Origin of the sequence: Prauserella sediminis, assembly GCF_014195435.1 — a bacterium.
Classification (GTDB): Bacteria; Actinomycetota; Actinomycetes; order Mycobacteriales; family Pseudonocardiaceae; genus Prauserella; species Prauserella salsuginis.
Genome location: NZ_JACIBS010000004.1, coordinates 57306 through 114976, shown reverse-complemented (window position 1 = coordinate 114976; position 57671 = coordinate 57306). Strand labels below are relative to the sequence as shown.

The window sequence follows — 57671 nt, the reverse complement described above, 5'->3', positions numbered from 1 at the left end:
TTCTTGCGTGCCCGCCTGCCGATCGTGCCCTTGCTCGTCAGGTCGTCCACCTCCTCATCTGTCCCATTCCACGACACGTGTCACGACGCAGAGTGATCATGGCACGTAGTGCAAATTTGCGCGAACTGCGTCTTGACGTATCGGTCCGCCGCGCGGTTCAGTAAAAGAGTGAACTCAGAGCCGAGTAGCACCCCCGAAGCAGCCAGCAAACCGCAGCGGTTGGGTTTTAATCCGATACCTCAACTCGTTGCCGTCCGAGATTCGGTTGGCATCGCGCCCATCGACATGCCGACCTTCGGGCGTAAGGCGTACATCCTCACCCGGCACGCGGACATCAAGAAGGTCCTCAGTGACAGTGAGAACTTCAGTGTCGGTTTCGATCTCGACGACTCCCGGGCCGATCCACGCAATGCCCTGGGGCAGCGGGCCGGCAACATCCTGGTGATGGATGCGCCGGACCACACCCGGCTGCGCCGCCTGCTCACCGGCGAATTCACCGTTCGCCGGATGAAGCGGCTGGAGCCTCGCATCGAGGCGATCGTCGAGGACCATCTCGATGCGATGGAACGCAAGGGGCCACCCGCCGACCTGGTTGCGGACTTCGCGCTGCCGATCCCTTCGCTGGTGATCTGCGAGCTCCTGGGGGTTCCGGTCGAGGATCAGCCGGAGTTCCAGGAACGGACCCGCAGGCAGATGGAGATCGGCCTGACCACGGAACAGATCATCGAGCTGGCGGACGAGTCGCTGGAGTACATGCGCTCGCTGGTCGACCGCAAGATCGAGGATCCAGAGGACGACATCCTGGGCATGCTTGTGCGCGAGCACGGCGACGAGGTGACGCGTGACGAGTTGGTCGGAATCGCGGGACTGCTGTTGCTCGCCGGGCACGAGACCACGTCGAATCAGCTGGGGCTGGGAACGTTGGCCCTGCTGCAGCATCCGGAACAGCTCGCGCTCGTGCGAGACGATCCGGACGCCGTCGCGCCCGCGGTCGAGGAGATGCTGCGCTGGCTCAGCATCGTCAGCGGTGGTGGCCCGCGGATGGCGAAGCGGGACGTCGAGATCGGTGGGCAGGTGATCAGGGAGGGTGAACTGGTCGCCTTCAACCTGACCGCCGCGAACCGGGACCCCGCTTTCCTCGCCGACGAGCCGGACCGGCTGGACGTGAGCCGCGCGCCCACCACGCACCTTGCCTTCGGACACGGCGTGCACCATTGTCTCGGCGCGCCCCTGGCGCGACTGGAGATGCGCATCGCGTTCCCGGCGCTTCTGCGCCGTTTCCCGAACCTCACCTTGGGCTGTGACTTCGATGACGTGCCGTTCGCCGTGACCAAGAACATCCACGGCCTCGAAGCCCTTCCGGTGAGGTGGTGAGTGTGCTCGACCGAAGCTCGGCGGAGTCGGTGGTTTCCCCCACGACGGTCGCCAAGGATCGCGTGGTCATCCGGTTCGCAGGAGACTCGGGTGACGGGATGCAGCTCACGGGGGACCGGTTCGCCGCCGAGACGGCGACCTTCGGCAACGATCTGTCGACGCTGCCGAACTTCCCGGCCGAGATCCGTGCTCCCGTCGGCACGTTGCCCGGTGTGTCGTCGTTCCAGTTGCACTTCGCAAACTACGACATCCTGACGCCCGGTGACCGCCCTGATGTGTTGGTGGCGATGAACCCCGCCGCGTTGAAGGCGAATCTCGCCGACCTCCCCCGCGGTGGGGTGCTGATCGTCAACACCGACGAGTTCACCAAACGGAACCTGACCAAGGTCGGATACGAGGACAACCCACTGGAGGACGAGTCGCTCTCCGACTTCCGGGTCCACGCCGTAGCCATGGCCACGCTGACCCGGGGCGCCCTTGAGGAGACCGGACTGTCGAAAAAGGACGCAGAGCGGGCGAAGAACATGTTCGCGCTCGGCCTACTGTCCTGGATGTATCACCGCCCCCACGAAGGCACCGAACGGTTCCTGCGGGAGAAATTCGCCACCGAGCCCGACATTGCCGAGGCCAACATCCTGGCCTTCCGGGCGGGACACGCCTACGGCGAGACCACAGAGAGCTTCGCGGTCACCTACGAGATCGCCCCCGCGAAACTCGCTCCGGGCAGATATCGCCAGATCACCGGGAACACCGCCCTGGCCTACGGCATCATCTCGGCCGGCCAGACGACCGGTCTGCCGGTGTTCCTGGGCTCCTATCCCATCACGCCGGCCTCGGACATCCTGCACGAGCTGTCCAGGCACAAGGCCTTCGACGTGACGACATTCCAGGCAGAGGACGAGATCGCCGGAGTCGGCGCGGCGCTCGGTGCGAGCTTCGGTGGCGCCCTGGGCGTGACGACGACATCCGGGCCCGGTATGGCGCTCAAGGCCGAGACCATCGGTCTCGCGGTGGCACTGGAGCTACCGCTGCTCGTGATCGACGTCCAGCGCGGCGGGCCGTCCACCGGGTTGCCGACCAAGACCGAGCAGGCGGACCTGCTGCAGGCGATGTACGGGCGCAACGGTGAGGCCCCGCTGCCGATCATCGCTCCGCAGTCCCCGGGCGACTGTTTCCACGCCGCTGTCGAGGCCGCCGCCATCAGCGTGCGGTACCGGACTCCGGTCGTGGTGCTCTCCGACGGTGCGCTCGCCAACGGTTCAGAGCCGTGGCAGGTGCCCGATGCCTCGGCCCTCGAGCCGGTGGATCCCGGGTTCGCGACCGAGCCCAACGCACCGGACGGCTCCGGGGAGTTCTGGCCCTACCTGCGGGATGCCGAGACCCTGGCCCGACCGTGGGCGATCCCCGGCACTCCGGGATTGGAACACCGTGTCGGCGGGCTGGAAAAGGCCGACGGGAGAGGCTCGATCTCCTACGAACCGGACAACCACGACCGTATGGTCCGCCTGCGCCAGGCGAAGGTCGACGCGGTTCCCGTGCCCGACCTGCAGCCGAACGATCCGTCGGGGCGGGCGGAGGTGCTGGTGCTGGGCTGGGGCTCCACCTACGGGCCCATCGAAGCAGGTGCCCGCCGCGTCCGTTCCGCTGGCCGGCGGGTGGCCACCGCTCACCTGCGTCACCTCAACCCGATGCCCCGCAACCTCGAGGAGGTGCTGCGTGCCTACCAGCGTGTCGTGGTGCCCGAGATGAACCTCGGCCAGCTGGCACTGCTGCTGCGCGGGAGATACGGGGTGGAGGTCCACACCCACTCCAAGGTCTCGGGGCTGCCGTTCAAGGCCGAGGAACTGCAGCACGTGATCCTCGACCACCTCGACATGGTCGCCGCGGCCGCGCCGACCGGCATGGAGTCATCCGCATGAGCACCGAACTCGGCATGCCCGGCGGCCTGAGCCTCGTGCCCGGAGCCGACGCGCAGCATGCCGCTGGCGACTACGCCTCGGACCAGGAAGTCCGTTGGTGTCCTGGCTGCGGCGATTACGTCGTCCTCGCCGCCGTCCGCCGGTTCCTGCCCACGCTCGGGATCAAACGCGAGAACACCGTCTTCGTATCCGGGATCGGCTGCTCCAGCCGCTTCCCGTACTACCTGAACACCTACGGCATGCACTCCATCCACGGACGCGCGCCGGCCATAGCCACCGGCCTCGCCACGTCGCGCGAGGACCTGTCGGTCTGGGTGGTCACGGGTGACGGAGACGCGCTGTCCATCGGCGGCAACCACCTCATCCACGCTCTGCGCCGCAACGTGAACATGACGATCCTGCTGTTCAACAATCGGATCTACGGCCTCACCAAGGGCCAGTACTCGCCGACATCCGAGATCGGGAAGGTCACCAAGTCCACGCCCATGGGTTCGCTGGACCACCCCTTCAATCCGGTATCCCTCGCGCTCGGCGCGGAGGCGACATTCGTCGGCAGGGCACTCGACAGCGACCGCACGTCGTTGACCGAGGTTCTTGGCGCTGCCGTGGACCACCGCGGTTCCGCGTTGGTCGAAATCTTCCAGGACTGCCCGATCTTCAACGACGGTTCGTTCGACCCACTGCGCAATCCCGAGACCAAGGAGCAACGGCTGATCCCGATCCGGGACGGCGAGCCGGTGGTTTTCGGTCCCGACGGCGATAGAAAAGCCGTTGTGCAGGACGGGTTCACATTGAAGGTCGTCCCGGCCGAAGGTGCCACGCCGGTCGTGCACGACGTGACGAACCACGAACTGGCTTTCGCCCTGTCCCGCTTGTCGGACCAGGAACTCGACCACACCGTCATGGGCATCTTCCGCAACGTCAGCCGTACGACCTACGACGATGCCGCCCGAGCCCAGGTACGACACGAGAAGGGCGGGCGCGCCGGCCCCGTCGATCTCCAGGCCCTCCTCGACGGCCGCGACACCTGGATCGTCACGTGACCGGTATGTGTCCCTCGAGGCGTGGTCAGCGCCGCGCGAACGACGACGAGTCGGGGATCGTCACGGCACATGACGATCCCGGTCCACAGGCTGGAACGGAGGTCCTCCGTTCGATACGGATCCTGCCTACAGTGCCTCGGTATGGGAGTTGCGTGATGAGTTCGGGCGACGTCTGGAGAACACGGTGCACGAGAAAATGACGGTGCGACAACGAACCATCGATGATCGGGCCTTCGGCGGGGAGCTGACGTGACCGCGGACATGGACGAACCACAGGCCATCGACGGGTCCGAGTTGCGCCAGGTGGCGGGGGAGTTCGCGACCGGAGTCACCGTGGTGACGACCGTCGTGGACGAGAATCCGCATGGTTGTGCGGCGAACGCGGTTATGAGCGTGAGCCTGGATCCGCCGTTGATGATGGTGTGCCTGGCCCGTACCTCGTCGACTCATCCGCGGGTTTCGACGTCGGGGCGGTTCGCCATCAACGTCCTGCCCGACAGCCCTTCGGGTCGTGACATCTGCGGCGTCTTCGCGGGCAAAGGCGCTGAGAAGTTCGCCGAGATCGGTCATTTCCCGGGTCTCACCGGAGCACCGGTTCTCACTGACGCGCTCGGGTGGCTGGAGTGTGTGACCGAAAGGTCCGATGATTTGGGCGACCACACTGCTTTCGTCGGTCGGGTCGTGGCGGTCGGCCGTCGAGACGGCCGACCGCTGATCTTCCATCGCGGCCAGCTTCAGAGCCTCGCGGAGGATGATCGTGAGCTGTGACACCGGTATTCCGCTCGTCGTGGCAACCGCCGCCGCGGAGCTCGTCGCTGGAAAGCCCGTGGTTCTTCTCGATGATCTGAATCCGCCGTACCGGTCGGAACTTGTATTCGCGGCCGAGCACGCCGATGCGACACTCGTGGCAGAGGTGGTGCGCTACAGCTCAGGGTTCCTCACGGTCGCGCTGACCGATGCCGATGCGGACCGTCTCGGCCTGCCGTCGATGTGGCCCTGGTCGGCCGGGCCGACGCAGCCGGGGTTCACGATCACGGCCGACGCGGCGGAGGGGATCACGACCGGCATCAGCGCGGCCGACCGCGCACGCACCATCCGGATCATGGGTGCGAGCGACGGAGTGGCGGATCAGCTCCGGCGGCCCGGGCATGTTGTCGGGGTCCGCACGACGGCGTCGGGAACACACGAAGCGCTCGGTGTCTCCGAGGCTGCAGTGGAATTGCTACGGCTGGCGGGCGCACGGCCTGCGGCCGGCATGGCGACCCTCCTCGGCGACCAGGGTGAGCTGCTCAGCCCGGGCGAGAGTAGAGACTTGGCGAGTGACGCCGAACTCGCCCTCGTGACTGTGGCCGACATCGCGTGTCCCACCGGCTAGGTGGTCCGGATCTCCCTGCCGACCCGGGGCGTTGTCAATCGTAAGAGATGTTCCGTTGCTGTGGCACGGGACTGCTGCGGACGAACGACAACTTCGCATCGCTGTCGCGGTCTGTCCATGGTGGAGCCCATGAACTGGTTCCGAGCGGCGCGTCCTGTGCTTGGCGTGGCCGACGATTCGCTTCGCGGCCTGCGATTTCCACTCCTGACGGTGATTCGGCGGGCTCATGATCCTTCGGCCGTCGGTTCAAGTCCGCCCCGGCCCACGACGAGGCACAACAGGGGACTTGATTCCCTGGAGGCCGGGATCCCTCTGCTAGTATTTGCAGCATGTCAGCCGCTTCGTGCTCGGCCGCTTGCGCGGCAGTGACCCGGATGTCCCGCTAGCGGCGGGACGTTCGGCTCACAGCAACACCTCACCTGGGAACGTCCAGTCGCTTCGTGATCCATCCGGAGCGGCCGTTTGCGCTGCTCGAAACTCTTCAGAGCGACGGAGCGATAGATGCTTCCAGGCATTGCCTCTTCTACCCGCGGGCTTGGTCCCGTCCCTGTGCGCGCGTGGCTCGTGCTGTGCGCGATGTCCATGCTGCAGTTCTTCATCGCGGTCGACGTGACCGTGGTCAACATCGCACTGCCCTCGATCGGCGCAGACCTCGGCGTCGAGGGCCATTCCCTGACCTGGGTTGTGGTCGGCTACACCATCACCGGCGGCGGGCTGCTGATGCTCGGCGGCCGGCTCGGAGACCTTCTCGGCCGCCGCCGCATCCTCCTGATCGGCACGATGCTCTTCGGCGCGGCTTCCCTGCTGGCGGGCCTGGCCCAATCCTTCCCGGTCCTGGTCGTCGCGCGCCTGCTCCAGGGAGCCGGCGAGGCCGTCGCGCTGCCGGCGGCGATGGCGACCATCGTGTTGCTCTTCCCTGAGGGTCCCCGCCGATCGCGCGCGCTGAGCGTGTGGGCCGCCGTGGCCAGCTGCGGCCTGGTTCTCGGGTTCGCCCTGTCGGGGATCATCACCGCCCACCTGGGCTGGCGCTGGATCTTTCTGATCTCGGTACCGTTCATCCTGGTCGTGATCGTGGCCGCGCTCGTCCTGGTCCCGGCAGACCGGTCCGCGTCTGGTGAGCGGGTCCGAGTGGACCTTCCGGGTTCGCTCCTGCTGACGGCGTGCCCGTTGCTGTTCGTCTACGCCGCGATCGAGGCGGGCGAGCCTACGGCCAACCCGTGGGTGAGCGTGGCGGCGCTGGTCGGCGCGGTGCTGGCTGGTGTCGGGTTCGTGCGGGTCGAGTCGAGGTCGCCGAACCCGCTGGTCCCGATGACGTTCTTCGCGGACGGCGCTCGACTGCGGGCGAACCTCACGACGATGCTGCTCAGTGGGGCGCTGTCGACCTCGTTCCTGCTGTTCACCTTTTACCTGCAGGACAGGCTCGGTATCGGGCCTCTGGGGGCAGGCCTGACGATGCTGCCCCTGGCCGTGGCGCTGATCTCGGCATCGGTGCTCGTGCCCCGGCTGCTGGGACGCTGGGGCGCACGGGCGTGCGTGCTGGTCGGGCTCGCGGCTGCTGCGGGCGCGATGGCTGTGATCGCGCTCGTGGCCGTTCTGGGCGGAGGGGTGGCATGGCTGCTCCCGGCGATGCTGCTGATCGCAGCGGGCATGGGCTTCGGAATCGTGGGGCTGCAGTACATCGCGGTCAGCGGGACCACTGACGAGGATGCCGGGATCGCCTCCGGTGTTCAGCGAGCAGCAGACCAGCTCGGCGGAGCAGCAGGCGTGGCCGTCTATGTAGGTCTCGGGTTCGCCCCGGCCCTGCACGCCGGAGACCCGTTCGTGATCGCTGCGGTGCTCGCCGTCGTCGGGCTGATCGCCGGTGCCGTGGTCATCTCCCGCTCGCCGTCCACCGCGGTGGGACAGCCGCAAACCGGGTAGCACAGCAGGCTGCCGCGCCGCGCCCAGACGGCTGCGGCGCGGCAGCCCCGCCCCTTCGCCCCGCCGACGACGATCAGAAGACCACGTGCCGTCCTGCCCACATACCTATCAGCCACACTCGTCGATGGGTCGTTGAGCGACCAACTCAAGGCACAACCGAGGGTTCTCGGCGCTGGCAGGGGTGACCGACCGGCAGACGCTGGAGTGGGACCACCGCGCATGGTGTGTGGCCGTCCCGGCCGAGTGGCGTTCCGAAAAACGGCGACGACCACCTCGTTCACGCCGGTCGAACGGTCTGTGGTGGCAAGCGCGCCGGTCGATGGCGGCGCGGGTGGCGCAACACCGCCGCCACCACCGGCCCTTTCAGATTCCTCCGCGCATCGATCTCATTCGTCGGTGCCTACTCACTGTTGAATCCATATCTGGTCGACGCGCAGCGACCCTTTGCCGTAGACATCCAGGTCACCGACGTCGGGATTTGCATAAGCCGCCATGTCTATGCCCGTATAGAAGATGACGGGCACCAGTTCTTTGAGGCGTTGCTGCACGTCCTGGTATGCGGCGGCGAGCTCGTGATCGTCGGTGGTGCGACGGGCCTCGTCGAGGGCCTCGTTGAGCGCAGGGTCGTCGACGCCGCTGTGATTGTTCCCCGCACCACCCCGCAGCCGGTTCCACAACGATGTCTCCGGCAGTGAGCTGGTCAGAACTTGGAAGTCGTCGGCAGCGATGATCTTGCCGGTCTGAGCGTTGTCGATGACCCGGATTTTCATGTTGATGTTGTTGAGCGCGCTGAGCTGGGTTTGCATGCTCTCGGCCATACGCTGGGCGGCAGGAGAGGAATAGATGGTGATAGTGAAATCAAGCGGTATGCCATCAGAAGCGAGTTCGTTCAGTAGTTCTTGAGCTTTTTCCTGATCGTGTCGGTGCAGGGTGATGTCGCTGTAGTAGGGCGAACTCGAATCGAATAGTTTGTTCGGGACAGTGCCGGTGCCTCGGTTGACAGCGTCGTCAATGAGTTCAAGGTCAAGCGCGTAGGAGAGGGCTCTTCGGGCACGGAGATCGTCAAACGGGGCCTTCCTGTTATTGAGGACGAGCGCCACACCGCCACCGAGCGGTGCCCTGGCGACCTGAAGGCCCTGACCTTCGGCTTGGGAGATGGCGGAGGGTTGTACCTCCTGTGCGATGTCAGCGCCTCCGCTGACGACAGTGTCGAGGCGTTGTTCCTCGTCTCCGAGAATGCCGATTTCGAGGGTATCGAGATGAGGCCGGGGCTTGTCGAAGTAGTTGTCATTGCGGTCGAGAACGATGGTGTCCTGACGGCGCCACTCGGTGAGAGTGAACGGACCGGCCCCAATCGGCTTCGCGGTGGCGTCCTCGAGGCCGGTCTGGATGGCTTCCGGCTTGCCGATCCAGTTCAGCGAAGTCTCGTAGATCTCGGAGGCGAACTGAGCGTTCGGATTACGTAGAGAGAACTTCAGAGTACGTTCGTCGACGGCTGTCATCGACGTGATCTCCTGGGCGTTGGCCGCGTAGGAGGAGGCGACCGCGGGGTCGGCGGTGTGCTCCCAGTTGAACTTGATGTGGTCCGCCGTGAGGGGCGTGCCGTCCGAGTACACGAGCCCGGGCTTCAGGGTCAGCGTGAAGGTCGCGCCTGCGTCCTGGGTGACGAGTTTTTCGGCGAGGACGTAGGATATGTCCCTGGTGCCCGGTTCATTCACGATCAGCTGGCCGTAGATCGCATTTCCGATCGATGCGGTGAACGCGGCTTCATTGGCAAGCATTGCCGGGTCCATGCCGCGTGGATCGTTCTGGATAAGAATCCGGCCGGTGCCACCGGGTGTGGGTTCTCCTGTTGGGCCCGTCGCAGGATCAATGTCAGCTGAACCGCCACTGCATCCGGTTATTGCTAGCAGTGCGGTCGCGAGAACGTATGGCAGTTTCGCACGAAATCTCACTGGTATCCTTCCAGATGGTCGTCATTGACATCGGGGTGCTACAACCAGACTGAGGCCGCGTCGTGAAGGTGTTATCGAGAGTGCTGGTGGAGTTCGCCGGCCGCGTTCGATGCGGCGTTGATCAGCATTTCAGTGACCAATTCAGAATCGGTAAGCATCAAATCATGGGCGGCGAAAGCCACCCATGCTTGTTTTCTTTCGGCGCGCGTCATCAATCCCGCGCGATACGCGCCTGAGGCGGACCTGTGTGTGTAGATCTTCGTGCTCCCTACGGTGCGGATGATCTCGGAGGAACGAAGCCGGAGTGGTTCGTTGAAGGCCTTCCATGGGTGCGGCGTCAGGTTCCGGCGCGCCCAGCTGACGTCGTCCTCCGAGGTGAGGCCGAGGAAGCGGATCGTCTCGTCGGTCGGCAGCATGTTGACCTCGGTGCCGCGGATGAACGACCGTCTCGTGACGGCAGTGACACGGGTGGCAAGAGGCTGTGCTTGCAGTAGGTTCTGACCGTTTCGCGGCTGGACGGCGTCGAGATAGATCAGGTGCCGGATGCGCTCCGGCACACGATCAGCCACTCCGGTGATCACCATCCCCGCGTAGCTGTGGCCCACGAGGACGACGTCCCGCAGGTCGCGCTCCTCCAGCCTGTGCACCACGTCGTCGATGTGCGTCGATAAGCCGGTGGCAGGGGTGAGCTCGCCGGCCCGCTCGCCGACGCCAGGCAGGGTGAAGGCGTGCACGTTGTGCCCGTGCTTCTTCAGCTGTGCGGTGACCTTGTGGAAGCAAGAGCTTGGATGACCGCCTCCCGGAACCAACACGAACTCAGTCGGTTCGGACGGCGGGATTACGCCGCGTTTCTCGTAGAACTGGAACTGGGGCTGTCGGCGGTAGACCATGGCGATTCCCAGCGTGGTGGCAGTGAGTAATGACGCCATCCAGTAGGTCGACGGGGGAAAGGGGCGCCGTGGCCGTGTCGGCGGCACTTTGATGATCATCTGTGGACTCACATCAGGCGGATAGGACGTCGTCCATGCCGTCCTCGATCCAGTGGCGTATGAGCTCGTTGAACTCGACCGGGTTACCGCCGTATCGCTCGTTCCGTTTGCGAGGCTTGCCTTCCTCGTTGAAGTAGCCGGGGGTGCACTCGGCCTGGAAGGCATCGGTGTCGATCGCCTTCGCCGAGATCGTCGCGGACCAGGCCGATTCGGCCGCCTCGGTGGGTTCGATCAGGGCGCTGCGCTTCTCCGCTTCGGCGACCATCGCGCCGAGGTGTTCGGCCCGGTCCTCGAGGATGTGTCCGTAGTTGACGGAGACGACGTTCCGAGAAGAGACAAGCTGGATCAGGTTGGGGAAGCCTCGGCTCGTAGCGCCGTGCAGGGTGCGTGCACCATTGGCCCAGTACTTCTCGAGGGGGAGACCAGCGCGCCCCCGGATGTCCGCTCCGGATCGGGTTGCGGCGTCGGCGCCAACCTCGAATCCGGTACCGAAGATGAGCACGTCCACCGGGTGCTCCGTGCCGGCGACGACGATGCCCTTCGGAGTGATCCGCTCGACGCCGTGGCCGTCGGTGTCGACGAGTCGGACATTGTCGCGGTTGAACGTCTGCAGATAGCTGTCGCTGAAGCACGGACGCTTGCATAGGTGTCGATACCAGGGCTGGAGGGCTGTCGCCGTGCGAGAGTCGGATACGATCTCGCCGACCCTGGCGCGCATCTCGGCCATCTTCTGGTGGTCGGCGATCTCGAAGGCCAGAGCCGGGTCGGTTCCGCGTTGGCCTGACATCAGCAACTTTCGGCCGCGCACCGGAGCAGTGTCGGTCCATTGGTCCTGGACGAGGTCCTCACCGGCGGCTCCACCGGTGACCAGGGTGATGAAGTTGTCTCGCCGGACACGCTGCCAGCCCGGCTCTTTCGTGATCTCCGCCCACCAGTCGGGATCAGTAGGTCGGTCGTCTCGACGGTCGACAGTAGACGGGGTGCGCTGGACGACGAGGAGCTCGCCGCAATCCGGCGCGATGGTCGGCACGACCTGGATCGATGTCGCGCCCGTCCCGACGATGGCGACGCGCTTGTCTCGGAGGCCGGGATACTCACGGACGTCCTCGGATCCGCCCGTGCAGTCGTAGTCCCAACGGCTGGTGTGGAAGGCGCGGCCCTCGAACCGGTCGATGCCGGGGATGCCGGGCAACTTCGGACTGCCGAACAACCCGCTGGAGATCACCGCATAGCGGGCAGTGAAGGCGTCCCCGTGGTCGGTGCGGACGTGCCAGCGCGAAAGTTCGTCGTCCCAGTGCAGGGAGGTGACCGCGGTGTGCAGTAACGCGTCCCGGCCGAGGTCGAAGTGCTCGGCGATACGTTCCGCATGCTGGCGGATCTCCCACCCGGGAGCGTATTTGCGGCTGGGCATGCCGCCGACTTCCTCCAGCAGGGGAAGATATATATAGGATTCGATGTCACAGGCGACGCCGGGATAGCGGTTCCAGTACCAGGTACCGCCTACGCCGCCCGCTGTGTCGACCAGCCGGATCCGACTGAGTCCCGCCTTTCGTAGATGCGCGCCCGCCAGCAGGCCACTGAACCCGGCGCCGAGCACCACGGCATCGATCTCGTCGGTAACCGGCTCACGAGCGGCTGGTGGATCCGACCAGGGATCGTCGGCGTATGCGGCCAGCTCGTCGGCGGTCTGCAAATACTGTGCCGTCCCGTCCGGACGGAGTCGCTTGTCCCGCTCGGCTCGGTAGCGGGCGCGGATGGTCTCAAGGTCCTCGGGCGACCAGAGCTCGGTCGCGGGTATCGATCGCGGGTCAGGCATACGCGCGTCATCCTCGTCGCTCGTGGGCTGTTCCTGCGTCAAGCAACGAGCATTTAAACACACGACCACGTTTAGTTCTAGTGCTTGTATTGCGCGCACGGCGCAACGATTGGTCGTGTGATCGTTCGCTGTGTACGGCGATACGGGGTGCTGCACCGGCTTCTCAGCGGGTCAGTGCGCCCTTCAGGAAGATGGAGACCGCATTTCGCAAGAAGCGCTCGTGCTCCTCGACTGTTTGGTGGAGGCCGTATATCGCCAGTCGAGCGGGCCCGCCTGTCACCAGTGCCAGGAACTGCTCGGCGGCCACCTCGATGTCGTCCAGTTGGACTTCGCCCCGGTCCTGGTGGCGTTGCAGGACGGTCATTACCGCCTTCATTCGAGGTGACCACGAGCGGGACTGCGCTGTGCGGGTGAGTTCCGGGAGGCGCTCGGCCTCGAGTAGCAGGATCCGGTTCAGTCGGACGAGGTCCGGGTCGAGCGCTCGGGCAACGGCCGCGCGGGCGATGTCCGTCAACGCCAACGCGATGTCGTCGGTATCGCCGACGGGGACCGGGTCCGCCCATTTGTACTCGGTCATCGCCCACTGGACGACGTCGAGAAACAAAGCGTGCTTGTCCGGGTATCGGCCGTAGAGCGTCCGTTTTGTGATCCCGGCGGTCCGCGCGACTGCCTCCATCGTCGTCCCGGCGAAGCCATTGTCCAGGAAGACGTCGAGCGCAGCACTGCGGAGGCTCCGCGTCAGTTCGCTGGCTTCGGCGCGCGTTGGACGCCCTGCTCGTCTCGGAGTCCCTGCCGTCGAACCACTCACGGGGAGATTGTAGGGGTGTCCGGCTCAGCCCTTGACGAAGTAGACGGGACCGTATATTTATCTTAGTGATCCCACAACAGCGAAAGGGGCACCATGCGCCCTCCGACGATGCTTACGCTGGACCCGGGCCGAGTCCATGAGTGGCCCACGTCCTCCCGGGAGGAGCTGCTCACCGTTCCTCGGGCAACCCTGGAGCAGGCTCAGCGCGCTGCTCTTCTGAAGCGGTTCGATTCCTTGCGACACGATGTGGAGGCGCTCGCCAAACTGGCGGACCGGCAGGGCGTCGACAATCTCGAGGGCGATCCGTTCGACTCCGTGGTTCCGCTACTGTTCGATCATCGGGTCTACAAGAGCTACCCCCTGAGCCTGATCGAGAAGCGCGACTTCGGCCGGCTTACCTCCTGGCTGAATCGGCTCACGACCCACAAGCTCACCGATATTCCCCTCGACGACCTCCAGTCGGTCGACGCCTGGCTCGATCGACTCGACGAGCAGGGGATGATCATCGGCCACTCGACCGGAACCACCGGCAAGCTGAGTTTCATCCCTCGTTCGACTGCGGAGTGGCCCGCCTGGAAGGCGGCGCATTTCGCGTCGATGACGGCTGCGACCGGTGTCGATCCGCGTGAGGTCGCGATCCCGTCGTTCTCTTCGGGGTATCGCTCGGGTCACCAGATGATGACCAAGATGAACAGGCTCTTCGCAGAGGAGCAGGCCGGTGGCGACTCGGCTCGCCACATCTTGCATGACTACCGGCTGTCGTCGGACCTGCTGTCGCTCGCCGGGCGCCTGCAGGCCGCGGAGGAGGCCGGTGAGCTCGACCAGCTACAGATTGATCCGCGCATCCTGGAGGAGCGTCGGGAGCTGATCGAGGCAGCCCGGAATCGCGACCAATCGATGCAGGAGTGGTTCGCCGGGTTGGTCGACCGGTTCCGAGGCGAGCGAGTCCGCATCGGCGGAACCACCGCTGACCTGGTACGTCTTGCAGTGGCTGGCCGTGATGCCGGCGTGCACTGCGAGTTCGCCGCAGACTCGCTGGTCATGGCAGGTGGCGGCATGAAGGGTTACAAGGACGCCCCGGCAGACTGGGAGACTCTGCTGAAGGAGTTCTACGGCGTCCCCAGGATCCTGAGCATGTACGGCATGTCGGAGTGCATGGGAACGGCTCCGCTCTGCGAGGCCGGATACTTCCACTTCTTCCCCTACACGATTCCGATAGTGCTCGACGAGGACGCCACCCCGCTGCCTCGGACCGGGGTTCAAACGGGCCGGCTCGGGCTCTATGACCTGCTCGCCGAGACGTACTGGGGTGGGTTCATCTCGGGGGACAAGATCACTGCGCACTGGGACGAGGACTGCCCGTGCGGGTGGACCACACCACGGATCGAACGACAGATCGTGCGTTTCAGTGAGCTCGAGGGTGGCGACGACAAGATTACCTGCGCGGGCACACAAAAGGCGTACACCGACTTCATGGACTATGTGAGCGGAACATGACTCAAATGCTGACCGAACCCACCGCGGACGGCGCGGTCATCGACGTTCCGATCATTCTCCGGGGCCGGGTGATCGAGCCGGGGCCGGACGCCCTGGTCCTCGGCGGGCGTGCCGGCGCCCGCTTTCGTTGCCCGGACCCCAGACCGTACGCGACCGAGTTGGCTCTGGCGAACCCGAGTGAGCTGCAGGATCTGCACGATCTCCCGATGGACGAGATCATCCGCTTCCTCGCCGAACTCGGGCCGCGGCTCTCACTGGACAACAGCGAGGAGATGAACACGGCTTTTCAGCTCTGCCTCGATGCAGGGGAGATGACCGAATCCGTGCTCCGTCCGATCTACGAGCAACTGCCGCACATGTTCCGCAAGGAACGCCTCGACGCGCAGGTCGAGGCGATGGTCGGCAAGCGCTTCCTCGACGGGTGGGTCGAACTCGGCCAACCCGGAACCTCAACAATGCGGATGCGTGCCATCGGCACCCGACAAATGCACATCATTGCAGGTAACGTGCCCGTCGTCGCCGCCCTGACCATCCAGCGTGCAGCGCTGACAAAGGGCGATTGTCTGATCAAGATGCCGTCGAACGACCCGTACACGGCTGCCGCCATCGTCAAGACGATGATCGATATCGACCCCGATCACCCGTTGACCAAACACTTTGCGGTCGCCTACTGGAAGGGCGGTGACGAGGAGGTCGAGCAGCACGTATACCGACCGAGCCGGATTGAGAAGCTCACCGCATGGGGCGGGATGTCCTCGATGGTCCACATCAACAAGTATCTGGTGCCGGGCATCGAGCTCATCGCCGCGAACCCGAAGCTCTCCATCTCGGTTCTCGGCCACGAGGCGCTGGAGACATCCCAGGCCCAAGATGAGGCCGCCCGCGGTGTGGCGTTGATGGCTGGACGGATGAACCAGACGGCCTGCTCAAGCACCCGGGTCGTGTACGTGGAGTGCACGACCGAGGACGACGACCTGGACAAGCTCGAAGAACTTGGCCGCAAGATCCGGGCCGCGTTCCTCGACCTTCCGCCGCACGAGTCGACTGCGCCAAAGCGGCCGGCCCCCGAACTGGAGCGCGAACTCGACGCCATCGCCCTCGACGACGAGTTCTACACCGTGATCGGGGACGCCCATAGCGCCGGCGTCATTGTCTCGCGTACCGACGAGCCGGTCGAATTCGCCGACTCACTCACCAACCGAGTCGTCAACCTCGTGCCCATCGCTGATATCACCCGCGTACCGACCTGGGTGAGCGAGGCGACCCAAACGGTGGGCATCTACCCGGAACGGCTACGTGAGGAACTCCGCGACCGGCTTTCTCTGCACGGAGTCCAGCGGACGCTGCCACTGGGAACATCGCTGGCCGATCAGTCCCATACGGACCCGGAACAAGCAGTCGGACTCCCACACGACGGCACCGAACCGATGCGACGTTCCGTCCGGTGGGTCATCGACCAATCGACTATTTCCGCCGGCTAAGACCGGCACGTGGCACGCACCTGAGTGGGTGCGTGCCACGTGCACGTCCGGGGCCGCTGGGGGCAGTTTCTGCGCGGGGGCCGGTGGCGGCCCCACACGACGGTCTTCTTCCACGATTTGCGGCCCTGCGGATGCGCTGCGACGGGAAACCGTTCGTCGAGAACCGCCAGGTGCGGTGGGAGTGGATCGAGAGCAATCAGGCCAAGAGCGCGCAGCGGTCGAAATTACGCCCGCCGGATCCTCGTCCCCGACGAACCACGACCGTGCCGAACACGCGGTTCACGGGAAGATCTCACCCGCCGGGGAGGAGGAACTCGTTGAGCTCGGCTGCGGTCGGCGCCGTCGCCGGTCCGGGGCGCAGCACCGACAATGCGGCTGCCGCGTTGGCCCGTCGCGCAGCCGCACGGAGTGTCGCGCCGTCGAGCAACATCGCCGCAAGCACGCCGCAATGGGCATCGCCCGCGCCGTTCGTATCGACCGGTGATACCGGGAAACCGTCGACCCGCTCGACCGTTCCGTCCATCGCCACGAGGCACCCCGCCGCACCGTCGCGCACCACGACTGTCGACGACGGACGCAGGCGGTCGGCCAGTGCGGCGGCTGCCTTGTGCAGATCCTCGGACCCGGTCAAGCCGCGCGCCTCGCGGGCGTTCGTGCTGAGAATGTCCACCTGCGATAGCGTCGAATCCAGCACCTCCTGCGGAATCTGGGAGGCCAGGGGACCGGGATCCAACAGCACCGCCGCACCGTCCACGGACGGCAACCATGCAGCCAGCGCCGCCCTATTGGCCCCGTGCAGCAGGCTGTACCCGCTCACATACACCACATCACCCGGGCCCGCCTTGACATCGGCCAGCCGCTCGGCCGTCAGTCCGGCCTCGGCGCCGCTGCCGGTCACGAAGGTGCGCTCACCCGAATCGTCCACCAGAGCGACACACACACCGGTATCGCTCTCCTCGCTCGGCGGGCACGCCGCGGTGACGCCCTCATCGTGCAACGCCGACCGCACGCGGTCACCGAACTGGCCGGTGCCGTGCGCGCCGGCGTACACCACCTGCGCACCCGACCTGGCCGCAGCGGCCATCACATTGAAACCACCGCCCGGCAACAACGCCGTCTCCGACGCCAACACGTCACCACCCGGCTCGGGTAACGAGTCCACTCGCATCACCAGGTCCAGAATGACCTGGCCGGTGTGCACCAAGCGGCCCGTCACTGCGCGCGCTCCTGCTTCCGGCCGTGCAAGCGTGCGCCGCCGAAGGCGGCGTACAACCCACCGGCCACGACGAACGCGATGATCCAGCCCAAGCCGTTGCGTCCCAGCCAACTGTCGGCCCACACGCCGCTGAACCACACATCGCCCTGCGGGCCCGCGACGATGAACTGGTACCCGACCACGATCGCCACCGCCCACGCCCCGAGTGCACGCGGCTCGATGCCACCGCGGTACCAGTACGAACTCGACCGGCTCAGATCCATCAGCCCGGCCGCGTCGTAGCGGGTGCGCCGCAGCATGTCGACCAGGAACACACCGACCCACGCCGTCGTCGGAATGGCCAGCAGGTTGATGAACGCTATGAACGGCGTGTAGAAGCTGTCGGCGATCAACATGAAGTAGATCGCACCGAGGGTTGTCACGACGACGTCGAGAATCACCGCATACACCCGCTTCGTGCGGATGCCCAACGTCAACGTCGTCAACCCCGCCGAGTACACCGACAGGTGGTTCGACAACAACAACCCGCCGAACGCGGCGATCAGATACGGAACGGCCATCCACGACGGCAGCATGTCGCGGATCGCGGCCACCGGATCGCCGGCCTCGGCCAACGTGGGATCACCCGCGGACAGCAGGCTGCCCAACGAGATCAGCAGCACCAACGGAATACCCGCCCCTGCGGCCGCGGACGCCACGAGCGACCCTGCCCGCACGGACGGCCGCTGATAACGCGACATGTCCGCGGACGCATTCGCCCAGCCGATACCCGTGCCCGCCGCGATGGTTCCGACACCGGCGATCATCGCGCCGACGGACGCGGGCTGCGCCGCACCGACGGCGGCCCAGTCCACGGTGGCGATGAGGTTCACGGCCACGACGATGTTCAACGCCCCGAAGATCCACGTCGACCACCGCTGCACCGCGACCAACACCTGGTGGCCCAGGCCCGAAACCACCACGGTGGCCAGGACGAACACACCGATGCACACGAGCGTCAACGCCGGAGCGCTCTTCGCTCCCGCGTCCGTGCCGAACACGATGGCGCACAACGACAGCAACGCGAACGCCGCCGTCGTCGTGTTCACCGTCTCCCAGCCGAGCCGCGAGATCAGGGACACCAGCGTCGGTCCCGCGTTGCCCCGGACACCGAACACCGCTCGCGACAACGTCAATCCCGGAGCGCCGCCCCTTCGGCCCGCGATCGAGATGACACCGACGATCGCGAACGAACCGACGGCGCCGAGGATCGCCACGAGAACGGCCTGCCAGAACGCGAGATGCTGGATCGCCACGAGAGTCGCACCGAGCGGCAATCCCAGGATCGAGATGTTCGCGGCGAACCAGACCCAGAACAACTGCATCGGATGACCGGTGCGTTCGTTCTCGGGAACGGGCTCGATGCCCCGCGTCTCGAGGACACCCTCAGCGGGCTCGTCGACACCGGTGTCGGTCGCAGTGCTCACGGCAGCCTCCTTGCTGTGTGCGCTCAGCTGTTGCGCAGTTCGAGAAGTCCCTCGGTGACATCGCCGAGGTCGAGGTCGTTGACCTTCCGCACGACGGCGGTGAGGTCGGCGGGCAGGCCCGAGGCTCCGTGCCGGGAACCGAGGACCGCTCCGCAGATGGCGGCGACCGTGTCGGTGTCCCCGCCGAGCCGGGCAGCCAGCGTCAACGCATCCAGCGGTCGATCTCCCAGGGCCTCGGCGAGCGCGAACGCGGCCACGACCGACTCCTGCGCGGCCACCGACGTGCCGATCACCTCGGCTATCGCCGCCGGCAGCGCCTCGGCGTCCAACTCCCGCACCCAGCCGCGGGCCCACCGGATCCGGGATGCGATCTCCCCGCCGGCGACCCACGGCGCCCGCGCAGCCCCTTCGGAGGCCACGCGTTCCGCGTGGTCCATCGCCGAGCCGAGGTCCGCGCCGTCGATCCCCGCCGACACCGCGGCCGCCACGGCCGCGGCCGCCGAGATGCCGAGGCTCGTGTTGTGGGTCAGCCTGCTCGCGCTCACGACCGCGTCCAGGAGCGGGTCCACGTCGGGTTTTGTGGCGATGGCGACCGGCGTGATCCGCATCGCCGCACCGTTCGTCGTGCCCGTGCGTCCCGCCTCATCGGGTGCGGCCCCGGACTCCAGCAGCTCGAGGGCCCGCTTCGTCGACGGTCCGAGCAGGTCGGCGAGGTTCCGGCGGATCATGTCCGCTTCCCAGCCCAGCAACGCACGGGCGAACGCGTGCGGCTCGATCCGCCCACGACCCTCGATGAGCAGTCGTGCGACCAGGACCGCCTGCTCGGTGTCGTCCGTGACCGTGCCTGCGGGCAGGCCGGGGGAGATGGGTTGGTGCTCGACGGCGTCGCGCAGCCCTTCCAATCGTCCGTAGTAGGTGGCGATGGACTCGCGCGACAGCGACTGGGTCGGCATGCCGAGTGCATCACCGAGCGCGAGACCTTCGAACGCACCGAGCGCGCGGTCACGGACACCGGCGCCGCTCATGCGGTACCGAACGTCAGGTGGAACTGGAAACGAGCCGGGTCCAGCAGACTGATGACGTGCTCGACGAGTCCGCCGGCGGAGTCGGTGCTGGTCCTCGTCGCCCGAAGGAACAACTCGCCCTCACGCCGCTCGAGTAGTTCGGCCGTGTGCGCGGTCAGCGACTCGGTGCCGATCCACTGCTCTCCCCGTGCCGGATGCAATCCCGCCGCGGCGAGGGTCGCGGTGAGGGAGTCGTCGACCAGCCCGCGTCGCGGCAGGTTCGCGAGCTCGCCGGTCTTGGGCACCAATGCCACCTCGTAGGACACTGGCCCCGCGGCCCGGTCACGTCGAAGTCGGCGGACCGCGATGAACTCCGCGACCCCGAAGCGGGCGGTCAGCTCGGGGTCGGCCGCCTTCTCGATGTCGAGCAGTTCCGCCCGGATGTCGAAACCCGATCGCGAGAGCGCGGTCGCCCAGCCGACGGTCTGGTCCAGTTCGACACCGTCGAACGTCACGAAGGATCCGACGCCCGTCTGGGTGGCGATGAGTTCGCGGCGCTGCAGCTCGGACAGCGCGCTGCGCACGGTGCCGCGGCTGACTTCGAACCGTTCGGCGAGTTCGTGTTCCGCGGGCAGCTGCTGGCCGCGGGTCAGCACGCCCGTATGGATCTGTCGGGAGAGTTCGTGCACCAGCCGGTCCCGCTTGCTGAACCTCGTCGGACGATCCTGATCAGTCCTGTTCATACCTGTACATTATGTGGCGAGGTGGCGTGAGCACAAGCGGCACTCGCGGAATCGGCTCGAGCTCGGTGTCGGTTGTCGCACCGTCGGATCCGCTTTCGCTCGAGGGGATGCGGTCGCACTCCTGGACTGTCGGGATGTAATGGGCGAAGCCGACCCGGTGAGGATCGACATCACGAGGCCGTGGAGGCCATCGCAAGTGCGCCCTCGCGACCCCGGGTGCCGCCGCTTGCCGAGTAGGTGTGCGCATTGACAGGCGACCACCTCTATTCGTAGATTGTCGACAGTCGCCAATCGACACTCTGGTTGGGAGTAGGCGTGGAACCGAAATTCGTTTCGTTCGACATGAACGGCACCTTGATCGACTTCCGTATCAACGATGCGATTCGCCGGGTGCTGGGTGATCGGTTGCCAGTCGACATCGCCTCGGACTTTCTTCGAGTCGGCAACGCCTACCGGATCGACGAGTGCATGGGGGAGTGGAAGTCGTTCCAGCACGTCGTGGGCAGTGCGTTGGAGCGCACAGCACGGAGGTTCGGCGTGACGTGCGACGAGCACGACGCCAAGGCGGTGTACGACGAGATTCCGACGTGGCGGCCGTACCCGGGTGTGACCGAGGCGCTCAACCGCCTGGCGCAACGTCACGCGCTCGTCATCGTGTCCAACACCGACGACGAGCATGCTCCACGACTCGTGGAAAACCTCGGCGCACCGTTCGACGTGGTGATCACTGCCGAGCAGATGGGCGTCTACAAGCCCCGACTTCGTGCATTCGACTACATGCTGGACCGACTAGGGGTGGCACCCGACGAGATCGTGCACGTCTCATCCAGCCCGAAGTACGACCTCCGCCCCGCCGACGACATCGGCATCACGAACAAGGTGTACGTGGATCGCGGTCGTGAGCCGGATCAGCCGTGGCTCGGTTATGAGCGAATCGACGACATAGCCGATCTTCCCGACCTGCTCGCGGGTCCGCGACGTTGATCTGACATCTCGACACCGACACGTAGGACCGCCGTGCACAGGCTGCAGTCAGCACTCGACGCAGTTGTCGAGTCCATCGACACTCCGGCACCGATCGTGCTGGCTGACGTCGTACAGGACAACATCGACCGGATGCAGGACTTCGCGTCCCGGCACGGTCTCGACGTCCGCCCGCACGTCAAGACGCACAAATGCGTGGAGATCGGGAGGCGGCAGATCGAGGCCGGCGCTTGCGGCATCACCGCCGGCAACGTGGGTGAGGCAGAGGTCTTCGCTCGCGCCGGATTCGACGACATTTTCATCGCCTACCCGGTGTGGCCGGCCGGCACGAAACGGCACCGTGTTCGCCAGCTCGCCGGGAGCACGAGGCTCCGCATCGGTGTGGACAACGTGGCGGCCGTCGATGCGCTGGCCGGTGCCATGGGCGACGAGCCGGAACGGCTGCACATCGTCGTCGAGGTCGACTGCGGTGCGCGTCGGTCCGGTGCTCCACCGGAGGTCGCCGCTGAAGTCGCGCTCGCCGCCCGGGACCGTGGACTGGTGCCGGCGGGCGTCTTCACCTATCCGGGCCATGGCGGCTCAGCCCGAGGCGCTCGGGAGCGTGCGGCAGCCGATCAGCGGAGCGCCCTGTCGACAGCGGTACGCACACTCGAACGTGCCGGCCTCGATCCCGAGGTGGTCAGCGCGGGATCGACCCCGACGGTCGAGTTCTCGACCGGCGACCCGATCACCGAGATTCGCCCCGGCGAGTACGTCTTCGGCGACCTCGACAACACCCGACTCGGCGCGTGCAGCGAGGATCAGGTCGCGCTCTTCGTCGCAGCCACCGTCGTCAGCAACTGGATCCCTGGCCAAGCGATCGTCGACACAGGCACCAAGGCGTTGGGGCGCGAGGGCCACCCGGACAAGGGATACGGCCGAGTCGCCGGCATGGACGCGGTCCTTGCCAAACTCAACGAGTACCACGGGTTCGTCGCCCTGCCACCCGGTGTTGCGCAGCCCGAGATCGGCGAGCTCGTCCCGGTGGTGCCCAACCACGTGTGTCCGGTGGTCACCAATTTCGAGGAGTTCATCGTCACCGACAGCGAGGGCGCATCACTGCAGCGGTGGCCTGTCGATGCCCGCGGCTTCCTGAATTGACCGCAGGCGACGTCCGTCGGTAGCGGCGGTACAGGGCAAGGGCGAAGGAGTGTTGGGAATGAGACTCGATAACCTCAGGACGTTGATCACCGGCGCCAGCAGCGGCATCGGGGCGGCGATCACCGAACGCTGCCGCGCAGAGGGCGCGAGGCTGCTCCTCACCGGTCGACGGCAACGTGTCGATCATCCCGCAGGTGGTTATGTTCCGGGTGACCTCAACGACGAGTCGTTCGTCGAGAACCTCGCCCAACACGTTGCCGAGTCGATGGGCGGTGTCGACGTAGTCGTTCTCAATCACGGACTGCAATCCGGCGGCGCTCTCACGGAGACGAGCTACACCGACGCGAAGGACGTGCTCGATACCAACCTGTTGAGCGCGTTCTTGATGATGAAGCACTTCGCACCGCTGATGCCCGAGTCCGGAGGATCCTTCGTATGCGTGGGCTCCCGCCTCGGAACGGTCGCTACGCCCGGGCAGGCGTTGTACTCCGCGGCCAAGGGCGGCCTCGTCATGCTCGCCAAGGGAGCAGCGATCGAATGGGCGCCGCGAAACATCCGGGTCAATGTTGTCGCACCCGGCTTGACGGCCACCCCGACGATCGAGGCGTCGTTCCAGCGTCGGCCCGACCCCGAGGCCTATCGACGCGAGCGAGCAGGCCAGATTCCGCTGCAACGCCTCGCCACGCCGGAAGAGGTCGCTGATTCCGTCGTCTTTCTTGCATCGCCCGAATCGACCTACATCACAGGTGCGGTACTTCCCGTGGACGGCGGATACACGGCATTCTGAGCCGGGGGCGAGCTGTGGGCACGTCGGCGATGCCGTGGAGCGATGTAAGCAGCTTCGCGGGCAGCCGGATCGACGACTGCCGAAGCCGGCACCCTCGACGTGACCCCACCACCGACCGACAACGCCACGCCGTGACACGCGGTATCGACCAGCTTGCGCCCACCACCCGGTCTCCGGTGGGCGCAAGCTGGTCGATCAGCCCGATGCGAAGCGGTCCGGCGACGCGAACGCCGCTTCCGGGTGTGGTGCGATGTCGAGCGCCTGTTCCGCTGCGACCCGCCCGAACGCCGCGGCCATCTTGAAACCGGCGCCGGAGAATCCGGTCGCGAGGAAGGTTCGCGAGGTTCCCGGTGCCGGCCCGACCAGCGGCGCACGGTCGGTAGTGTAGAGATCCGGATAGCTGTCGGAGCGTACGATCTCGGCTACCACGCCCGAGAAGAAGTCGCCTACGGTTTTGCGTGACTCTTCGGTTTCGGCGCGGGTGAGCGTGCGGTCCACAGTGGACGCGCTTTCGGCAGGCTGCGACCGGCCGTCGAGTGTCGCCTTGATCGTGGAACCGTCGAGCGACGGTGTGCCGTACATGGATTGGTCGCCGGAGATTCGCACGAAGATCGGGAATCGATCCGGCGTGAACTGTGCGGGGTCTGCCACCGGGAACCAGGTGAGGTAGATCCGCGCCGGATACACGTGCGTGCGTAGGGTGCTCGGCAGCAGGGCGCCGCTCCAACCACCACCGGCGATGATGACCCGCTCGAACGTCCAGTTGCGTGTGCCGTCGGATACCTCCACTCCGTCGCGAAGTTCGCGGATCGAGCTCACTCGGCAGTCACGTACGATCCGCGCGCCGCGGTCTTGCGCCGTTCGTACCGCGGCGAGGACAGCGCTGTCCGTACGGAGGAAACCGGCGTTCGGGTCGAAGACCGCGATGTCGTTCTCGTACAAGGTGTGCTGGGGGTAGCGCTCCGCGACCTGGCGGCGGGTGAGCACCTCGTGCGTGGCCCCGCACGTACGTATCGACTTCAACAGTGCTGGAATGTATGGCCCGTTCGCATCGCCGATCGAAAGGCCCCCGTGCTGATAGAGGACCGATTCCCCGGAGTCCTTCTCCAACTCCCGCCACAGACCTTGCGCCGCGGTGAGTAGGGGATAGTACGGATGCGGGTCGCGGTAGGTCATCCGAAACAGCCGCGTGTCGCCGCCGACTGCGCTGCGCGGATGCGCGGGCGCCGCCGCCTCGAATCCAACGACCGACGACGAGAGTCGACTCGCCTGCCACAACGCCATGCTGCCGACCGAGCCGAGCCCGACGATGGCGACCTGTCCGTCCATCTTCGTCACAGCACCTTTTCCAGGAACTGCTGGGTACGCTCCTCCTTGGGATGGGCCAGCACTTCACGTGCGTCGCCGTATTCGACTGTTCGGCCGGCGCACATGAACATCAAGCTGTCGGCCACCTCACGGGCGAAGCCCATCTCGTGCGTGGCGACCAGCATCGTCATTCCCTTCTCGGCAAGTTGTTGCATGACCCCAAGTACTTCGCCGACGAGCTCAGGGTCGAGCGCGCTGGTCGGCTCGTCGAACAGCATCACACTCGGATCCATCGCGAGTGCTCGCGCGATCGCCACGCGCTGCTGCTGGCCGCCGCTCATGGCGGACGGGTAATGGTTCTCGTGCCCGTCGAGGCCGACCTGTTGCAGCAGGGACCGTGCATGTTCGGCCGCTGCTTGCTTCTTGACGCGTTTGACGAGTACCAGTCCCGACATCACGTTGTGCAGCGCGGTCATGTTGGGAAACAGATTGAAATGCTGGAACACCATCCCGATCTGCGTCCGCTGGGCCGCCACCTGCTTCTTGCTCAGCGGGCGGTACTGCGTTTCAGTCTCCTCGTAACCGAGGTCTTCCCCGTTGACTCGTAGGATGCCGGAATCGACCTTTTCGAGTCCGTTGATGCAACGCAGCAACGTCGACTTCCCCGAACCGCTCGGTCCGATGAGACAGCAGATCTCACCGGACTTGATGTCGAGATCGACGTCTTGCAGCACGGTGCGGTGGCCAAAGGACTTGACCAGCTGCCGCCCGTACACGGTGCCGAGGCCGCCCTTGGTGGCGGCTTGTGGCGGTTCAACGGTCGGCTGCTGTTTTGTCGCGGACTCGTTCATCGTCCCTCCTCTGCGCCGGCCAAGGCCGGCTCGAGCGGCACTGGCGTCCCCGCGCGGGTACCTTTTGAGTAATGCTTTTCGATCAGCGACTGGGGGTATCCGAGGGCGAGCGTCATGACGAGATACCACAACGCGGCCACGATGAGCAGGGGAATCGTTTCGTAGGTTCGCGAATAAATGAGCTGAACGCTTTGTAGCAGGTCCGCGACGCCGAGCACGCTCACCAGCGAGGTCTCCTTGAACTGGCCGATCAACTGGTTGCCGGTCGCGGGAATGACAGTCGGCATGGACTGCGGGATGATGACTTTTCGCAGCTTGGTCCACTCACTCATGCCGAGCGCGTCGGCGGATTCGATCTGCCCCTTGGGGACCGAGTTGAATCCTCCGCGTACGATCTCTGCCATATACGCCGCTTGGTTGAGCGTGAGCCCGACGGTTGCCGCCACGATCGGTGTCATTAGCGCGTTGACGTCGACCTCGCTCCCGATGTCGGTGAACGGAATGCCGATGTTTATATCGGGATACAAAGCGGCAACATTGAACCAGAAGATCAATTGTACGAGTACCGGGGTGCCGCGGAAGAAAGATATGTAGGCACCTGCGAGGACTCGTACGGGCATCACCGGGGAGGAGCGGAGTACCGCGATGACGATGCCGAGCACGGTTCCGAGGAACATTGTGACGAACGTCAGCATGATCGTCAGGAGTACGCCGTCGATCACTGTTTCGGCGGTGAAGTACTCCGCAACGACGTCCCATTCGTAACGTGGATTGGTCACGAGTGAGTACGCAATCGCGAGGAACACGAGTACGCACAGGGCCCACATCACGTACTCGACAGCGCTCCGGCGTCGAACACGTGGCTTTTCTGTCGCGTCCATGGACAACACCGATCGTCAGTTCAAGATCTCGGATTTGGGGATTGCGCCCGACTCGAGCCCCCAACGACCGAGCGCTTCCTTGTACTTGTCGCTGTCGATCAGCGATTGCATCGCAGCATGCATCGCCTTGGTCAACGGAGAATTCTTCGCCAGGCCGAACGTAACGACATCGGTCCCGGTCTCTTTCTGGTACTGCTGGTCTTGCATCTCGAACTGATCGGGCTGCTGCTTGGCAGCCCAGGCGAGCGACGGAGTGTCGTAGAAGACCGCCTCCATCCGACCGGACGACAACTGAGTCAGGGCTTCCTGCACATTCGGCAGGACCACCGCATCGATCGGCGCCTCGCCGGCCTTCTTGCAGTCGTCCTGCAGCGAAGGCAGATACTGTTCCGCCTGGGTGGTGCCCTTCATCACGGCTACGGTGTGCCCGCAGAGACTCTCGGGTTCGTCGAAGGTCAGACCCTCCGGATTGTCGACCGGCGTGACCAGCGACGAGCCGGAGTTCCAGTACGTGACCAGCTCAAGCACCTTGCGTCGCTCGGGGGTCGGCGTCATGTTCGTTGTCGTGAAGTCGTATCGACCACCCTGGATACCGGGGATGATCGTATCGAACGACACGTCCTTGATCTCCACCTCGAGGCCCAACTTGGCGCCAAGCAACCGTGCGATGTCGACGTTGTAGCCGATCGGCGACTTGTCCTCTTCGGAAAGAAACGACGTCGGTGGATAGCTGAGGTCCATGGCGACGGTGATCTCGCCGTCGTTCTTTGTTTTGGCGGGAAGTAACTTGACCGCAGCCGGGTCCTCTTCGACGCCTTTCGTGATGTCGCTTTCCTGTTCTGGGGTTGTGCTGCCGTCAGCGGAGCTGCTGTCGGAACACGCTGTGATCGACAGTGCGAACAGGGCACCGACTAGAGCCGTCGTCAAGGGCTTGTGAATCTTCATTGATTCTCCTGTTGGCCATTCGTCCCGGTGGACGGTGATGGTGCATCCGCGGGGCCGTCGCCGTGCTTGCTCTCGGTCAGGTTGCGAGCGGCACTGCGCAAATGAGATTGGATGACCTCTCTCATACGGTCCGGGTCAGCCGCTTCCAGGGCAGCGGTGAACTCCCCGTGGTCCTGCATCAGCTCTTCGCCGGAGGGCCGCGCGATCTCCAACCAGTGGATACACGTGAGCGCTTCGGTGAAGAGGATCGAGTAGGCGTCGCTGAGCCGAGAGTTGCGTGCCCCGTCGACCAGCGTTCGATGGAACGTCAAGTCCGCACTCGAGACCTTGTGGAAATCGCCGGACTGCAACGCCCGATCCAGGTCGTCGAGACAGGCACGCAGCTCGGTCAGCACTTCGGCGATTCGGTCCGCTCCCGAGTCGATGATGCTTTGCGCAGCGAACGTCTCGATGGCGCAGCGCGCATCGTAGATCTCGGCGATGTCGGCATCGGTGAACCGGGCGACCCACACGCCCCTGTTCCGGCTGGCGACCAGAAGTCGCTCACGGACCAGCCGCTGCAGCGCTTCGCGGACAGGTGATCGAGAGACACCCAGTTGGTTCGCGAGCGCAACCTCGCTGAGCTGTTCGCCGGGCTCCAGTGCCCCGTTGACGATCAGCTGGCGCAAGTCGTCGGCGATGCGCTCCGGCACGGACTTCATCTCCAACGAGTTCAGGCTCGAGATGCGGTTCACGGTGTGGACTCCCCTCCACTGGCTGAGATTTTCGAGACTGTAAGCCCGATCACGGTAGGCAGTCAACAGTCGGGTGCACATTGTCGACAGCCGACAACTTGTCGGTTAGGGTCCTGGAACAAGCCGCATCGGACGTATGCGAATGGAGACGCAATGACTGACTTCTCGCCGAAATACATCTCATTCGATTGCTACGGCACGCTGATCAACTGGCAGATCACGCCGGTCACGCGTGAGCTCGTCGGCAACCAGCTACGCGAGGACGACTGGCCAGAGTTTCTGCGTCAGTTCGGCAAGTATCGTCTCGACCAGGTGTGTGGCACCTACTACCCGTACCGCGATGTACTGCAGGACGCCTTCACCCGGGTATGCGAGAGGTGGGGCATCGAAGCTGCGACGGATGCCGGGCAACGGCTCGGGGACGCCGTGTTGAGCTGGGGCCCGCACGCCGACGTTCCCAGCCCGCTCGCCAAGATGGCCGAACATTTCCCCCTGGTCATCCTGTCGAACGCCGATGATGCGTTCCTGGACGTGTCGGCGCCGAAGCTCGGCGCGCCGTTCCATGCTGTCTACACAGCAGAGCAGGCTGGCGTATACAAGCCGCGCTACCAGGCGTTCGAGTACATGCTGGACACGTTGAACGCGTCGCCGTCGGACTTCGTGCACGTCACCTCGCACACCCGATACGACATCATGCCGGCCCACGATCTCGGCTTCGACAATCTCGTTTTCCTGGACCGTGGGTTCGACCCGCTTGTCCCCGCGTACGACTACACGAAGGTTGACTCGCTCGACGAGCTCAACAAGCTACTCGGCATCGCATAGGCGGGCAGCCATGAAACTCACCTCTTACTGGTACGACACTGCCCAGCCATCGGGCGACTACCGTCGCACCGAGGTTCCGGAGACGGTCGATGTCGCGATCGTCGGCGGCGGGCTGACCGGCCTGTCGGCGGCGTTGGAGCTGGCACGCCACGGTGCCACCGTCGCGGTCCTGGAGGCCGAGACGATGGGCTGGGGGGCTTCCGGCCGCAACGGCGGGATGGCGACGACGGGACTGGCCATCGGGATCGGAACGGCGATCGCCCGCTACGGCCGGGAGCGTGCGATCGAGATGCATCTCGAGTACGAGCGAGCGATCAATACGGTCGAGAGTCTCGTTGACGAGTTGGGCATCGAGTGCGACTTCGAGCGGTTCGGAAAGCTCGCCCTCGCGGTCACCCGACGTGACCTCGAGGGGCTACGGAGCGCGCAGGCAGAGATCAACAGCATCCCGGACCTTCCCGACGTCACCGTGCTGGATCGCAGCGAGCTCGGCACGGAGATCGGCTCGCCGTACTACGTCGGCGGCATGGTCGATCCACGCGGCGCGGGGCTCCACGTCGGGAAGTTCGTACACGGACTCGCCGGTGCCGCCGCTTCCTGGGGAGCCCAGCTGTGCGAGGCCGCGGCGGTCCAGTCGATCTCGCGGCGGGGAACGCGTCATACGCTGCAGACCACACGCGGCACCGTCGACGCGGGCGAGGTGCTCATTGCCACGAGCGGCTACACCGGTGGAACCACACCGTGGCTGCGTCGCAGGGTGCTACCCGTCGGCAGCTTCATCGTGGTGACCGAGCCGTTGAGTCCCGAACTCGCCGCCAGCCTGCTGCCGAACGGGCGGATGGCGTCCGACAGCAAGATGCTGACGTACTACTTCCGTCTCACGCCGGACAACCGACTCCTGTTCGGCGGCCGCGCACGCTTCGCGCTGTCCAATCCGGACTCGGATCTACGAAGCGCGAAAATTCTGAAGCGAGCGATGAGTACGGTCTTCCCACAACTCGCGAGCGCTCGGATCGACTACACCTGGGGAGGTCTTGTCGACATCACGGTCGATCAGATGGTCCATACCGGCGTCAACGACGGAATGCACTACTCGCTGGGCTACAGCGGTCACGGAGTTCAGATGGCCGCCCACTCCGGACGCGAGGTGGGCCGGTATCTCGCCGGAAAATCGGATGCGTACCCCTGGAGTGACCTCAAGTTCCCTGCGGTGCCCGGACACTTCGGACCACCGTGGTTCCTGCCGTTCGTCGGTGCCGGCGCCCATGTGATCGACGGCTGGAACAAGTTGACGGGAGGCCGAGCACGATGACCACCGCGGCTGCGGCGGCAACCGTGGGGGACCGGACGGTGGCCCTTCCGGGTGGTGCATTCGTGCAGGGATGCTGGACGCCGGCGCCGATCCCCGTGACGGATCCCGAGGACGGTGCGGTCGTGGGGTACGCGGCACAGACAACGGTCGACGAGGTGTCCGGTGCGATCGGCCACCTGGCGGCATCGTTGCGCAACGAATGGCCGACCTGGGAGCGGGAACGTGCCCTGGGGCGTGCCGCCGCAGCGATCGCGGACCGATACGAGAAGTTTACGACGCTGATCGCTGCCGAGGGCATCAAGACCGTGGCCGAGGCACGCGATGAAGTCGCACGCTGCGTCGAAACGCTGCGGCTCGCGGCGTCGGCAAGCGGTGAACTGCTCGGCGAATCACTTCCATTCGACGCGACTCCTCGAGGCGCGGGCAAGATCGGCTGGTATGTGCGCGAACCGCTCGGCGTGGTCGGGGCGATCACGCCCTACAACGATCCGCTCAACCTGGTTGCGCACAAGGTCGCGCCGACCTTGCTGGCGGGAAACGGCGTGATCCTCAAACCGTCCGAGCACACGCCGTTGACCGCGTTGGCGTTCGCCGAGGTGCTTCTCGAAGCCGGTGTACCAAGGGACAGGATCGCTGTCGTCTGCGGTGGCACGGACGTCGGGCAGGCGATCGTCTCGGACCCGCGGATCGCAGTGGTCTCGTTCACCGGCGGACCGCGCACCGCCGAATCGATCACCCGGACGGCCGGCGTCAAGAAGTTGCTCATGGAGCTCGGCGGCAACAACCCCACGGTCGTGTGCGAGGACGCCGATCTCGAGCTTGCCGCCGACGCCGTCGTCGACGGAGCGTTCGGTGCCGCCGGCCAGAACTGTCTGTCCGTGCAACGCGTGTACGTGCACGCGCAAGCATACGATCGGTTTCTCGATTACGTCGTGACCCGTACGAAACGGAAGAGGGTCGGCAGTAAACGTGCCGCCGACTCCGATATCGGCCCACTTGTCAACGAGCGGGCGGCTCGTGAGGTTGAGCATCTCGTCGATCGCGCCGTAGGTGACGGCGCGCGCGCTCTGTCCGGTGCTCGCCGACATGGGGTTTTCTACGAGCCGACCGTGCTCGTGGAGGTCCCCGAGGGCTCGGAGGTGCTGACCGCCGAGATATTCGGACCGGTGGTCGCCGTCGAGCCGTTCATCTCGTACGCAGCGGTGGTTGCCAGTGCGAACACGGCCGGGCAGGCATTGCACGCGGGTGTGTTCACGGCGTCCGTCGCGACGGCGAAGACGCTCTCACAACAACTGCACGCTGGGTGCGTACTCGTCAACGCGACAAGCGATTTCCGTATCGATGCGATGCCGTTCGGCGGGTTCGGGCTCACCGGTATCGGACGCGAGGGCGTACGGCACGCGGTCCGCGAGCTGTCCGCGCCCAAGAGTGTCGTGCTCGCCGAATGACCGCGGCACCCGTCGCCGTTACGTCGAAAGGTCCGGGCCGTCAGCGTGCGCTTGTGCTGCCGTGCCCGGTTCGGCAGCCCGATCGTTCATCGGGGCGGGTGACAGTGGGTGACTCGGCGGGCTGCGCCGGTGTGATCCGGTACGTCACGGCGCCCGCGCTGGCGAACCCGCCGGGCGGGCTGTCGAACCACACGACGCGCGCCGAGTTCCGCGACCATCGCGCGGCGGGACCCGCGAGCAGCGCGATCGGCGACAGCATGGGCTCACCCGAACCGGACCTGCGCATGCACAACATGGAGCAATTCCACGGGGACGGTTCGGTCGCGACGGTCAAGGATCACGGCGGTGCGCGGGTGCAGCTCGGCACGCCGTGGTGGGGGAGGGAAGTCGAGCCCGGTGCCGTCGCCGTGCGTATCGAGGACTCCTACGACGAGGCGGTACGCCATACCGCGACGGCGGGCTTGCGCCGCGATGACCACAACTGACATCCGGCAGGGCCGGTTCCGGCCGCCGGTCGTGCCCGCGCCGGGCGGGGCGGGCACGTCACACGAGGTCGCCCGCTTCGTCCTGGTCGTGCTGGGCGAGATGGACGACGGCGTCGCGCAACGCGGCGCGGAACCGGCCGACCTCGAGCGGGCCGAGCACGGCCGTCTCCCCGGGCGGAGCGACGACGACCACCTGCTGCTCGCTGGAGAACACGGTGAGCTTGCGTTTGCGTCCCGCCAGGTCACGGCAGGGAACGACCCACTCGTTCTGATCCGACATGCCGACCGCCTTCCTCCTGCTTCATCGGGCTGAGCACAGGTGGGACGCAGCCGCGGCTACCCCATGACGCGACTGACGCACGGAATGTCACAAACCCGCTGCCTCAGAAGTCGTGTGAGGCTTCGGTGGGCTCGCCGGATCGGAATCGTCGCAGGTGAACGCGCCGCCGGAGCCGAATGGCGGGACGGATCATCAGCTGGATGCTGCCGATGAGAAACAGCCACGTCCCGGCGTACTCGGTGCTGTCGGAGAAGAACAGCACGCTGCCGATGACGAACCAGAGCGCGATCAGCAGGTCGTTGACGATGCTCGCCACTTCGTAGCGGCGGCGGATGAGTAGTTCTTCGTCGCCGATCCGGATGTGAAGCGGTCCGGGGTCCTCGTCGGCCATGTGATCACGGTGCCATTGCCGGCGCGGGACCGCAGGTCAGGCTCGGTTCGCTGTGCGGGATCCGACCATGAGCAGGAAGCTCGTCAGGGCCAGTCCGAAGAACACGGCCATGAGCGCGGCCATCGGGACGGCCGAGCCTTCGCCGAACAGTCCGATCAGCGGGGAGGCCGCACCCGCGACGAGGAACTGCAGCACGCCGAGCAGTGCCGATGCCGATCCCGCTTTGTCCGGGTGGTCCGCCATCGCCAGCGCCATGGCGTTGGGCATCACCATGCCGTTCGAGCACACGACCAGGTAGATCGCGGGCAGCAGCACGGGCAGGCCGAGCCCGGCTGCCGCGGCGATCGTGGCGGCGACGGCCGCCGTCGTGCCGGTCAACAGTCCGGTGCGCAGCAGGGACCGTTGGCTGAATCGGCCGACCAGGCGGGCGTTGACCTGTGTCATCGCGACCAGGCCGACCGCGCCGCCTCCGAAGACGAAGCTGTAGGTCTGCGGGCCGAGGCCGTAGATGTCCTGGAGTACGAAGCTGGACGCCGAGATGTAGGTGAACATGCCGGCGAACCCGAGGCCGATGGTGAGGGCGCAGCCCAGGAATGCACGGTGCCGCAGCAGGCTGAGGTACGTGCGCAGGACGCCACCGATCCGTGCCGGCCTGCGCGAGGCCTCCGGCAGTGTCTCCGGCAGAGCCAGCGCGGCGACCAGCAGGAGCAGCCCGCCGAACGCGGCGAGGACGGCGAAGATTCCGCGCCAGGAGGTGACGGTGAGCAGCTGACCGCCGATGATCGGTGCGAGGATCGGCGCCACCCCCGAGACCAACATCAGCGCGGAGAAGAACCGGGACATGGCGATGCCGGAGAAGAGGTCGCGGACGGTCGCACGGGCGATGACGATGCCCGCGGCCGCGCCGAAGGCCTGCAGCGCTCGCGCCGCGATCAGCACTTCGATCGAGGGGCTGAGCACACACAGCACACTCGCGGCGATGTAGAGCGCGACGCCGGCCAGCAGCGGTACCCGTCTGCCGAGGGCATCCGACAGTGGCCCTGCGACGAGCTGGCCCGCTCCGAGCCCGACGACGAACGCCGCGAGCGTGAGCTGGACCAGCGAATTGGCGGCGGAGAAGTCGCCTGCCATGCCGGGCAGCGCCGGCAGGTACATGTCGATCGACAGCGGGCCGAACGCGGTCAACCCGCCGAGGATGAGCGCGAACCGCAACCGGCCGGTGCGGCTGAGCCGAGCTCCTGCATCGGCGACGGGGGCCACGGTCGTGGCTGCGGTCACGGTTCCTCCCGGTGATCGATGTGACGACGCACGTCCTCCTCGAACAAGTACCGAGCATGGCTAACTATTCCCGGGATGCGGAGTGATCTGAGACGGGTGTACCGCTCACGGTGTAAACGGGACCAATCGGGCAGGATTGGCCGGGGGTTGCCCGTGTCGTCGACGGTGCAGGCGGGGCGCGCCGTCAGAGCCAGGCGGTGCGGATGCTCACCCGGCGCGGCGGGCCCGGCTCGTCGGCGCCTCCGTGCCGGTTGGTGATCGTCCACACGTGTTTCGTGGTGTCCGGCAGGCCGTAGAGGTGGTCGTCGCTGCCGCACGTGTAGGTCGGCCTGCCGGGCGGGTCGTCCTCGGTGGGGCTGGGCGCGGGGACGCAGCGGCGACCGTCGGCGAGTTCGAGGAACCACGGCCGGTCGGGACGCACGTCGCCGGGCGGTCTCGGCGTGTCCTCGACGATCCGGATGCGCACGGCCTCGGACGTCGTCGGGTTCTGCACGCACAGCGCGACGTCGGGGCGCGGCCGGTGCCGGACGAAACACGGGTCGTACAGGAAGTAGCCGTCCGTGGTCATGCACCGGCGCGCATCGGGATCCGACAGGTTCACCCCGGACGCGGAGCATTTCGCCGCGGCGCGGTCGACGACGGTGAATTCCGGTGCGGGCCGGCCGGACGGGGTGAACGGGTCGAGGTGCACCGCGCGGGTCGCCGTCACCGGGGAGGTGCGAGCGGATCCGTCCGCGTCCGCATCGGTGCAGCCTGCGAGGGCGACGAGTGCGGCGCCCAGGCCGATGGCGGCGCGGCGGGTGCGCGAGCGGCGGGTCGTCACGGTCAGAACCACACCGTGCGGATCGATGCCCTGTCGAGCTCCGGGCCGGGTTCGGTGCGCCGCTCGGCCTCGCCGTGCCGGTTGGCGATCGTCCACACGCGTTTCGTCATGTCCGGCAGGCCGTAGAGGTAGTCGTTCCGGCCGCACCCGTAGGTCGGGTCCTCCTCGGTGGACTCGGGGTCGTCGGCGCCGGGCATCGGCACGCAGCGGCGGCCGTCGGCGAGCTCGATGAACCACGGCCGGTGGCGCTGTGCTTCCTCCGGTGCGGGCCCGGTGTCCTCCACGACCTCGAAACCCGTCGCCTCGCCGGTCGTCGGGTTCTGGATGCAGATCGCCCGATCCGGCCCCGGCCGGACGTGCAGGTAGCACGGGTCGTGCACTTCCTGCGAGGTGTGCGAGTCGCCCTTCAGCACGGGAGCGCAGCGGCGGGCATCCGAGCCCGCGATGCTGACCCACGACTGCCAGCAGTTGCCCTCGCCCTTCTCGACGATGTCGAGGCCGGGGTCGGGTTCGCCGGACTCGGTGAAGGGGTCCACGGTGATCTGCTCGGTCGCGGTGACGGGCCGGGTGTCCGCCGCGAGCCGGGTGTCGGGCGCGCCGCTGCATCCGCCGAGTCCCGTCAGTGCCGCGATGGCCACGACGACTCCCGGGAGGATCTTCCTCACGTGCCGCTGCCTTCCGTGTCGCGTTCACCCGTGCTGCCGGTCCCGGCCGCGAACCGCCTGGGCCGGGACACGCGCCGGGGTGCGTGTGTGGGGACACGCGCAGCCTAGAGGGCGCGTGTGAGCGCCGGTGCGGGCCCCGCCGCCGAGTGGCGATAATCGGAGGAGCGGAGCGGACGCGCCCGGTAGGCTGTCGGGCGGTATGTCTGCACGTTCCCCTCTCGATGAGCTGCGTCCGCGGCTGTCCGGCCTGACCATCGGCGACGCCCACCGGGTGCGGCGCCGGATCGACGGCGCCCGCAAGTCCCGCAACGCGAAGCCTGCCAAGCTCTCGGCGATCGCCGCGGAGATCTCCTCCGACATCGACCGGGCCGAGGAGCGGGTGCGCAGGCGCCGCGAGGCGATGCCGCACATCACATACCCGCAGCAGCTTCCGGTGAGCGGCCGCGCCGAGGACCTCGCCGAGGCGATCCGGGACAACCAGGTCGTGATCGTGGCGGGGGAGACCGGGTCGGGCAAGACCACCCAGCTGCCGAAGATCTGCCTCGACCTGGGACTCGGCGTGCGCGGGCAGATCGGGCACACGCAGCCGCGGCGACTCGCGGCCCGCACCGTCGCCGAGCGAGTGGCGAGCGAGGTGAAGTCCGAGCTCGGCGCGGCCGTCGGCTACAAGGTGCGGTTCACCGACACCTCGAGCGACGACACGCTGCTGAAGGTGATGACCGACGGCATCCTGCTCGCGGAGATCGCGCGCGACCGGATGCTGCGCCAGTACGAGGTCCTCATCATCGACGAGGCACACGAGCGCAGCCTCAACATCGACTTCCTGCTCGGGTACCTGAAACAGCTACTGCCGAAGCGGCCCGACCTGAAGGTGATCATCACCTCCGCCACGATCGATCCCGACCGCTTCGCGCGGCACTTCGCCGGCGCTGACGGGGAGCCTGCGCCGGTGCTGGAGGTCTCGGGACGGACGTATCCGGTCGAGGTGCGCTACCGGCCGATCGTCGATCCCGACGACCCCGACGCCGATTCGGACCGCGACCAGACGCAGGCGATCACCGACGCCGTCCGGGAACTGGTCGCCGAGGGGCCGGGCGACATCCTCGTGTTCGCGTCGGGCGAGCGGGAGATCCGCGACGCCGGGGACGCACTGGCCGCGATGGAGCTGCCGAACACCGAGGTGGTGCCGCTGTACGCGCGGCTGTCGGCCGCCGATCAGCACCGGGTGTTCCAGCGGCACACGGGCAGGCGCATCGTCGTCGCCACCAACGTCGCGGAGACCTCGCTGACCGTGCCCGGCATCAAGTACGTCGTCGATCCGGGAACGGCACGCATCTCGCGTTACAGCCACCGCACGAAGGTGCAGCGGCTGCCGATCGAGCCGGTGTCGCAGGCCTCGGCCAACCAGCGCAAGGGCCGCTGCGGCCGGACGTCGGACGGTATCTGCATCAGGCTGTACTCCGAGGACGACTTCGACGCCCGTCCTGAGTTCACCGATCCGGAGATCCTGCGCACCAACCTGGCCTCGGTCATCCTGCAGATGACCTCGCTGGGCCTGGGCGACGTGGCCGCGTTCCCGTTCGTCGAGCCGCCGGACCGCAGGCAGGTCACCGCGGGGGTGCAGCTGCTGCAGGAACTGGGTGCGCTCGACGCGCAGAAGGGCAGGCTGACGCCGGTCGGCAAGCGGCTCGCACAGTTGCCGGTCGATCCGCGGCTCGGCAGGATGATCCTCGAAGGTGCCGAGAACGGCTGCGTCCGCGAAGTGATGATCATCGCGGCCGGGCTGTCCATTCAGGATCCACGGGAGCGGCCCGCCGAGCACAAGGAGGCCGCCGCGCAGCAACATGCGCGGTTCCGCGACAAGGATTCCGACTTCCTGGCGTATCTGAACCTGTGGAACTATCTGCGCGAGAAGCAGAAGGAACTGTCGGGCAACCAGTTCCGCAAGATGTGCCGCGCGGAGTACCTGAATCATCTGCGGGTGCGGGAGTGGCAGGACGTCTACAGCCAGCTGCGGCAGCTGCTCAAACCGCTCGACATCACGCTCAACAGTGTGCCGGGCGATCCGCAGCGTATCCACACCTCACTGCTGGCGGGACTGCTGTCGCACATCGGTCTGAAGGACCCCGAGAAGGGCGACTACCTCGGCGCGCGCGGCACTCGGTTCTCCGTCTTCCCCGGTTCGGCGCTGTTCAAGAAGCAGCCGCGCTGGATCGCCTCCGCGGAACTGGTCGAGACGTCCAGGCTGTGGGCGCGGGTGAACGCGCGGGTGGAGCCCGAGTGGATCGAGCCGCTCGCCGGGCACCTGGTCAAGCGCACGTACTCGGAACCGCACTGGGAGCGTAAGCAGGCGGCGGTGATGGCGTCGGAGCGCGTGACGCTCTACGGCGTGCCCCTGGTCGCGGGCCGCACGGTGAACTACGGCCGGATCGATCCGGAGACCTCGCGGGAACTGTTCATCCGCCGCGCGCTCGTCGACGGCGACTGGGACACCCGGCACCGGTTCTTCCACGAGAACCGGGCACTGCTCGACGAGGTCGAGGATCTGGAGAACCGCGCCCGCAGACGGGACATCCTCGTCGACGACGAAACGTTGTTCGTCTTCTACGACGAGCGGATCCCCGACGACGTGGTGTCGGGAAGCCACTTCGACGCGTGGTGGAAGAAGGCCTCGCGCAGCGAACCGGACCTGTTGAGCTTCGAGAAGACGATGCTCATCAACGCCGCGTCCGACGAGGTGCGCGCCGCCGACTATCCCGACACGTGGCAGCAGGGGGAGTTGCGGCTGTCGCTGACGTACCAGTTCGAGCCGGGCGCGGACGCCGACGGCGTCACCGTCCATATTCCACTCCCCGTCCTGAACCAGGTCGCGGCCGACGGGTTCGACTGGCAGGTCCCGGGACTGCGCGAGGAGCTCGTGACCGCGCTGATCAAGTCGCTGCCGAAGGCGACCCGGCGCAATTTCGTGCCCGCCCCGGACACCGCCCGTGAGGTGCTCGCGCACGTGGACCCCTCGCGTGGGCCGCTGCTCGACGAACTGAGTGCACAGCTGGAGCGGCTGCGCGGGGTCGCCGTGCCGGTCGGTGAGTGGGACCCGGAGGCCGTGGCCGACCACCTGCGGATGACGTTCCGCATCGTCGACGACACCGGCGCCGCGGTGGCCGAGGGCAAGGAGCTCGAGGCGTTGCGCGACAAGCTCGGCGACCGGGTGCGGGAGACGATCTCCGCCGCGGCCGACGACGTGGAACGCGACGGGTTGACCACCGCGGCGTTCGGAACGCTGCCGGAGGTGTTCGAGGCGAACCGCGGCGGCCACGCGGTCAAGGCGTATCCCGCGCTGGTCGACGAGGGCGACTCCGTTGCGGTGCGGATGTTCGACACACCCGGCCAGCAGGTCGCGGCGATGCGTGCGGGCACACGCAAGCTCGTCCGGCTCGCCCTGCCGTCGCCGATGAAGTACATCAACCGCAATCTCGGCAACCGGTCGAAGCTCGTCCTGTCGCGCAATCCGCACGGCGGCGTGCAGGGGCTGCTCGAGGACTGCGTCGACTGTGCGGTGGACAAGCTGATCGCCGAGGCCGGTGGACCGGTGCGGGACGAGGCCGCGTTCCCCTCGTTGGTGAAGGCGGTGGGGCAGCGGCTGAACCCGACCGTGCTCACCGTGCTGGGTGAGGTGGAGCAGATCCTCACCGCGGCCCACGAGGTCGAAGCTGCGTTGTCCGATATGGACGGACGAGCGATCGCGGAGTCGTTGGCCGACGCCCGGGCGCATCTGGATTCGCTCGTGTACGACGGTTTCGTCACCGCGACCGGCTACGACCGGTTGCCCGACCTGGTGCGGTACGTACGGGGCGTCGCTCGAAGGCTGGAGAAACTGCCCACCGATCCGGCGCGGGACGTCGAGCGGCTGCGGGAGATCACCTGGCTGGCCGACGAGTACCGCGGGGTGCTCGACGAGGTGCCGCCGCGAGCGGAACCGAGCCCGGAACTCGCCGAGATCCGCTGGATGATCGAGGAGCTCCGGATCAGCTTCTTCGCCCAGACGCTCAAGACCGCGTATCCGGTGTCGGTGAAGCGCATCATCAAGGCCCTCGACAAGGCACCGTTGTAGACAGTAGCCCGTTGTAGGCAGGACCCCGTTGTACCGGCGGCGCGACTACGGGGCTTCCGTGCGGTTCAGCGTGCCGTCCAACCGTAGCCACCGCGTTGCGCCGATGGCGCGCAGGAATTCCGTGTCGTGGCTGGTCACGATGAGTGCGCCCGGGTAGGAGGCGAGCTCCCGGGTGAGGTGGCGGACACTGCTCGCGTCCAGATCGGTGGTGGGTTCGTCCAGCAGCAGTAGCTGCGGTGCCGGTTCGGCGAGCAGGAGCTGCGCCAGGCTCGCGCGGAAACGCTCGCCGCCGGAGAGCTCGCCCGCGGGCAGGTCGGCGAGGTCACCGCGCAGCAGGAAGCGCGCGAGTCGGGCGCGGATGGCGTTCGCGGTCAGTCCGGGAGCCGCGGCGGCGACGTTCTGTACGGCCGATGCGGTGTCGTCGAGGGTGTCGAGCCGCTGTGGCAGGAGCCGGGCCGGCACCGGTGCGGTGACGGTGCCGGCCCGAGGAGTCAGGTCGCCGACGACGGTGTGCAGCAGGGTGCTCTTGCCCGCCCCGTTCGGCCCGACGAGCGCGATCCGTTCCGGTCCGTGGACGTTCAGGTTCACCATCGGGCCGTTGCGGAGTTCCACATCGGTCAGTCGCAGTACGTGGCGTCCGGCCGGCACCGCGGCAGTGGGCAGATCGACCCGGATCTCCTTGTCGGACCGCACGGCGTGTTCGGCCTGCTCGAGTCGTTGTCTGGCCTGTGCCAGCTTGTCGGAGCGCATCGCACGGTGCTTGCCTGCGGCGATCTCGGCATCCTCCTGGCGCTTACGCATCCGCACCTTCGGTTCGCGTTTCGTGTCCCACTGTTTCCTGCCGTAGCGAACTCTGCGGGCGAGGGTGACCTGCCCCGTCACGAGTTCCCGGCGCTGCCGTTCCACATCGGATTCGGCGGCGCGGACCATGCGTTCGGCCGCCTGCTGCTGCGCCGCGACGACTGCCTCGTGGTGGTCGAGGTCGCCGCCGTAGAAGGTCAGCGATCGGTCGCGAAGTTCGGCGATGCGATCGACCTCGCCGAGGATCTCGCGGTCGTGCGAGACGACCACGATCGCTCCTTTCCAGGTGCGGACGAATTCGGTGACGAGCGTGCGTGCGCGTGCGTCGAGGTTGTTGGTCGGTTCGTCGAGCAGTAGTACGTCCGGCTGGTGGAGGAACTGGGCGCCGAGCCCGAGCAGCACTGCCTCGCCTGCCGACAGGTCACCGATGTGCCGGCCGGTGTCGAGGTGTGCGAGACCGAGACGGTCGAGCGTGGCCCGGGTGCGTTCCGCGATGTCCCACCGGTCACCGACGACCGCGAAATGGTGCTCGTCGGTATCGCCGCGTTCGATCGCGGCGATGGCGGAGGTGATGTCGGCGGTGCCGAGTACGTCGGCCACGGTGCTGTCGGTGTCGAGCGTCAGGTTCTGCGACAGATGGCCGAGGCGGCCGGTCACGGTGACCGAGCCCGAGGTCGGTGTCAAGTCGCCGGTGATGAGTCGGAGCAGCGTGGACTTGCCTGAGCCGTTGAGCCCGACGAGGCCGGTGCGCCCCGGACCGAAGACGGCGGTCAGCCGATCGAGGACGACCTCGCCGTCGGGCCAGGCGAACGAGAGGTCGGTGCAGATGACGGAGGTGGACATGAGGAAGGCTCCCCGCTGTACGTGGACGACGGACAACGTGGCGATACGCGAGCAGTTCGCGGTATCTCGGAGAACCTCAGCGGACCAACGTCTCACTCCGTTCGGCGGCGGCAACTGGCGACGACGCTAGACCGCCGCGCCGGGTGGGGCAACGGATTTACGGGGGCACGGAGGCCTCAGGTGAGGATGCCGGCGGCGAGGGTGGTGACGACCCCGGAGCCGAAGAACCAGATGGCGGGCGTGACCGCGCGGAACTTGCGGCGCGCGATGCGGCTCATCGCCCACAGCTGTTCGGTGAGCGCGCGCTGCAGCTGCTCCTCGTGGGTGAACAGGGAGCGGGAAGCGCGTGAGAACTCGTCAGGGTTCTGGAAACGCGCCGCGACATTGTCGAAGTTCAGTAGCGACGCCACGCCGCTCAGATGCGTGCGGGGAACGAACACACGTAATGCCAGGAAGGTGCTGACGAGTACGAGGCAGAGGCCGAGCACGAGCAGCACGGCTTGTGTGGGGTTGCTGCTCCACCGGTCCGGCGATGTTCCCTGGCGTGTCAGGATGCTGCCGAGGACTCCGGATGCCGCCAGTACCAGTCCGGCCTTCGTGTCAGCCAACCGGACGAGTTCGTGAGTATGCGAGAGTGCTTTCCAGATATTGTCGGTGCCTGTCATGGTGTCCGATTCTTCGGGGTGCGGCTCGGAGTGCGAGCCCCATCGGAGTGAGAGTGTCGTAACGGACGCCGTCCGGCTTGCTCCCTTCGGGCGGAATAGGGCGGCAGGTGTTCACCGGAGCCGAGCAGAACCGGTACGGAATCTGTCGTGCACCACGATGTGAATATCGCGTCGCGGGGATTCCGCGGACTGTTGGGGGAGCGGCTGTGGAGTGTTCTGGTCAGGATGGGGGTCGAGCGTCGGCACAAGCCCGGTGATGTTCTGCTCCGGCAAGGTGACCGGGGCGATTATCTGTTGGCGCTGACCGGCGGACGGGTGAAGATCCTGGCGGCGGAGTCGGGTGGTGCGGAACTGCTGCTTTCGCTGCGCAGCGCGGGCGACCTGGTGGGTGAGATGTCTCCCCGTAGCGACTCCCGGCGCACCGCGACCGTCGAGACGCTCGACAACTGCACGACGAGCTACCTTGCGCGCCGGGACTTCGAGGCGTTCCTCGCCCGCAACGGCGCGCATGCCGCGTTCAGCGACTACCTGGTGGCCAAGTTGTCGGAGACGGTGCCGTACCAGTTGCAGCAGGCCCATTTCGTGCCGCGGCAACGCGTGGCTCGCCTGATACTCGAGGTGTTGCTGCTGGCCGATCCCGGCGACCGGAGCCGTGCCCGGATTCCCTTCTCGCAGGACGCGCTTGCGAAGGCGCTGGGCTTGGCGCGCAGCACGGTCGCCGACCAGATCGCTGCGCTCCGAACGCTCGGTGCCTTGCGGTCGGGCCCTCGCATCATCGTCGGTGACGAACGGGTCCTCACCGAGGAGGCCCACGCCATCTCGCTGTGACCCACCTCACTCGAAACTGTCCGGTCGCGGACAGCCTCGGGCGCGTATCCCGCCCATCGTGTGGATCCGGTCCCGCTTGGGGAAGGAACCCGGAGAAGGAGAGTCATGGAACCGAAATTCCAGAGCGTTGAGTTGCCTCCGTACCGCGCCATCATGGTCGTCGACATGAAAAATTTCAGCGGTGAGAAGGGGCGTGACCACGCTCGCATCACCGAGAGCATCCCGATGATTCTGCGCAATGCGTTCAACGGGTGCGGTTGCGCGCAACTGTGGTCGGAGGTCCGGTTCCACGGCACGACCGGTGATGGGTACTTCGCCGGATTCGACACGCGGTGGACGCCGCTGCTGTTGAATCCGGTACTTCCTGCGCTCCAGGAGGAGCTGGAATATCAGAGTCAGGTGTACGGCGGTGACGGTCCGATTCGCATGCGGGTGAGCCTGACGGTGGGCCCGATGACCGACTCCGGGCGGAACTCGCTGAGTGACGGCAGTGGTGACACCAGGATCGAAGCCCACCGGATGCTCGATGACAAGGCCGTGCGTGCCGTGCTCGCCGATTCGAGCAGCGCCACGCGTGTCGCAGCCATCGTGTCGGAGCAGGTCTACCGCGACATCGTGCTCTCCGGCTACAGCGGTGACGATCCGGAGCTGTACGTCGATGTCGGAGTGAAGGTCAAGACCTACGAGGGGAAGGCGTATCTCCGAGTTCCCAAGCCGTCCGGTGACATCCTCCGGCGGGGACTGACCCGGCGCGGTGACGCAGCCGAGGCAGCGGGTGACGCCGCGCCGCCGACCGTGGCGGAGGGTGAGCGTGGTCGAGCGGCACCGAGTTATGTCGGCGTGGAAACGGCGCAGGGATCGGTCGGCACCGTGGTGACCGGTGAGGGCAATACGGTCAACTCCGGCGGCGGAAACCAGTTCAACGGCGTCGAGATCACCAGCCCCGGTCCGACGGTCCTCGGCACGAACCGCGGCCCGGCCCCTTCGGAGGAGTGACGTCCCGTGGCTGCTCTCTCTGACGGACAGGAAGGGCACGGCGCCGGCCGCCGGTACGTCGGTGTCGGTCATCTCACCGGATCGTTGGCGTCCGCGGTTGCCGGCACCAACAACACGGTGAACAACCACTTCTACCACTCGCACGGACCGGGTCCGGGCGGAACCGTCACATCGCGGGTGGATTCGCGCGGCTATCGGAAGTATCTCCGACCCCGGTTCGTTCGGCCCCTGCAGTTCGAAGCCGCAGGCCGAGCACTGGCGAAGCACGGCACGCTGTTTCTCAGCGGCGAGCCAGGGAGTGGGCGGAAGAGCGCGGCCCTGATGCTGCTGTGGGAACGATTCCCCGGTAGCGATGCCTCGTGCCGCAGGCTGTCCTTGGACGAGGATGACGGCGACGATCGACTCCATCCCGATTCGATCCAGCGTAACGACCGGTTGCTCCTCGACCTGACCGAGGAGCGGGACCCGGAACGGCTCAGCACGGTCGAGAAACGGTTGGCGACGTTCGTCGGGGCCGTCGAGGACATGGAGGCGGCGTTGGTCGTGCTCCTGCCGCCGAGGCGGGACCAGGATCCTCGCCTCCGTGAGCTGGCAGTCACGGAATCGACGGTCACCATCGAACGTCCGAACGGCACAGCGGTATTCACTGAGCATGTCCTCCAAGACATCGATGCCGACCTTGTCGACGGCCGAGCGGTACGCGAACTGGACGCTTTCCTGGCGGCGGTTCCGATGCGGGACGTCGCCGAGCTTGCCCGCCGCACCGTCGAGGCGAGGAACGTCCACCGGGATGCCGACTTCGCCTACTGGCTTGCCGAGGCGAGGAAGAGCGCTGAGGACTACCGGGAGGAGGTCACGGAAGCGATCGGAGCAACTGGCCCGGAACAACGGGCGCTGCTGCTGACCGTCGCGGTCCTCGAAGGCGGGCACACCGATGCGATCCATCGGGCGCAGCGTCAGCTCCTGGAGGAACTCCGTTTCTCGAGGGACGAGATCCACCTGCTCGAGCAGCGGGGGATCGAGGCCGCACTCGGCGACATCGGCGTCGTCGTCGACGCATCGCATGCGGTCCGGTTCGGCAAGGTTCGTTACCAGCAGGCGGTCGCTGATCACTTCTGGATGAACTACCCGGACATGCGGCAATCGTTGGCCACCTGGGTGGCGGCCTGCGTCGAGCTGGACGAACTGTCCGAAGAGGACCGCGGGAGAGTGGTCGAGCGGTTCGTCCGGCAAGCGTGCCGGCACAACCGGATTCCGGAGCTGTGCGCGGTGATCCGCCGGTGGGCCGGTTCCGGCAACCGTCCGGTACGCAAGAACCCGCCGATACGATGGGCTGACACCGCTCTCGACCTCGCCTTGCGCTGGGATGAGGACGCCGGACAAGCAGCCCAACAGGTGCGCCGGCAGATCTACGAGTGGGCAAGTGATGAGCAGCTGGGCGCCGGCCTGGCCCAGGTGCTGGTGGAAGTGTGCGCCGAAGTCGTGGCCGACACCCATCCCGATCAGGCGTTGGTGCGGCTCCGTCGGCTGGCCTGGCATCGGGATGACGCCGTCGCGACGAAGGCACGGAGTGCAGTGGTCACGCTCACCGGCGATACCCGTGTGCATCGCCGGTTCCTGTGGCGGATGGCCGACTGGATGGGCCAGGAACGGCCTTCGGATGTGACGCTGTTTCTCGAGGCATCGAGTGGCGAACGCGTGCTGCACAGGGCGCGGCCGCGTGCACCGATCGTGGACGCTCAGGCGCGGGAACAGTTGCGGAGATGCTGGGCAGGGGTACTGCCGCACGAACCATCGTGGTGGCGGGATCGCCTGCGTGAATGGCTCGACGAGGCGGTGAACTCGCCGCACAGGGACGCCGCACTCACGCTGCTACTCGACGCCAGCGGAGCCAACGTGGACATTCTGGCGCGACTCTATGTCGTCGCACGCGATTGGGCCGCTGGCGGAGACCCGGCGGACCGCGTGCGGCGCCGCGACGTGCTCGAACGATTGAACGCCGGTATCGCCCGGTCTCAGGGGCTGACGGAATCCGGCGGGACGAACGGAAGAGACAAGAACGGAGCATCGACATGATCATCGTTGCGCTGGCGGGACCTCCCGTGCTGTGGACCGGGCTCGGCCTGTTGTTCGGGTGGCAGATGTGGGTATGGGGCGTACTGATCCTCGCCACGTGGGTGGCGATGTGGGTGGCGTGGTGGCTCTGGTCCGTGATGGCAGCTCGGCCGGCAGTGCGGGCGGTGCCCGAGGTGCCGGCAACCGCGCCGCCGGCACCCGCGGCTCCGACACCGGCTCCGCCGGCGGAACATCCGATATCGAAGATGCAGGTGCGGACCGCTCACGATGACTACCACTTCCTGTTCTCCTGCGTGGTGCGCTGGCGGCCCGCGCAGGAAGGAGCGAGACAAAGCCATTCGAACCCGGCCGCGCTCGCCGTAAACGCGATCGCGGACCGGGCCGCCGGTATCGGCGCGGCCTTTGAACCGCGCGATGCCGACCGCGCCCGGTGCCTGTTGGAAGCCGAGCTCGGCACGGCCCGCAACGATGAGACCGGACAGCTGACGGTGTGGGCGGAATCGATGTCGCTCGAGTTGTCGGAGCGAGACCTGGCGCGACTCGACAAACTCGAGGAGGTGCGCAAGGAAGAGGAGCTGTTCGAGCGCGAGTGCGGGTTCGAGCGCAAGGTGCGGACCTATCTCGGCGACGATGTACTCACCAGCGTGAGCAATGCGGTCGTCTGGTGGTTGGCCCGCAACGAAACGGCCGAGAAGAAACGAGTGGAGGCCGCCGTCGGCCACATCGGCACGCTTCGTCAGCTCGTGAGTTCGGCCACGGGCGCCGTTGAGACCGAGGATGCGCCACCGGCGCGGGGACAGCTGACTCTGGACGATGCGCAGGTGGCGCTTTCATTCGAGACGACGACGCCGCCGTCACCGCCGGGCATGCCGGTGGCACGGCCCGAACCGGATGCCGTCGATCACGCGGTCGGCATCGTCGAGCACCTGCCGGATCCACAACACCAGGCGGTGTTCACGATGAATTTCGCGCGCCTGCTTCGGCAGCACGGGCTCGATGATGCGGCCGTGAGCATCACCGACCGGTTCGACCGCCCGCGGCCGGACGAGTCGGATTCCGAAGCGGACACCCCGGCGGAGGTGGACGACGACGGGACACCCGAGTTCGCGACGGGATGACGACGGCACCGGATGTCGGCGACCGGCCACCGGCGCCCTGCATTCCGGGTGCCGGTGGCCGGCCTGCGGGTGCGGGGCCGGTGCTCACTTGGCGTCGGCGTAGGAGTCGACGACGGCGGCCGGCATCGGGAACCGCACCGGGCAGGCGGGGCCGAACACGAGGCGGGTCGTCTCGTCGACCGCCTCACTGAGACAGGTGACGACGGTGTCGGCGAGCTCGGCGGGGGTGTGCACGAGCACCTCGTCGTGCACGAAGAACACCAGCCCAGCCGGTTCGGGCAGGCGGCGGCGCAGCGTGGCGAGCAGGACCGCCGTCCAGTCGGCCGCACTGGCCTGGACAGCGAAGTTCCGGGTGAACCTGCCCCAGTCCCGGGAGGCCCGCCGCGCGGTGTCCTCGGCGCCGTCGCCTCCGGTGAGCTCGCGCCATGCCTCCGACGGCGGCGGCGACGTGCGGCCCAGTCGGGAGCGGACGGTCCCGCCGCGTTCGCCCTCTGCCGCTGCGTTTTCCACATAGGACACCGCGGCCGGGAAACGGCGTCGCAGCAGGGCGAGCGTGGCCGCGGCCTCCCCCGCGGTTCCGCCGTACATCGCCGACAGCATCGCTATCTTGGCGTTCGGCCGGTGTTCGGCCGCCGCACCGGGATGCAGCTCGGCCGCCAGGCTCGTGTACAGGTCCTCCGACCGGGACACCTCGGCCAGTCGGCGGTCGCCGGACAACGCCGCCAGAATCCGTGGTTCGAGCTGCGCGGCATCGGCCACCACGAGCTTCCATCCCTCGTCGGCGGTCACACACCCGCGCAGCACCCGGGGGATCTGCAACGCCGCACCGCCTCGGCTCGCCCACCGGCCCGACACGACGCCGCCGACGACGTAGACCGGGCGGAACCGGTCGCCCCGCACCCACTGGTCCAGCCACGCCCACCCGTGCGCGGCGTGAAGCCGCGCCAGCTCCTTGTATTCGAGCAGCGGGGCCACCGCGGGGTGGTCGATCCGCCGCAGCACGTGGGCCCGCGCCGACGGCACGGCGAGCCCCGCCCTGCCGAACGCGCGCACGATGCTCTCCGGATGATCGGGATTGACCGGCCTGCCGAACGCCTCGTCGATGCGCTGCGCCAACGCCGCGAGCGCAGGTGGCCGCGAACCGGCCGGGACCCGTGGTCCGAGCAGCTCGGTCAACAACGCCTCGTGACGATCGCTGCGCCACGGCAGCCCGTCGGCCGACATCTCCACGGCCGCGAGCGCGCTGGCCGACTCGGCGGCCACCAGCAGCCGGAGCCGGCCCGACGGGTCCAGCCGGTCCAGCCGGACCCGCTGGTCGGCCAGCACGACCTCGGCGGCATCGGCCGGGTCGAGGCCGGGCGGCAGTCCCGAGCTCTGCGGGTCGAACAGCGCAGGCTGCTCATCGGGCGCGGCCACGTGCTCCGTCTCCACCGGCGGGGCGAGCCCGCGCACCCGCGCGTACGCGGCCGCGAGGGACCGTGACCGGTCGTGCGCGCCCGCGAACGCCAGCAACAGTCCTTCGACGAGCGCGAGATCGTGACAGCGCCGCAACCGGACCCCGCAGCCGACCAGCGCGGGGTAGTCGCGCTCCACCGACGGCAGCACCCACCTGGGCCGGCGTGGTTCCAGCCGCGCGGCGACTGCCGCCACCGCTTCGGCCGACAGTGCGGTGGCGACCACGGCACCCGTGCCGTCCCTGCGGAGCAGACCGCTCCCGACGAGCACACCGCTCCCAGAGACCGCACCGTCCCCGGCGAGGGCAGCGTTCCCGGCGAGGGCACCGTCCCCGGCGAGTGCGCAGTCCCGAGAGAGTGCACCGACGCTGCGGACCTCGTCGTCGAGTACGGGCCCGTCCTCGGCGGTCAACTCGCCGTCCGGGATGCGCAGCGAGAAGCGGCCTGCGGAGTCCCGGGCGACGATCACATGCACGCCGCCGATTCTGCTCCCCGCCACCGACAGTCCGCTCCGCGGCCGGCGTCGTACCGTGAGTGCCTCCCCGTGCGTCGGCGATCCCGGTGCAGAGGTGATGTGGGTGAGACGTCCGTTACTCCACAGGAACGTTCACCGTGGCGAGGGTTGATCCGATTGCCCTACTACCCGGTAGGTTATGCCGGACGAGCCCGAGGAGGTGCGCGGATGAAGACGCCGCCGGCGGTATCAGAGCTGGTCACGCGTGTGACGGAGAAGGCGCGCAGTGTCGGAGTCATGTGGCGGGCCGGCCTGCTGCCCTTTCCCCGCCTGGACGAGGGTGTGCGTTCGCTCGTCCTGACGAGCACGTACGGCCCGATCGCCGGTGCGGTCCGTATCGCCGCGCGCCGGAACCCGGCCGACATCGGCCTCGTCGACGAACGCGGCCCGCTGACCTTCGACGAACTCGAGCGCAAGTCGAACGCGCTCGCCCGCGCGTGGGCCGACCGCGGCGTGGGTCCGGGCGCGAGCATCGCCGCGCTGTGCCGGGACCACCGGGGTCTGGTGCTGACCATGCTCGCGGCCAACAAGCTGGGTGCGGCGCTGCTGCTGATGAACACCGGCTTCGCGCGTCCCCAGCTGACCGACGTCGCCGCCCGGGAGAAGGTGCGGGTGCTGGTCTACGACGAGGAGTTCGGCGAGCTGCTCGGCGGCATCGAGAACGTGGACCGCTACCTCGGCTGGGTCGACGACCCGGCTGCGACCGGCGGCGTCACCACCGTCGACGAGCTGATCGACGGCACCGACGACACGGCTCCCGAAGCGCCGCCGAAGCCGGGTGGGCTCGTGCTGCTCACCAGCGGCACCACCGGAACCCCGAAGGGGGCGCCGCGGCCGAAGATCTCCGGGCTCGACTCGGCACAGTTCCTCGACCGCATCCCACTGCGGGTCGGCGAGGCGACCTACATGGGCGCCCCGCTGTTCCACGGCACGGGCATCTCCCAGTTCATCCTGTCGCTCGCGTTGGGGAACACGGTCGTGGTGCGGCGCAAGTTCGATCCGGAGGAGGCGCTGCGCGGGGTCTCGCGGTACGACTGCACGGCTCTCGTACTGGTGCCGACCATGCTGCAGCGGATCATCGACCTGGGCCCCGAGATCATCGGCAAGTACGACACCTCGAGCCTGCGGATCATCTTCCTGGCCGGCTCGGCGCTGCCTCCGGACATCGGCAACCGTGCCACGGAGGTCTTCGGCCCCGTGATCCACAACCTGTACGGCTCGACCGAGGTCGCGGTCGCGGCAGTGGCCACGCCCGAGGACTGGGCCAAGGCACCGGGGACGGTCGGCAGGCCGCCGGTCGGCTGCCGGGTGGCGCTCTACGACGAGCGGGGCACCCGGATCACCGACCCGCACGTCACCGGCCGGGTCTTCGTCGGCAGCGGGCTGGCGTTCGAGGGCTACACCGACGGCCGCAACAAGGAGATCATCGACGGCCTGCTTGCCAGCGGCGACGTCGGCCACTTCGATGAGGACGGGCTGCTGTTCATCGACGGCCGGGACGACGAGATGATCGTCTCCGGCGGGGAGAACGTGTATCCCATCGAGGTCGAGAACCTGCTCGTCGAGCATCCCGAGATTCTCGAGGCGGGGGTCGTGGGCGTGCCCGACGAGGAGTTCGGCCAGCGACTCAAGGCGGTCGTGGCGAGGGGCGAAGGGTCCACACTGGATGCCGACGCGGTGCGTTCGTTCGTCAAGGACAACCTCGCCCGCTACAAGGTGCCGCGGGATGTGGAGTTCGTGGAGGCGCTGCCTCGGAACGCGACCGGGAAACTGTTGCGCGACAAGCTCGGCTGAGCATCCACCGCTGTCACGGCGCCGGAATCCGCGGGATTCCGGCGCCGTTTCGCGTTCGGCCGCCCACGGTCCGGTTCGGATTTCTCCGGCTCCGGGGCAATCGAGGAGTACGGGTACCGACGGAAGTTCCCGTCGAAATCGGACGACGGCGGCGAAATCGGATATGTGGTGCGGTATCCGGCAATCTGGTGCGACCGACGTCGCCTGCGGCGATCACACTCGGCGGGCCACGCTCGGTGATCGGACCGACGAAAGTCGCTACAGCCAGCCGATCCCGAAGACTCCGGGGCCGAAATCCACGGCGACGGCGTGTGCGCGCCCCAGGTCGTCGAGTGTGACGTCCTGGGACTCGGCCGTGCCGCCGTGGTTGCGGTAGGAATACCGCCAGCACTGCTCGGGCGGATGTGCCTGCTCGAAATCGACTTCGAGCAGGTATTCGGGGATGGGTTCCCAGAATTCCCGGAAATGCGCCTTCCGGGTGTCGGGACACGGATCGTGCCGATAGGACAGCGAGTATTCGACGAGATGCGTCTCGCCGGTGTCGATCGCGTTGCTGAAGATCAGCTCCGCGAGGGTGAGGTTCGTGGTGGGGTCGGCTTCGATGCGGCCCACCGAGCAGTTCCGTAACGCCGTGAGTTCCGGGGCTTCGTCGTCCGAGCCGTCCTGTCGGTAGGCCAGCAACCAGCGGTCCTGGCCGTCGGCGCGGGCGCGGAAGACGGCCTTGGCCGTCACGGTGCTGTGTGCACCTTCCCCGGGCAGGTCGCCCTCGGTGACCACGCAGTGGTCGTGCAGTCCGACGAGCGACACGTCGCGTGCATCGTCGAGGCTGAGGCGCCGTGAGCGGTCATCGAGTCTGCGCCGGGACGTGCTGCCGCGCGGCCGGGGCGGGGGCAGCAGACCGAGCAGGGTGCCGGTCGGTACGTCCAGAATCTCTTCGAGCGTGCGCACCGCGGAGATCGAACTCTGGCGTTCCGGTTGTCGTTTTCCGGATTGCCAATAGCTCAGCGCGGTGACGCTGATCGTGATGCCGTGATCCTGAAGTCGTGCCTGAATGCGGTCCAGACCGAGTCCGCTCGTGGCGATGGCGGAGCGCAGGGCCGCCGAGAACGCGGTGCCACTCACGTGCCGGATCGCCTCCCGATGCCGCACCGATAACGATATGGACAACGCTAGCAGGATCCTGTAACGCGTCAGTGGTTGACTGCACATAGTGACATTTAGACCATTCGGACTATCGCTCATTACGGTGTTCAGTCCACAACTGGTAACTGTGAATCATTGCCACTGGGCTTACCGCGCCGCTTGCATGAGTCGCGAACCTGCCGGGATAACGGAAGGAATCCGAATGGGTAACTCTCGCAAGCTGAGGCGGAGCCTGAACGTGGGCGTCGTGGCGGCCGGTGTGACCGGACTGGTCGCGGCCGGCCTGGGGTCCGCCGCTGCGGCGCCGGAGGGGAAGATCCTCTCGGCGAACACGCCCAACGCGGTCGACGGCAGCTACATCGTCGTCCTCGAGGACGGGACGAAGACGGCTTCGGTGTCGACGATGGCCACGCAGCTGGCCGGTGAGTACGGCACGAACGTGTCGAAGACCTACGACACCGTGCTGAACGGCTTCACCGTCAAGGCCGACGAGGCGGAGGCGAAGCGGCTGGCGGCCGACCCGTCCGTCGACTACGTCGTGCAGAACCAGCGGGTGCACGCGACCGAGACGCAGTCGCCGACCCCGTCGTGGGGTCTGGACCGCATCGACCAGGCGCAGCTGCCGCTGGACGACTCGTACACCTACAACACGCCGGCCGACAACGTCACCACGTACGTCATCGACACCGGTGTGGACGCCAGCCATGAGGACTTCGGCGACCGCGTGCAGCCCGGCAAGGACTTCATCGACAACGACGATGACGCCGACGACGAGCAGGGCCACGGCACGCACGTAGCCGGCACGGTCGCCGGCACCGAGTACGGCGTCGCCAAGGGTGCGAACATCGTGCCGGTGCGCGTGCTGGACGCGAACGGCTCGGGCACGACCGACGGCGTGATCTCCGGCGTCGAGTGGGTCGCCGAGAACGCCTCGGGTCCGGCCGTGGCCAACATGAGCCTCGGCGGCACCCCTGACGAGGCTCTCGACACCGCGGTGCAGGGTGCGATCGACGCCGGCGTGACGTTCGCCGTCGCCGCGGGCAACGAGAGCTCCGATGCGAGCGGCAGCTCGCCGGCGCGGGTCGAGGACGCCATCACGGTGGCGGCCTCGGGCGAGCAGGACGAGCAGGCCGACTTCTCCAACTACGGCGAGGTCGTCGACATCTACGCCCCGGGCGTGGACATCGTGTCGGCCCAGATGGGCGGCGGTGAGACGGCCCTGTCCGGCACGTCGATGGCCGCTCCGCACGTGGCCGGTGCCGCGGCGCTGTACCTGGCCGACAACCCGGAGGCCACCCCGGCCGAGGTGTCCGAGGCGCTGACGACGTCGGCGACGCCGGACGTCATCACCAACCCGACCGGCGCCACGCCGAACCTCCTGCTCAACACGGTGCAGCAGTGATCGGCTGTTGAGTGAAGCCCGCGGCAGCGGGCGGACTGCACCGGTGGCCCGGCGCCCGACGGCGCCGGGCCACCGGTCGTCGTGCACCTGGCCTTGTCCGCTGCGGGAGTGTGTTGTCACCGACACTCCGCACGCGGCGGCGGGCATGGCAGAGTTCGGCGCATGACCACCCGGAAGAGGATCCTGATCACCGGCGCCAGCTCGGGGCTCGGCGAGGGCATGGCCCGGCGGTTCGCCGCCGCGGGCCGGGACCTGGCGCTGTGCGCACGCCGCACCGACCGGCTGGACGCGTTGGCAGCGGAACTGACCGAACGGCACCCCGGAATCCGCGTGGCGGTGGCCGGTCTCGACGTGAACGCCCACGACGACGTGTTCACCGTGTTCCGATCGATGGCCGACGAGCTCGGCGGACTGGACCGGGTCATCGTCAACGCCGGTCTCGGCAAGGGACAGCCGATCGGCACCGGGTACTTCGCCGCGAACCGCCAGACGATCGAGACCAATCTGGTGGCAGCCCTGGCGCAGTGCGAGGCCGCGATGGAACTGTTCCGGGAGCAGAACGCCGGCCACCTCGTCGTGGTGTCGTCGTTCAGTGCGATCCGCGGCATGCCGCGCAACATGACGGCCTACGGCGCGTCGAAGGCCGGTGCGGCGGCGCTCGCCGACGGCATCAGGGCCGACGTGTACGGATCCCCGATCCGGGTCAGCACCGTGCTGCCGGGCTTCATCGAATCGGAGATGACCTCGCGCTCCGGTGGGCGCACCCCGCTGGTCGCCGGAGCGGACCGCGGTGCCGACGCGATGGTGAAGGCCGTCGAATCCGAGCGCGCCACCGCGTACGTGCCGTCGTGGCCCTGGACGCCGCTGTCGGTGTTGCTCAAGGCGCTACCGGTCGGTGTGTTCCGGAAGCTCGTCTGATGGGCGCGATCCACCTGGTGCGGCACGGGCAGGCGTCGTTCGGGGCAGCCGATTACGACAAGCTGTCCGACCTGGGCCGCGAGCAGGCCGGGTTGGTGGGCGTCGAGCTGGCGCGCAGGCAGGTGCGGGTCGACCAGGCGTGGTGCGGTTCGCTGTCCCGGCAGCGGGACACCGCGGAGCTGGCCCTGGCCGAATGTGCGCCCGGCGTCACGGTGACCGAGGACCCGCGCTGGAACGAGTACGCCGACGGCGACGTCCTCGGCGCGCACGGTGACGGCAGGCCGCAGGACGCGCAGGATCCGCGGAGTTTCCAGCGCGTGCTGGAGGCGGCGCTCGCGGCGTGGGCGGCCGCAGGAACGCAAAGTGATGCGGCCGAGACGTGGACCGCGTTCCGCGACCGCGTCGAGGCAGCCGTCACCGAGGTGGCCGGCGCGCTCGGCAAAGGTGAGCAGGCCGTCGTGTTCACCTCGGGCGGTGTGATCGCGACGCTGTGCGGGCTGTTGCTCGGCACTCCGGAGACCCACTTGGTGCCGCTGAGCCGCGTCGCGGTGAACGCCGGGATCAGCAAGCTCGCCACCGGCCGCTCGGGCCTGACGCTCGTGTCGTTCAACGAACACGGCCACTTCGACGGCCCGACCGCCGACCACGTGACCTACCGCTAGTCGGACGAACAAATGCCGTTAGTGCGCCGGATTCGGTGCGATCACCTGTCCGATTCGGACGGTTGCGCAGGGGAGGGCGGGGCGATTCGTGCCCGCAGGCGCCGGAGGACTGCGTTCCCGTGGGTGGTGTGGTTCCCGTGACGGCACCGTTCCCGTGGACGCGGTCGTGGTGAGGGCGGTCCGTCCGGGTCCCGGCGGGCGCCGGAGCTGTATCGCACGGGTGTGATCGGTGGTTCGACCGGCCGTCCCGGCTGGTGTCACGGCGACCGCGATGACGCGCGGCCCGCCGCCGATGTCCGCCGTCGCCGCCCGTGTCCCGGGGTGATCGGGCGCCCCGTTCCTGGTCTCGAACCTTCCGGTGCTCATTCCCGGGGCCGCGTGCGATCTCGGTCGGCTCGGCGCCTTGACATCTCCCAGAGCCGCGGCTCAAAGTTACGGATAGCGAAAGTTTTAGTCCGTGATGCGAGAAGAGGAGTCGATGACGCTCGAGGAGTTCAACAGCCTCGCCGTCGCTGAGGCGGTGGAGGCGCTCCGGCCGTGCCTCGACGTCGACCGCTGGATCCACGCGGTGGCCGACGGGCGTCCCTACACCGACGTCGAGTCCTGCGTGGCCGCGGCGCGGCAGGTCGCGCACCCGCTGCGGCCCGCGGAGATCGAGGCCGCTCTGGCCCATCATCCGAGGATCGGGGAGCGGTCGAAGGGCGGCTCGGCCGAGGCCCGCCACTCCCGCCGGGAGCAGGCGGGACTCGGGGAGGCCGACGCCGACGTCGAACAGCGTCTGGCCGCGGGTAACGCCGCCTACGAGGAGCGCTTCGGGCGGGTCTTCCTCATCCGCGCCGCAGGCCGGAGTCACCGCGAGATCCTCGACGAACTCGAACGCCGGCTGGAGCAGGATCCCGACGACGAGCTCGCCGAGACCGGTGAGCAGCTCGAGCAGATCGCCGCCCTGCGACTGGAAGGACTTCTCCGATGAGCTTCATCACCGCCCACGTGCTCGACTCCACCAGCGGCACACCCGCCGCCGGCGTCGACGTCGAGCTGTACGCCGCCGACGGCGCGCGTATCGCCGCAGCCCGGACCGACCAGGACGGTCGCGTCTCCGAACTCGGCCCACAGACCCTGGAGTCCGGCGACTACCGGATCACCTTCCGGACGGGTTCCTATTTCGCCGCACGGGGGCAGGCGCACTTCCACCCGTCGGTGACCGTGGACTTCACGGTGCAGCCGGGGGAGAAGCACTACCACATCCCGCTGCTGCTGAGTCCGTTCGCCTATTCCACGTATCGCGGCAGCTGACCCAGGAGTCGGCGGGACGGTGCGGATCGGGCACGAGGGAGCACTCGGCCACGCGGCGTTCCCCGGCGGCTGGCGCGGGACATCCTTCGAGAACAGGAGCACGCGATGAGCGCTGTGAAGCTCACGAGCAACCAGTACGGCAAGGCCGAGAACCACGTGGTCCGGGTGTACCGGGACACCCCGCGCCACGAACTGCGGGATCTGAACGTCACCTCGCAACTGCACGGCGACTTCGAGGCGGCGCACACCGAAGGCGACAACGGGCACGTGGTCGCCACCGACACCCAGAAGAACACGGTCTTCGCCAAGGCCAAGGAGGAGGGTGTCGACTCGCCCGAGCGGTTCCTGCTGACCCTGGCGGGCCACTTCACCGCCTCCTTCGACTGGGTCACCGGCGGTCGCTGGTCCGCCGAGGAGTACGGCTGGTCGCGGATCGACGGCCACGACCACTCGTTCTTCCGCTCCGAGCCGGAGGTGCGCACCGCCGTGCTGGTGCGCGACGGCGCCGACGACCAGCTGGTCGCCGGCTTCTACGGGCTCACGGTGCTCAAGACGACGGAGTCGGGATTCGTGGGCTATCCGAAGGACAAGTACACGACGCTGGGCGAGACCGAGGACCGGATCCTGGCCACCGACATCTCGACCCGCTGGCGATACAACACCACCGACGTGGACTTCGACGCGGTCTACCGGCAGGTGCGCGGCATCATCCTGTCGACGTTCACCGACCACTACTCCAAGGCGCTGCAGCACACGCTGTACCAGATGGGTCAGAACGTGATCGACGCCGTCGACGAGATCGAGGAGATCCGTTTCTCCTGCCCGAACAAGCACCACTTCGTCTCGGACCTCTCGCCGTTCGGGCTGGAGAACCCCAACGAGGTGTTCTACGCCGCCGACCGGCCCTACGGCCTGATCGAGGCGACCATCGCGCGCGAGGAGGCGACCGAACGGCCGGATGTCTGGGCCGTCGTCAACGGCTTCTGCTGAGCCGGCGCGACTCGTCGCCCGGCCGCGTTGCCTCCTCGGCGCGCGTCCGGGCGACGGCCAGGCCGCCGGTGGGGCGATGCACTGCCGGGTGACGGGCCGGTGGGGCGATGCGTCGCCGGGGTGATGAACTGTCGGGGTGATGGGCCGGTGGGCGATGTGCGTGTCGGCGGAGCCGGCTGGTCATGCCTGCGCGAGGGCCTCGGAGATCTGCTCGGCGCAGCGCTGCAGTAGCGGGACGGCGCGATCGGCGAAGTCCTCGCCCACACGGCTGGTGGGACCCGAGACGGAGATCGCCAGCGGCGTCGGCGCGTTCGGCA

51 protein-coding genes (2 of these 51 cut by a window edge) are annotated in these 57671 nt (G+C 67.2%); 27 read left to right on the top strand and 24 right to left on the bottom strand.

Features of this window, described 5'->3' with window-relative positions; all coding sequences use genetic code 11:
* A protein-coding gene (locus FB384_RS21895; protein ID WP_183786700.1) for an acyl-CoA-like ligand-binding transcription factor crosses the window boundary here: on the bottom strand, positions 1 to 50 show its 5' portion. Its footprint begins 583 nt before the window's first position; the window shows 50 of its 633 coding nt (coding positions 1-50); its start codon is at positions 48 to 50; its stop codon lies beyond the left edge, outside the window.
* A gap of 235 nt (positions 51 to 285) precedes the next feature.
* On the opposite strand from FB384_RS21895, the gene FB384_RS21890 reads away from it, so the two are divergent.
* The 6 genes from FB384_RS21890 (at position 286) to FB384_RS21865 (ending at position 7631) form a co-directional block, all read left to right on the top strand.
* Positions 286 to 1374: a cytochrome P450 gene (locus tag FB384_RS21890; RefSeq protein WP_183786699.1), complete on the top strand. Its 1089-nt coding sequence runs from the start codon at positions 286 to 288 to the stop codon at positions 1372 to 1374.
* A gap of 2 nt (positions 1375 to 1376) precedes the next feature.
* Entirely contained in the window at positions 1377 to 3293 is a 1917-nt protein-coding gene (locus FB384_RS21885; protein ID WP_323985401.1) for a 2-oxoacid:acceptor oxidoreductase subunit alpha, read from the top strand.
* On the top strand, positions 3290 to 4336 hold the full coding sequence (locus tag FB384_RS21880; protein WP_183786697.1) for a 2-oxoacid:ferredoxin oxidoreductase subunit beta: 1047 nt from the start codon (positions 3290 to 3292) through the stop codon (positions 4334 to 4336). Before FB384_RS21885 ends, FB384_RS21880 begins: the two co-directional genes overlap by 4 nt.
* Positions 4337 to 4597: 261 nt before the next feature.
* The gene (locus FB384_RS21875; RefSeq protein WP_228726591.1) at positions 4598 to 5104 is read left to right on the top strand and encodes a flavin reductase family protein; all 507 of its coding nucleotides are present in this window, start codon (positions 4598 to 4600) and stop codon (positions 5102 to 5104) included.
* Positions 5094 to 5711 carry a 3,4-dihydroxy-2-butanone-4-phosphate synthase gene (locus tag FB384_RS21870; RefSeq protein ID WP_183786695.1) on the top strand — a complete coding sequence of 206 codons (618 nt, stop codon included), beginning with the start codon at positions 5094 to 5096 and terminating at the stop codon, positions 5709 to 5711. Before FB384_RS21875 ends, FB384_RS21870 begins: the two co-directional genes overlap by 11 nt.
* 576 nt (positions 5712 to 6287) lie before the next feature.
* Complete coding sequence (locus FB384_RS21865; protein ID WP_183786694.1) at positions 6288 to 7631, top strand: MFS transporter; 1344 nt, start codon at positions 6288 to 6290, stop codon at positions 7629 to 7631.
* A 404-nt stretch (positions 7632 to 8035) separates the two neighbouring features.
* Here FB384_RS21865 and FB384_RS21860 read toward each other — a convergent pair whose 3' ends face one another.
* From FB384_RS21860 to FB384_RS21845, 4 genes are all read right to left on the bottom strand, one after another.
* Entirely contained in the window at positions 8036 to 9424 is a 1389-nt protein-coding gene (locus FB384_RS21860; RefSeq protein WP_183786693.1) for an ABC transporter substrate-binding protein, read from the bottom strand.
* A gap of 233 nt (positions 9425 to 9657) precedes the next feature.
* Positions 9658 to 10575 (bottom strand): alpha/beta fold hydrolase, encoded by a 918-nt coding sequence (locus FB384_RS21855; protein ID WP_183786692.1) that lies wholly within the window; start codon positions 10573 to 10575, stop codon positions 9658 to 9660.
* Between the two features lie 13 nt (positions 10576 to 10588).
* Positions 10589 to 12547, bottom strand: a complete 1959-nt coding sequence (locus tag FB384_RS21850) for a flavin-containing monooxygenase (protein WP_323985400.1) — start codon at positions 12545 to 12547, stop codon at positions 10589 to 10591.
* Between the two features lie 7 nt (positions 12548 to 12554).
* Entirely contained in the window at positions 12555 to 13199 is a 645-nt protein-coding gene (locus FB384_RS21845; protein WP_183786691.1) for a TetR/AcrR family transcriptional regulator, read from the bottom strand.
* 108 nt (positions 13200 to 13307) lie between these two features.
* On the opposite strand from FB384_RS21845, the gene FB384_RS21840 reads away from it, so the two are divergent.
* Both FB384_RS21840 and FB384_RS21835 read left to right on the top strand, forming a co-directional pair.
* Positions 13308 to 14696, top strand: a complete 1389-nt coding sequence (locus FB384_RS21840) for a hypothetical protein (protein WP_183786690.1) — start codon at positions 13308 to 13310, stop codon at positions 14694 to 14696.
* Between the two features lie 5 nt (positions 14697 to 14701).
* Complete coding sequence (locus FB384_RS21835; protein WP_183786689.1) at positions 14702 to 16177, top strand: acyl-CoA reductase; 1476 nt, start codon at positions 14702 to 14704, stop codon at positions 16175 to 16177.
* Between the two features lie 292 nt (positions 16178 to 16469).
* On the opposite strand, the gene FB384_RS21830 is transcribed toward FB384_RS21835, so the two are convergent.
* Genes FB384_RS21830 through FB384_RS21815 form a run of 4 tightly spaced genes read right to left on the bottom strand, consistent with a single transcriptional unit; the run spans position 16470 to position 20606 of the window.
* Positions 16470 to 17393 (bottom strand): PfkB family carbohydrate kinase, encoded by a 924-nt coding sequence (locus FB384_RS21830; RefSeq protein ID WP_183786688.1) that lies wholly within the window; start codon positions 17391 to 17393, stop codon positions 16470 to 16472.
* Positions 17390 to 18859 (bottom strand): purine-cytosine permease family protein, encoded by a 1470-nt coding sequence (locus FB384_RS21825; protein WP_183786687.1) that lies wholly within the window; start codon positions 18857 to 18859, stop codon positions 17390 to 17392. The genes FB384_RS21830 and FB384_RS21825 overlap by 4 nt, the downstream gene beginning before the upstream one ends.
* A 23-nt stretch (positions 18860 to 18882) precedes the next feature.
* Positions 18883 to 19884: an ADP-ribosylglycohydrolase family protein gene (locus tag FB384_RS21820; RefSeq protein ID WP_183786686.1), complete on the bottom strand. Its 1002-nt coding sequence runs from the start codon at positions 19882 to 19884 to the stop codon at positions 18883 to 18885.
* Positions 19881 to 20606, bottom strand: a complete 726-nt coding sequence (locus FB384_RS21815) for a GntR family transcriptional regulator (protein ID WP_183786685.1) — start codon at positions 20604 to 20606, stop codon at positions 19881 to 19883. Before FB384_RS21815 ends, FB384_RS21820 begins: the two co-directional genes overlap by 4 nt.
* A 315-nt stretch (positions 20607 to 20921) precedes the next feature.
* On the opposite strand from FB384_RS21815, the gene FB384_RS21810 reads away from it, so the two are divergent.
* The 3 genes from FB384_RS21810 to FB384_RS21800 are packed head-to-tail and all read left to right on the top strand — an operon-like array spanning position 20922 to position 23517.
* Positions 20922 to 21590 carry a haloacid dehalogenase type II gene (locus FB384_RS21810; RefSeq protein ID WP_323985399.1) on the top strand — a complete coding sequence of 223 codons (669 nt, stop codon included), beginning with the start codon at positions 20922 to 20924 and terminating at the stop codon, positions 21588 to 21590.
* Between the two features lie 33 nt (positions 21591 to 21623).
* Entirely contained in the window at positions 21624 to 22730 is a 1107-nt protein-coding gene (locus FB384_RS21805) for an alanine racemase (protein ID WP_183786683.1), read from the top strand.
* 58 nt (positions 22731 to 22788) lie between these two features.
* Positions 22789 to 23517: an SDR family NAD(P)-dependent oxidoreductase gene (locus FB384_RS21800; RefSeq protein ID WP_183786682.1), complete on the top strand. Its 729-nt coding sequence runs from the start codon at positions 22789 to 22791 to the stop codon at positions 23515 to 23517.
* A gap of 195 nt (positions 23518 to 23712) precedes the next feature.
* On the opposite strand, the gene FB384_RS21795 is transcribed toward FB384_RS21800, so the two are convergent.
* Genes FB384_RS21795 through FB384_RS21775 form a run of 5 tightly spaced genes read right to left on the bottom strand, consistent with a single transcriptional unit; the run spans position 23713 to position 28236 of the window.
* Positions 23713 to 24846 (bottom strand): FAD-dependent oxidoreductase, encoded by a 1134-nt coding sequence (locus FB384_RS21795; protein WP_183786720.1) that lies wholly within the window; start codon positions 24844 to 24846, stop codon positions 23713 to 23715.
* A gap of 5 nt (positions 24847 to 24851) precedes the next feature.
* Positions 24852 to 25676: an amino acid ABC transporter ATP-binding protein gene (locus FB384_RS21790; RefSeq protein ID WP_183786681.1), complete on the bottom strand. Its 825-nt coding sequence runs from the start codon at positions 25674 to 25676 to the stop codon at positions 24852 to 24854.
* Positions 25673 to 26557: an amino acid ABC transporter permease gene (locus tag FB384_RS21785; RefSeq protein WP_183786680.1), complete on the bottom strand. Its 885-nt coding sequence runs from the start codon at positions 26555 to 26557 to the stop codon at positions 25673 to 25675. Before FB384_RS21785 ends, FB384_RS21790 begins: the two co-directional genes overlap by 4 nt.
* A gap of 15 nt (positions 26558 to 26572) precedes the next feature.
* A complete protein-coding gene (locus FB384_RS21780; RefSeq protein ID WP_183786679.1) occupies positions 26573 to 27502 on the bottom strand; it encodes an ABC transporter substrate-binding protein in 930 nt (309 codons plus the stop codon).
* Positions 27499 to 28236 carry a GntR family transcriptional regulator gene (locus tag FB384_RS21775; protein WP_183786678.1) on the bottom strand — a complete coding sequence of 246 codons (738 nt, stop codon included), beginning with the start codon at positions 28234 to 28236 and terminating at the stop codon, positions 27499 to 27501. Before FB384_RS21775 ends, FB384_RS21780 begins: the two co-directional genes overlap by 4 nt.
* A 153-nt stretch (positions 28237 to 28389) precedes the next feature.
* Between FB384_RS21775 and FB384_RS21770 the strand changes: the two genes are divergently transcribed.
* From FB384_RS21770 to FB384_RS21755, 4 genes are all read left to right on the top strand, one after another.
* Positions 28390 to 29061 (top strand): haloacid dehalogenase type II, encoded by a 672-nt coding sequence (locus tag FB384_RS21770; protein ID WP_183786677.1) that lies wholly within the window; start codon positions 28390 to 28392, stop codon positions 29059 to 29061.
* 10 nt (positions 29062 to 29071) lie between these two features.
* Positions 29072 to 30373 carry an NAD(P)/FAD-dependent oxidoreductase gene (locus FB384_RS21765; protein WP_183786676.1) on the top strand — a complete coding sequence of 434 codons (1302 nt, stop codon included), beginning with the start codon at positions 29072 to 29074 and terminating at the stop codon, positions 30371 to 30373.
* Positions 30370 to 31821, top strand: a complete 1452-nt coding sequence (locus FB384_RS21760; protein WP_183786675.1) for an aldehyde dehydrogenase family protein — start codon at positions 30370 to 30372, stop codon at positions 31819 to 31821. The genes FB384_RS21765 and FB384_RS21760 overlap by 4 nt, the downstream gene beginning before the upstream one ends.
* A 98-nt stretch (positions 31822 to 31919) precedes the next feature.
* On the top strand, positions 31920 to 32306 hold the full coding sequence (locus FB384_RS21755) for a hypothetical protein (protein WP_221213528.1): 387 nt from the start codon (positions 31920 to 31922) through the stop codon (positions 32304 to 32306).
* 58 nt (positions 32307 to 32364) lie between these two features.
* Here FB384_RS21755 and FB384_RS21750 read toward each other — a convergent pair whose 3' ends face one another.
* The 5 genes from FB384_RS21750 to FB384_RS21730 form a co-directional block, all read right to left on the bottom strand.
* Positions 32365 to 32586, bottom strand: coding sequence for a hypothetical protein (locus tag FB384_RS21750; protein ID WP_183786673.1), 222 nt, complete (start codon positions 32584 to 32586; stop codon positions 32365 to 32367).
* Between the two features lie 103 nt (positions 32587 to 32689).
* Positions 32690 to 32977, bottom strand: coding sequence for a YrhK family protein (locus tag FB384_RS21745; protein ID WP_183786672.1), 288 nt, complete (start codon positions 32975 to 32977; stop codon positions 32690 to 32692).
* Between the two features lie 36 nt (positions 32978 to 33013).
* Complete coding sequence (locus tag FB384_RS21740; RefSeq protein WP_183786671.1) at positions 33014 to 34255, bottom strand: multidrug effflux MFS transporter; 1242 nt, start codon at positions 34253 to 34255, stop codon at positions 33014 to 33016.
* A 184-nt stretch (positions 34256 to 34439) separates the two neighbouring features.
* Positions 34440 to 35078 (bottom strand): hypothetical protein, encoded by a 639-nt coding sequence (locus tag FB384_RS21735; protein ID WP_183786670.1) that lies wholly within the window; start codon positions 35076 to 35078, stop codon positions 34440 to 34442.
* A gap of 2 nt (positions 35079 to 35080) precedes the next feature.
* Entirely contained in the window at positions 35081 to 35743 is a 663-nt protein-coding gene (locus tag FB384_RS21730) for a hypothetical protein (protein WP_183786669.1), read from the bottom strand.
* Between the two features lie 199 nt (positions 35744 to 35942).
* Between FB384_RS21730 and hrpA the strand changes: the two genes are divergently transcribed.
* Positions 35943 to 39854, top strand: a complete 3912-nt coding sequence (gene hrpA / locus FB384_RS21725) for an ATP-dependent RNA helicase HrpA (protein WP_183786668.1) — start codon at positions 35943 to 35945, stop codon at positions 39852 to 39854.
* A gap of 45 nt (positions 39855 to 39899) precedes the next feature.
* On the opposite strand, the gene FB384_RS21720 is transcribed toward hrpA, so the two are convergent.
* The gene (locus tag FB384_RS21720; RefSeq protein WP_183786667.1) at positions 39900 to 41498 is read right to left on the bottom strand and encodes an ABC-F family ATP-binding cassette domain-containing protein; all 1599 of its coding nucleotides are present in this window, start codon (positions 41496 to 41498) and stop codon (positions 39900 to 39902) included.
* 176 nt (positions 41499 to 41674) lie between these two features.
* Positions 41675 to 42163: a Pycsar system effector family protein gene (locus FB384_RS21715; RefSeq protein ID WP_183786666.1), complete on the bottom strand. Its 489-nt coding sequence runs from the start codon at positions 42161 to 42163 to the stop codon at positions 41675 to 41677.
* A gap of 225 nt (positions 42164 to 42388) precedes the next feature.
* Between FB384_RS21715 and FB384_RS21710 the strand changes: the two genes are divergently transcribed.
* From FB384_RS21710 to FB384_RS21695, 4 genes are all read left to right on the top strand, one after another.
* Positions 42389 to 42991 (top strand): Crp/Fnr family transcriptional regulator, encoded by a 603-nt coding sequence (locus FB384_RS21710; protein WP_183786665.1) that lies wholly within the window; start codon positions 42389 to 42391, stop codon positions 42989 to 42991.
* A gap of 105 nt (positions 42992 to 43096) precedes the next feature.
* Positions 43097 to 43987, top strand: a complete 891-nt coding sequence (locus FB384_RS21705) for a hypothetical protein (RefSeq protein ID WP_183786664.1) — start codon at positions 43097 to 43099, stop codon at positions 43985 to 43987.
* 6 nt (positions 43988 to 43993) lie between these two features.
* Complete coding sequence (locus FB384_RS21700) at positions 43994 to 46063, top strand: hypothetical protein (protein ID WP_183786663.1); 2070 nt, start codon at positions 43994 to 43996, stop codon at positions 46061 to 46063.
* On the top strand, positions 46060 to 47181 hold the full coding sequence (locus FB384_RS21695) for a hypothetical protein (protein WP_183786662.1): 1122 nt from the start codon (positions 46060 to 46062) through the stop codon (positions 47179 to 47181). The genes FB384_RS21700 and FB384_RS21695 overlap by 4 nt, the downstream gene beginning before the upstream one ends.
* 84 nt (positions 47182 to 47265) lie before the next feature.
* On the opposite strand, the gene FB384_RS21690 is transcribed toward FB384_RS21695, so the two are convergent.
* Positions 47266 to 48861 (bottom strand): bifunctional 3'-5' exonuclease/DNA polymerase, encoded by a 1596-nt coding sequence (locus FB384_RS21690; RefSeq protein ID WP_372497702.1) that lies wholly within the window; start codon positions 48859 to 48861, stop codon positions 47266 to 47268.
* Between the two features lie 456 nt (positions 48862 to 49317).
* Here FB384_RS21690 and FB384_RS21685 point away from each other — a divergent pair, with 456 nt between their 5' ends.
* On the top strand, positions 49318 to 50943 hold the full coding sequence (locus FB384_RS21685) for an acyl-CoA synthetase (RefSeq protein WP_183786661.1): 1626 nt from the start codon (positions 49318 to 49320) through the stop codon (positions 50941 to 50943).
* A 258-nt stretch (positions 50944 to 51201) separates the two neighbouring features.
* On the opposite strand, the gene FB384_RS21680 is transcribed toward FB384_RS21685, so the two are convergent.
* Complete coding sequence (locus FB384_RS21680; RefSeq protein ID WP_323985397.1) at positions 51202 to 52065, bottom strand: hypothetical protein; 864 nt, start codon at positions 52063 to 52065, stop codon at positions 51202 to 51204.
* A 223-nt stretch (positions 52066 to 52288) separates the two neighbouring features.
* On the opposite strand from FB384_RS21680, the gene FB384_RS21675 reads away from it, so the two are divergent.
* The 6 genes from FB384_RS21675 to pucL all read left to right on the top strand — a co-directional run bounded on the left by FB384_RS21675 (position 52289) and on the right by pucL (position 57354).
* Complete coding sequence (locus tag FB384_RS21675; protein WP_183786660.1) at positions 52289 to 53488, top strand: S8 family peptidase; 1200 nt, start codon at positions 52289 to 52291, stop codon at positions 53486 to 53488.
* 162 nt (positions 53489 to 53650) lie between these two features.
* Complete coding sequence (locus FB384_RS21670) at positions 53651 to 54406, top strand: SDR family oxidoreductase (RefSeq protein WP_183786659.1); 756 nt, start codon at positions 53651 to 53653, stop codon at positions 54404 to 54406.
* Positions 54406 to 55068 (top strand): histidine phosphatase family protein, encoded by a 663-nt coding sequence (locus FB384_RS21665; protein WP_183786658.1) that lies wholly within the window; start codon positions 54406 to 54408, stop codon positions 55066 to 55068. The genes FB384_RS21670 and FB384_RS21665 overlap by 1 nt, the downstream gene beginning before the upstream one ends.
* A 460-nt stretch (positions 55069 to 55528) precedes the next feature.
* Positions 55529 to 56041: a 2-oxo-4-hydroxy-4-carboxy-5-ureidoimidazoline decarboxylase gene (gene uraD / locus FB384_RS21660; protein ID WP_228726586.1), complete on the top strand. Its 513-nt coding sequence runs from the start codon at positions 55529 to 55531 to the stop codon at positions 56039 to 56041.
* Entirely contained in the window at positions 56038 to 56364 is a 327-nt protein-coding gene (uraH, locus tag FB384_RS21655; protein WP_183786656.1) for a hydroxyisourate hydrolase, read from the top strand. Before uraD ends, uraH begins: the two co-directional genes overlap by 4 nt.
* A gap of 105 nt (positions 56365 to 56469) precedes the next feature.
* Positions 56470 to 57354 carry a factor-independent urate hydroxylase gene (gene pucL / locus FB384_RS21650; RefSeq protein ID WP_183786655.1) on the top strand — a complete coding sequence of 295 codons (885 nt, stop codon included), beginning with the start codon at positions 56470 to 56472 and terminating at the stop codon, positions 57352 to 57354.
* Between the two features lie 180 nt (positions 57355 to 57534).
* Here pucL and FB384_RS21645 read toward each other — a convergent pair whose 3' ends face one another.
* A protein-coding gene (locus FB384_RS21645) for an IclR family transcriptional regulator (RefSeq protein WP_323985396.1) crosses the window boundary here: on the bottom strand, positions 57535 to 57671 show its 3' portion. Its footprint extends 691 nt past the window's final position; the window shows 137 of its 828 coding nt (coding positions 692-828); its start codon lies beyond the right edge, outside the window — the gene reads right to left on this strand; the stop codon is at positions 57535 to 57537.

Bases quoted from the DNA above. Each gene is read 5' to 3' on its own strand.
- FB384_RS21890 (WP_183786699.1), top strand. From the start codon at position 286: ATGCCGACCTTCGGGCGTAAGGCGTACATCCTCACCCGGCACGCGGAC.
- FB384_RS21860 (WP_183786693.1), bottom strand. From the start codon at position 9,424: ATGGACCCGGCAATGCTTGCCAATGAAGCCGCGTTCACCGCATCGATC.
- uraH (WP_183786656.1), top strand. From the start codon at position 56,038: ATGAGCTTCATCACCGCCCACGTGCTCGACTCCACCAGCGGCACACCC.
- FB384_RS21720 (WP_183786667.1), bottom strand. From the start codon at position 41,498: ATGTCCACCTCCGTCATCTGCACCGACCTCTCGTTCGCCTGGCCCGAC.
- hrpA (WP_183786668.1), top strand. From the start codon at position 35,943: ATGTCTGCACGTTCCCCTCTCGATGAGCTGCGTCCGCGGCTGTCCGGC.
- FB384_RS21815 (WP_183786685.1), bottom strand. From the start codon at position 20,606: ATGAACAGGACTGATCAGGATCGTCCGACGAGGTTCAGCAAGCGGGAC.
- FB384_RS21710 (WP_183786665.1), top strand. From the start codon at position 42,389: ATGGGGGTCGAGCGTCGGCACAAGCCCGGTGATGTTCTGCTCCGGCAA.
- FB384_RS21780 (WP_183786679.1), bottom strand. From the start codon at position 27,502: ATGAAGATTCACAAGCCCTTGACGACGGCTCTAGTCGGTGCCCTGTTC.
- FB384_RS21675 (WP_183786660.1), top strand. From the start codon at position 52,289: ATGGGTAACTCTCGCAAGCTGAGGCGGAGCCTGAACGTGGGCGTCGTG.
- FB384_RS21695 (WP_183786662.1), top strand. From the start codon at position 46,060: ATGATCATCGTTGCGCTGGCGGGACCTCCCGTGCTGTGGACCGGGCTC.
- FB384_RS21685 (WP_183786661.1), top strand. From the start codon at position 49,318: ATGAAGACGCCGCCGGCGGTATCAGAGCTGGTCACGCGTGTGACGGAG.
- FB384_RS21750 (WP_183786673.1), bottom strand. From the start codon at position 32,586: ATGTCGGATCAGAACGAGTGGGTCGTTCCCTGCCGTGACCTGGCGGGA.
- FB384_RS21880 (WP_183786697.1), top strand. From the start codon at position 3,290: ATGAGCACCGAACTCGGCATGCCCGGCGGCCTGAGCCTCGTGCCCGGA.
- FB384_RS21715 (WP_183786666.1), bottom strand. From the start codon at position 42,163: ATGACAGGCACCGACAATATCTGGAAAGCACTCTCGCATACTCACGAA.
- FB384_RS21855 (WP_183786692.1), bottom strand. From the start codon at position 10,575: ATGATCATCAAAGTGCCGCCGACACGGCCACGGCGCCCCTTTCCCCCG.
- FB384_RS21865 (WP_183786694.1), top strand. From the start codon at position 6,288: ATGTCCATGCTGCAGTTCTTCATCGCGGTCGACGTGACCGTGGTCAAC.
- FB384_RS21840 (WP_183786690.1), top strand. From the start codon at position 13,308: ATGCTTACGCTGGACCCGGGCCGAGTCCATGAGTGGCCCACGTCCTCC.
- FB384_RS21745 (WP_183786672.1), bottom strand. From the start codon at position 32,977: ATGGCCGACGAGGACCCCGGACCGCTTCACATCCGGATCGGCGACGAA.
- FB384_RS21785 (WP_183786680.1), bottom strand. From the start codon at position 26,557: ATGGACGCGACAGAAAAGCCACGTGTTCGACGCCGGAGCGCTGTCGAG.
- FB384_RS21790 (WP_183786681.1), bottom strand. From the start codon at position 25,676: ATGAACGAGTCCGCGACAAAACAGCAGCCGACCGTTGAACCGCCACAA.
- FB384_RS21770 (WP_183786677.1), top strand. From the start codon at position 28,390: ATGACTGACTTCTCGCCGAAATACATCTCATTCGATTGCTACGGCACG.
- FB384_RS21835 (WP_183786689.1), top strand. From the start codon at position 14,702: ATGCTGACCGAACCCACCGCGGACGGCGCGGTCATCGACGTTCCGATC.
- FB384_RS21670 (WP_183786659.1), top strand. From the start codon at position 53,651: ATGACCACCCGGAAGAGGATCCTGATCACCGGCGCCAGCTCGGGGCTC.
- FB384_RS21705 (WP_183786664.1), top strand. From the start codon at position 43,097: ATGGAACCGAAATTCCAGAGCGTTGAGTTGCCTCCGTACCGCGCCATC.
- FB384_RS21800 (WP_183786682.1), top strand. From the start codon at position 22,789: ATGAGACTCGATAACCTCAGGACGTTGATCACCGGCGCCAGCAGCGGC.
- FB384_RS21875 (WP_228726591.1), top strand. From the start codon at position 4,598: ATGGACGAACCACAGGCCATCGACGGGTCCGAGTTGCGCCAGGTGGCG.
- FB384_RS21760 (WP_183786675.1), top strand. From the start codon at position 30,370: ATGACCACCGCGGCTGCGGCGGCAACCGTGGGGGACCGGACGGTGGCC.
- FB384_RS21820 (WP_183786686.1), bottom strand. From the start codon at position 19,884: ATGAGCGGCGCCGGTGTCCGTGACCGCGCGCTCGGTGCGTTCGAAGGT.
- uraD (WP_228726586.1), top strand. From the start codon at position 55,529: ATGCGAGAAGAGGAGTCGATGACGCTCGAGGAGTTCAACAGCCTCGCC.
- FB384_RS21795 (WP_183786720.1), bottom strand. From the start codon at position 24,846: ATGGACGGACAGGTCGCCATCGTCGGGCTCGGCTCGGTCGGCAGCATG.
- FB384_RS21765 (WP_183786676.1), top strand. From the start codon at position 29,072: ATGAAACTCACCTCTTACTGGTACGACACTGCCCAGCCATCGGGCGAC.
- pucL (WP_183786655.1), top strand. From the start codon at position 56,470: ATGAGCGCTGTGAAGCTCACGAGCAACCAGTACGGCAAGGCCGAGAAC.
- FB384_RS21665 (WP_183786658.1), top strand. From the start codon at position 54,406: ATGGGCGCGATCCACCTGGTGCGGCACGGGCAGGCGTCGTTCGGGGCA.